The sequence below is a fragment of the Streptomyces boetiae genome (genome assembly GCF_031845405.1).
Taxonomy (GTDB): domain Bacteria; phylum Actinomycetota; class Actinomycetes; order Streptomycetales; family Streptomycetaceae; genus Streptomyces; species Streptomyces boetiae.
The window spans coordinates 1-55,771 of record NZ_JAVREN010000029.1 but is presented as its reverse complement, the minus strand read 5'-3'; the positions used below and the strand labels follow the sequence as shown (position 1 = coordinate 55,771).

Below are 55,771 nucleotides of genomic sequence, written 5' to 3'. Positions count from 1 at the left end.
GAGCTGTGGCGCTGCCACCCGGCCGGGCGGGGCGCCGCGGAGTTCAAGACCCTGGTGGCGCACTCGCACTTCGGCGGCAGCCGCTTCGACTCGACGGAGGCCGACCCGTTCCCGTACCTGTACGTGGCGGATCAGCCCGCCACCGCGCTGGCCGAAGTCTTCCTGCGCTCGCGGGAGTTCGGCGGCCCCGGCGGCGAACGGCTCATCCCCTGGGCGCAGGCGGCGCGTTATCGCCTCTCGCGGCTGTGGACGGCCGAGCCACTGACGCTGATTCAGCTCGTCGCCGAGGAGGACCTGGCGGCGGTCGGGCAGGACGCGTGGCTGCTGGAGAGCGAGGGCCCCGGCTACGCCCAGACCCGGCAGTGGGCCCTGGCGCTGCGCCGGGGAGCACCCCGGGCGGCGGGCATGGTGTGGCAGTCGCGCCGGCACCGGCCGCGCAACGCCTACGTGCTCTTCGGGGACCGGTGCGCGCCCGGGGCGCTGAAGGCGGAGCCGGAGATGACCTACACGCTCTCCACCGAGGACGGGCTGTGGGCGGCGAACCGGATGCTGGCGGCGCTGCGGGCCGCGATCTACCCGCCGGACGCGCTGCCGGACGCGCTGCCGGACGCGCTGCCGGGGGCGTAGACCCGGATGGTGCCGTGGACGCGGCGGCCCAGGGCGAGGCCGTCGCCGTCCCTCAGGGGGAGGGAGCCGCCGGGCGGGAGGCGGGTGCCGTTCACCCAGGTGCCGTTCGTGCTTCCCGCCGCCGGGGCTCCCGCCGGAACGCTCGCCGGGACGCAGGGGGCCGCGCCGGGGGCGGGGCCCTCGCCGTCCGTCACCCAGGCCGTGCCGTCGGCGGCGAGCGCCAGGACCGCGTGGCGGCGGGAGACGCCGGGGGAGCCGGCCAGGCCGGGGGCGGCGAGCGGGGCCCAGGCCGGGTCGCGGCCCAGGCGCAGCGGCGCGTCGCCCGCCCGCAGGCTCAGCGGCTGCGGGCAGTGCAGGGTCACCTCCAGCCAGGCCCGGGAGGCGAGGCAGTGCGGGCAGGGGTCGGGGCCGGGGGGCAGCTCCTGGCCGCAGTTCCAGCAGGGAGGCGCCGCGTCGTCCCCCGGACGACCCGGAGGGGGCCGGTCCCCGGGCGGCCCGGCCGGGTCCTCGGGAACGCCCTCAGGGGTCCCGGGCGTCAGCGGCACGCCGCTTGCCGGGCTCCCGGTCCGGGGCGCCTTGACGCTGTCGATCACCGACCTCAGGGCCCGTTCCGGGTCAACGTCCTCCTGGCCGCGAGGGGTTGGGGCCGTGTCCGTCACGGCCGGGCCTCCCGCGCGGGCTCCTCCCGCGCCGGCGCCGGGCGCGGCCCGGGCACCAGGGTCAGCTCCAGCCGGACCCCGCTGTCGGCGTCCTCGCGGATCGAGCGGACCGTGACCAGGCTGCCCGGCGGCAGCTCCTCCTGCGCGAACAGCTCCCGCGCCAGGGGGTTGATCAGGGCCGTCTCCAGGTCGTTGCCGATCCCGCGCCCGCCGTCCTCCAGGCGGGCGGTGCAGCGCGTGGCCAGCCACTCCGCGACCGGCTCGGCGAGGACCAGGTGCAGTTGGTGGTCGTTGCGCAGCAGGGCCGTGAGGTTGGCGACCTGGAGGTCGAAGATCCGCCGCGCGACGGCGGGGCTGATGAAGTCGAAGACGACGACGTTGCCGCCGAGCCGGTTCATCAGCTCGGGGCGGCCGACCACCTCCGTGAAGTGCCGCCGCACGCCCTCGCCGACCCGGGCGGCGAGCTCGGGGTAGGGCGTGCCGGGCGCGACGACCCACTCCTTGCGGCGGGTCTGCGGATTCTCCCGCTGCACGCCGAGGTTGGAGGTGAAGATCAGCACGCACTCGCTGAAGTACGTGGTGATGCCCTGCCCGTCGGTCAGCCGCCCGTCCTCCAGCACCTGGAGGAACTTGTCCAGCACGCCCTTGTCGGCCTTCTCGATCTCGTCGAACAGGACGACGCGGAAGGGGTCTTCGCGCACCTTGCTGGTCAACTCCCCGCCCGCCTCGTACCCGACGTACCCGGGCGGGGCGCCCACCAGCCGGTCGGCCGAGTGCGGGGCGGAGAACTCGCTCATGTCGAAGCGCAGGCAGGCGTCCTCGCTGCCGAACAGCGTGGCGGCAACGGCCTTGGCCAGCTCGGTCTTTCCCGTGCCCGTAGGCCCGGCGAAGAACAGCACGCCGCGCGGGCGCTGCCCGGGGTGCGCGGCCTGCGCGCCGGACAGGCCGAGGGCGGCCCGCTTGAGGATGTCCATGGTCTGGCGGACGGCGGCCTCCTGGCCGAGGACCCGCCTGCGGATCGTCTTCTCGCCGTCCCTGATCTCCTTGCGCACGTGGTCGCCGCGCCAGGGGTTGCGGCCGACGCCGAGGCGGTAGATGCGCACCGCGTCGGGCATCCGCGCGAACGGCAGCCCCCGGTCGCGGGCCAGCACCGCGCTCTCGCGCATGTCCCGCAGCCGCAGGCCGGCCGCGGCGCGGGCGAACTCGTACTCCTCGCGGGTGCCGCCGCCGGGCCGCGGCGCGCCTTTGAGTAACAGCGAGCCCTCGGCGAACGGTTCGGGCGGGGGCGCGTCGAACTCCGCGGCCTGGAGGCGGGCCATCCGCTCCCTGTCCCCCGAGTCGGGAAGCGGGATGCCGATCGCGCGCACCCGGGCGCTGCCGGAGACCAGCCAGGTCGGCAGGTCGCGCTCGCTGTCCGTCACCCAGATCACGGGGTTGAACAGAGCCCGCCCGTCGCGGGGATGGGGCGCGGGCTCCACCTCGTTGGCGAGCTTCAGGCAGCCGAGGAAGAAGTCGCGCTCGGCCGGCTCCAGGCGGGAGACGGCGTTGGGGATGCGTGAGGCGTAGTCCACCAGCACGGCCAGCCGCAGCGGGTGCCGCTCCTCGGCCGGGCGGTACGCCGCCTGCCCGGCGGAGACGCGCGGGTCCTCCCGGGGCGCGGCCCGCTCCGGCAGGCCGGTGGCGATGGCGCGCAGCAGCGGCTCCAGGTCGAGCAGTTGGGGCGGGCGCTCGCCGCGCACCAGCCGTCCGCCGCGGGAGCGGCCCAGCCGGCCGCGGCCGATCACGCTCTCCACGAGCGCCGCCTCCGCCTCCTGGTCGGGGTAGACGGTGAGGCCGTCCACGATGTCGTAGCGGACCAGGGCGGAGTACCCCAGGCTGAAGAGGACGGGCCACAGCAGCCCGGGCAGGTCCAGGGCGTGGTCGTCGCGTTGGTGGGTGAGGAGGTAGTCGTCGTGGACGTTGCCGTGCAGGACGTACTGCGCGTGGACGCTGAGGGTCCCGGCCAGCTCCCGCGCGAAGGGCGGAGCGTTCAGGCTGCCGGGCAACTCCGGCCTTGGCCTCGTCACTTGGGCTCCCGTGGGTCGCGGTACCGCACGGCGGGCTCGTCCGAGAGCCGGGTGTGGAGCGCGCGGGCGGCCGTCACGTCGGGGCCGGGGAAGGTCCGCGTGTCGTCGTAGGTGAGGTCCAGCGCGAGCCCGGCCCGGTCGAACGTCCGGGCGATGCCGACGAGCAGCGCGCGGCCCTCGCGGCAGCGCCGCAGGTCCAGCTCCCTGGCCTCCCGGCTCTCCTCGCCCGCGGCGCGCGGCCGGTGCTCGGTCCTGACCCGCACGGCGCCGTGCGGGTCCACGGTCAGCCGCAGCCAGTGGTCCTCGTCCCAGCCGGGGGGCTGCCAGACCAGGTGCCGGACGCCGGGGGCCGGGTCCTCCACGGTCAGGCCGGGCAGGGCCTCCCCCGGTGTCTCGGACCGGGGCCCGGCGGCGGCGATGGCCTCGGTGAACTGCCGCAGGACGTACACCCGGCGCAGAGCGGCCTCCTGGGCGGCGACGCGGACGCTGATCTCGGCGCGCAGGCGCGGCTCGACGGGCCCGCTTCCGGCCAGGAGGCCGCGCAGGGCGGCGATCTCGGGGGCCGGGTCCGCCAGTCCCGCGGACGCGCTGGGCGGCAACGGGCGTTCCAGCACGGCCAGTTGCCGGGCTGCCCACTCGGCGGTCTCGCGGCGGTCGGCGGCCTCCCAGTTGGCGAGGTGGGCCGCGTCCAGCGCCTCCTCCAGGTGCCGCCGGGCGGCGGCCGGTTCGCGGTCGGCCAGCTCGGCGGCGTGGCCGACGGCGCGGTGCACGCGCCCGTACTCCTCCGGGGTGACGGCGGGGTCGAGGCCGGCCAGCAGCCCGGCGCCGAAGGCGGCGGCCCGCGCGGCGTCGAGGGCGTGGGCGTCGGGGACGGTGGACTCGTAGGCCGGGATGGCGGCGTCGGCCGCCTCGGGGGTGCCGGCGGCGGCGTAGGCGGCCAGCGCGCGCTCCCGCTCGGCGCGCAGGCGGGCGAGCGTCTCGGCGGCGCCGGGGAAACGCCCGGACTCGGCGCCGTCCCGGTCGGCGGCGGCCGTCAGGGTGCGGCGGGCCAGCTCCGCCTCGGCCGCGCGGATGGCGCGGTCGGCCTCGGCGAGCCACTGGTGCACGCGCTCGATGCGCATCCCGGCGGGGTCAAGGGGCCCGGGCAGCGGGGGCGTTGGGCTCCCGGGGCCGGTGCCGGGGCCCGCGCTCCCGCCCGGTCCGCCAGCGGAGAGGCGGACGGTCCGGGCGCGCAGCGCGGCGAGCCGGGCGTTGGTCCCGGCGACGGCGAACGCGGCGTCCTGCCACAGTTCGCGCAGCCGCGCCTCCCGGCACTGAGCGGCCTCGCGGACACGGTGCGCCTGGCCGGCGCGGACGGCGGCGTCGGCGAGCAGTTGCGTGCCGGCCATGGCGGCGCGGGCGGCCAGCAGGGCGCCGCTGAGCGCGCCGAGGCCGATCAGCGCGGCCCCGGCCAGCTCCACGACGGCGTCGAACGCGGCGTCCGTCGCCCCGTCGACGATCCCCTCCAGGTCGGGGACGGCCACCTGCGGCGCGTCGGGGAAGTCGAAGGCAGGCGTCACCACCGTCACCTGAGGATCCGCGTATCCGAAGCTCACGATCCGCCCCCTTCGCCCGTCCCCGAACCAGGTCCCGGCGGCGCGGCCCGCCCGCCCGCCCCGGCGCCGCCGTCGTCCGCCGCGGCGGGTGACACCCCGCCGCGCGCTCCCGGGCCGGCCCCGGCCGCCCCGGCGTCACCGGGCGAAGCCCCGCCTCCCGCCGTTCCGGGCACGTCGGTGTCTCCCTCCTCGCGCTCCCCGGGGGCGCCCGCGCCGTCCGGGCCGGGGCCCCGCCGCCCGCCGCCGGGGGGCCCGGCGGCGTCCCCGGACGGTGCACCGCCCGCACCGAGCGCGTTCGGCGCGTTCGGCGCCCGGCGGTCCAGCCACCGCGTGACCAGGTCGGAGCGCCAGGCCCAGTGACGGCGCCAGGTCCACCAGCCGACGGCGATCACCGTCGCGGCCGGCCAGGACCAGGGGGCCACCGTCATCGCCAGGAAGAGGACGAAGACCGCCGCGGACAGGGCCGCGGCGGCCAGCGTCCGGTGCCGGCGCGCCGGGCGGGCGATCCGCTCCGCGCCCGTGATCACCGCCTCGGCCAGCGAGAAACCGGGGTGGTACGCGCTGCCGCCGACCCGGACGGCGATCCACAGCTCCATCGCCAGCACCGCCGCCGCCGCGGGGATGGCCAGCCCCCACGCGGTGACGACCGCGCCCTGCGGGGCCAGGCCCGCGACGTCCGCGGCGCCGATGACCAGGAGCCACGGGAACGTCACCCCGGCGGCCCCGGCCGCCGCCCACCCCAGCGCGGAGGGCAGCCGCTGCGCGTCCACGGCCCGCTGGAGCCACCACCCCAGGGCCGTGACCCTGGCCTCCGCCTCCCGCTGCCGCCGCGCCGCGTCCGCCCGGTACGCCGCGTCCTCGGCCAGCGGGGCGAGCCGGTCGGCCAGCAGCAGCCGCAGCGCGTGCCGCCGGTCCCGGACCAGCCACTCGAACCAGTCGACGGGGGCGGGCAGTTGGCGCTCCACGGAGGAGAGGCGGGCGTCCAGCCGGGCCCGGCACCGGTCGGGGTCGGCGGCCAGGTGCAGCAGCGCGGCGACCGCCCGGTCGTCCAGAACGACCGCCTCCGGGCGGTCCCTCAGGGTGGCCCGCAGCGGGGGGAACAGGCCGCGCAGCGTGTCCACTTCGTGCCGCCAGGCGTCGAGCGCCGCGCGCCAGCGGCGGTCGGCCAGGGCCAGGCCGTCCCCGCCCGGCCGGGCGTTCAGCAGCGGAAGCACCGCGTGCTCGGACAGCTCGCGCACGAGGGCCGCCGCGCGCGCGTCCCCGCCCTCGGCGAGCCGGGCCAGCGCGGGCAGACCGGTGGACGGGTGCAGGTCGGCGTCGCGGAAGACGGGCGGCAACTGCGGGGCGAGCCAGGTGAGCAGCCGGACCAGCATGACCACGTCCGGGGCCCGCTCCAGCGCGGCCAGCAGGCGAGGCAACTCCTCGCGCCGGGCCGCGTCCACCTCCGGCGCGGTGGCGAACTGCCGCAGCCAGCGGGTGAATTCGGCGCGCCGCCCCCTGCGGGCGAGCGTGGCGGCGAACTGCGGCCAGTGATCCGCGCATGCGAGCCCCAGGTCGACGGGGTCCGTGTGGGCGCGGCCGAGGAAGACGAAGCCCCGCGCCCCGCCGCCGGGCCCCCCGCCCGGCCCGCCGGGCGCGGCGGCGGGGCGGACGTCCGCGTGCACCGGGGGCGTTCCCCCCGCGAGCCACTCGGCGACCTCGGACGCGCCCCAGCGGCGGTCGGGCCGGTGCGTGAGCAGACCCCGGCACAGGTGCAGCACGCGCGGGTCGGCGACGGCGGACAGGTCGGGGTCCTCCCCGGAGGTGACGGCGCGCAGCACGTAGCGCCGGTCGTCGTGCCGGATGGGGTGCCGCCCGCCGGCCAGCTCGGCGACGAGCATGCCCAAGGACCACCAGTCGTCGGCGGGCTCCATCGACTGGTCCATGGCGGCGGCCTGCGGGGACATGTACCGCGCGGTGCCCTGCCAGGGCTCGTGCCGGCCGGGGCGGTCGAGCCGGTGCCGGGCGATGGAGAAGTCGATCAGGGTCAGGTCGGGGTCTGCCGGGTCGAGCGAGCCGAGGACGACGTTGGCCGGACTGATGTCCCGGTGCACCAGGCCCCGTTCGTGCACGGCGGCCAGGGCCGCGTGGAGCTGGGCGACCACGGACCGCACCAGCGCCCCGGGGGCCGGGCCGGGGAAGCCCCGGCGGTACTGGGCCAGGTCGGTGTCGCCGAACGACGGGGCTATCTCGTAGGGATGGCCCCCGATCTCCCCGGCCTCGGTCAGGCGCAGCGCGTGCGGCAGGGGCGTGCCCAGCAGCGCCTCGCGCACGCGCGGCCCGGTGGCGTGCCCGCGCTCGTACCACTTGACGACGTGCCGCTCGCCGGCGTCGTCCTGCACCCAGTAGACCGCCGCGCGGACGGGGTCGTCGGAGGGGCGCGCGTCGCGGAGGCGGAAGCGGTGGCGCAACGCCCCGGGCAGGCGCGTCGTGTCCCCGCGGGTCCCGGCCGGTCCCGGCCCCTGTGGCTCCTCCTCGGTCGGGGAGGCCACGGAGGCGGCGGCCGGGCCGCCCCCCGGCGGCCCGCCCCCGGGGGCCTCGTATTCGGTCGGATCGGTCATCGCGGTCACCTCCGCACGGCGGCCGGTAAAAAGGCGCGGTCGCGGCCCGGTCACCATCCTGCACCGGAAAGGGGGCCGAACTCCCTTATTCCCGGGTCCATTTCCGGGTGACATCCGGCGGATTTCCGGGTGGCCCCGGGTGCCCGTTCCGGGGCCGGGGCAAGGTGGCGACGGAACGCCCGCCGCCCATTCCCGCGGCGGTCCGGCGGAAGGAATTCCCATGACCCACCAGGAGCCACAAAGAGAACCGGCGCACGCGCCGGAGCGCGCCCCCGACGCGCCCGCGCCATCGGAGCCTTCGATGGCGCGCATCGCCAGCATGCACTTCCCCGTGGCCACGCTGGGGCCCGGGCGGCGCCTCGGCGTGTGGTTCCAGGGCTGCGCGCTGGCCTGCCGGGGCTGCATGTCCCGGCACACCTGGGACCCGGAGGGCGGGAGCGAGGAGGCCGTCGACCGCCTGGTGGGCCGGTGGCGCGAGGCCCTGGAGGCGGGCGCGGAGGGCCTGACCGTCAGCGGGGGCGAGCCGCTGGCGCAGCCCGAGGCACTGTCCGCGCTGCTGGCGGGGGCGGCGGCGGCTCGCGAGGCCGCGCGCGGCGGCCCCGACGGCGCGGACCTGCTGGTGTACACGGGCCACACCGAGGAGGAGATCGCCGCCGACCCGCGCCGGGCCGCGGCCGTCCGCGACGCCGACGCGCTGATCACCGGCCGCTACGAGGCGGCCCGGCCCACGACGCTGGTGTGGCGCGGCTCGGCCAACCAGCGCCTCCTGCCCCGCACCCCGCTGGGCCGCCGCCGCTACGGCCCGCACCTGGAACGCACCGCCGCGGCACCGGCGTTGGAGGCGGTCGCGGCTCCCGACGGCCGGGGCGTGCTGCTGCACGGCGTGCCGCGCCCCGGCGAACTGGCCGAGCTGGAGCGCCGGTTGCGCGCCGCCGGCACGCGGCTGAACGACCGTAGCTGGCGCCCGGGGCCGGACCCGGGCGAGCGCGACGCCTCCCGGCGGGCCCGCCGCGGGCGCTGCGGGTGAACGGCCGTGGCGCGGGCGGGCGTTACGGCGCGGGCGGGCGAGCCGTGCCCAGGTTCGCGATGGAGGCGGCCGTCGCCCGGTTGCGGATGACGAGGTGGACGGTCCAGTCCGGGTCGCGCACCAGCTCCTCGTGCACGGCCCAGCCGATCCACCGGGCGCTGACCTCGGGAGGCACCCGGCCCCGGCCGGTGCCGATCAGCGGGAAGCACAGGGAGGACAGCGGCGGGTCGTAGGCGTCGCGCTCGGCGCGCGCCAGCGCGAAGGTCTCGCGCACGGCGCGCGCGATGTCCCCCGTCGCCACCTCGTAGCCGTCGCGGCCTGCCAGCGGAACGGCCACGGCCGCGTGGTAGATGCGGCGGATGCCCTGGGCGGCCAGCGCGCCGGAGGAGGTCGCGGCGACCGTGCCCGGCCGCACCGGCAGCCCCGGGCGGCCGTGCCGCCGCACCCAGGCGTCCAGCTCCCTGGCCAGCACGTCGTCCACCAGCTCGCCGGCCGCGTCGCGCACGGCGGCGGCCCGCCGCAGGGCCCCCGAGACCGTGGGCCAGAAGGTCTTGGACAGCTCCAGGTAGACGTTCTCCGAGGAGACGACGATGTCGATGTCGCGCAGCAGGTCCACGGGCGAGACGTGCAGCACGAAGGGCGTGGGCGCGTCGGCGACGGTGGTCTCCACCTGGAACGGCGGGCTGTCGTCGTCCTTCGGCAGCGGCGCCGAGCCGTCGCGGGCGGAGGCTCGGCCGTTGCCGGCTGTCCCGCCGGCCCGGTACGCCCCGGTGACGGGCACTCCCGGACCGGACGAGCCGGAGCCGGGCGCACCCGCGCCGGAACTCTCGAAGACGAGCGCTCCCGAACCCGACGGGCCGGAGCCGGGCGCTCCCGCGCCGGAACTTCCGGAGAGGGGCACTCCCGGCCCGGACGGGTCGGTGCCCGTGGAGCCCGGCGTCCCCGGGCCGCGGTGTCCGGGGCTCGGGGCTCGGGGAACGGGCGCTCCGAAGCCGGACGTTCCCGGGCCGGAGGCCCCGGGGCCGGTCGGCCCGGCACCCGGCGCTCCCGGGCCGGGCGGCACGGGCCCGGTCATGACCGGCCCTGACCGGGTCGGCCCGGGCGTTCCCGGGCCCGCCGTCCCGGAGCCCGGCGGCGGCGCCGCGGAACCGGGCGGCGTGGAGGCCGGGACGGCCGCGACCGGCGGCGTGCCCGCTCCCGTGACGCCGTCGCGGACGGCCGCCGCGTCAGCGGCCCTGCACAGGGCCAGGACCGCCTCCGCGACCTGGGCGATGACCTGGACCTCCTGGTGCTTGCGGAAGGTCTCCGTGCTCACCCCGTACGCGCGGGCCGCATCCTTGCGGCGGTCCTGGGCCGGGTTGCCGCGCGTGCCCGCCGCCAGGCCGAAGGTGACCAGGGCCGCGCGGCCCAACGGCCCCTCCTCACCCAGCCGTCGCACGGCCTTCCGCAGCAACTCCTCGACGCCCAGCGGGGCGTCCTCCGGGCCGGCGCAGAACCCGCAGCGGACGGCGGCGTCCCGCAGGGCGGGCAGTTCGACGGAGCGCAGCCCGATCAGACCGGGGCGGCGCAAGGACTTCAATTCCGTGACGAGTTCGGCGTGCGTGGGGGCGGCGTGCGGAACGTCCGTGGCCATGCCTACCAACATAGAACCTCGCGGCCCGGCCGGTGCCCACTTGTGCGGAATTCGCGCCGGCGCGCGACCGCGCCGGGCACGCGCGCCGGTAACCAGCCGGGCGTGTTCGGGGGAAAGACCGGTCGATTGCCGGTACGCGGGGCAACGGCCGCCCGCCCGGGGGCGCTTGCGTGCTATCGCTTTTTCTGTGGCCGCCGGGAAGCGCCCGGCCGACGGAATGAGCGGCCACGGAGTTCCGCGCCCACCCCGCCCCCCGGAGAAATGCGAGGGCGGCCGGCGCGCGAAGAGCAGGGGGAATTCCGAGCATGATCAGAACGGAAAGCGTGGGCCGCGTCGTCCGGCGGGCGGCCCCTCCGCACCTCGCACGCTGGACGGCCCGCCACCGCGGCCGGCGCGACGGGCTCGCCGGCATCCCGCACGTCCCGCCGCAGGGCCAGGTCGAGTCCCCGGAAACCCCGTTCGTGCGCGAGCAGCACGCCACTGCCCGCCGCGCCGCGGAGCAGCTGCGGTCCCGGCTGCTGGACCGGGAGTGGCGGCTGGTCGCCGACCTCAGGTACCAGGCGGTGCAGGTCGTGGCGCAGTACGACGTCCGCGGCAGGGAGGCGCCCGCCGGGCTGGCCAAGTTCGGCGCGCGGGTGGGCGAGTGGCGCGCCAAGGCCGACGTGTGCCGCTACCGGGCGCGGGCCGTGACCGAGCACGCCAACCAGCAACTCGCCCGCTACTGGGACGAGGTGCGCCGCCACCACCGCGACCTGCCCGACCCCGCGCCCGCCTACCTGGCGGGCTGGGGCCCGGCCCGCGTGGAGCTCGACCCCTCCTGGGCCGACCCCGACCTGTGGCTGTCGGCCCCCACCGGCGGGCCTGAGGCCGAGGCGCCGCCCGGCGCCTCGGCCATCCACCGCGCCCTGTACCTGCTGGACAACCAGGGCCGCCGCCCGGCGGCCACGAGCGGGGCCGCGCCCGGCCCGGGCGGGAGGCGCTGAGATGGCACGCACGCGGACGGCGGGCGGACTGCTCGCCCTGGCCCTGCTCGGCGCCGCCACCACGGCCTGCGGGCTCTCCGAGGCCCTGGGCCTGCGCGGGCCCGAGCGGTACACGGCCGCCTGCGCCGTCCTGGTGGACGGCTCCGGCTCGGCCGCAGCCGCCCCCGAGGGCTTCGACGGCCGGGAGAAGCTGCGGACCGCGCTGCCCGACTTCCTCGCCGAACGCGAGTGCCGCACGCTGGCGTTCGCCCCGATCACCGCGGCCTCGCAGGGCTCCGAGTGCCAGGAACCCGAACTCGAGATGGACCCGGACGCCGACTCCACCGACGACCGGGACCAACTCCGGGAGGTCCGCCGGGTGATCGCCATGGAGCAGGCCGAAAGGCTGCTGGACTGCGCCCAGGAGAGGGACCCCGGCTCGGACGTGCTCGGAGCCCTGGCCCGCGTCGCGGACGCAGCCCCGGCGGACGCCGAGGCGTACCACGTGCTGGTGGTCAGCGACTTCGCGCAGCACGACGCCTCGTTCGTGCTGGGAAGCACCGACCTGTCGACGCCCGAGGCCCGCGCCGAGGCCATGGACGGGCTGGCCGCCGACGGGCGCCTGCCCCAACTCCCAGCGGGCACGGTCGTGTACCCGGCCGGGTACGGCATGCGGTACAGCGACGACCCGGCGGCGTACGACGACTTCGACGCCTTCTGGCGGGAGTTGCTCCAGGAGCGGGGGGAGGCCGATGTCGACCTCGCATACCGCCAGTGACCCGGGCGGCGGGCGGAACCCCCGCTTCGGGCGGCGCGCCACGCCCTCCGGCCGGGCCGCGCCCCGGCCCGCCCCGGACGTCGGCGGCCTGGCCGGGGCCGGCGGCCCCGGCCCCGGGCGTTCCGCGTTCCTCGACCGGTGCCGCCGGGAGGGCAAGCGGGCCGCCCGGCGCGGGCAGTACGAGGCGTGGGTCCTGCACGGGGAGGGCCGCCCGCCCCGGCTGGCGGCGCTGGCCTCGGAGCGCGACCAGGTGCGCCAGCACGTGCGGGTGCGGGCCGCCGCCGAGCAGAGCGCAGCCGAGCGCGCGGCCCAACTCGCCCAGGCCGAGGCCGAGTCGGCGGCGGCCGAGCAGCGGGCCGGGGCCGCCGCCCGCGAGGAGGCCGAGGCGCGGGTGGCCGCGACCACCGGCCAGCTCGACCGCCTCGCGGCCCACGAGGCGCGGCGAAGGCAGCTGCGGGACGCGCTGTCCCGCTGGGTGGCCCAGCGGCGCGCCCGGAGGCCCGCGCCGGACGGGGGCTGGCCCTCGGAGGGGCTGGCGCAGGTGGCCGACCCCGACGCCGACCCGGGCGCGGACCCGGCCGTACGCGCGGCGGAGCGGACGGCGTGGGAGGGCGACGCGGGGGCGACCGTCTCGCGCGGCGCGATGCTCGCCCTGCTGGCCTGCCTGGCCCTGGTCGAACTCCCCATCTACTGGTCGGTGTTCCGACGGATGCACGGCACGGGGGACCCGGCGTCCAACCTGCTCACCGCCACCTTCACCTTCGCCGTCGGCACGGTGATGATCGTGGTGCCGCACCTGCTCGGCCGCCTGCTGCGCGGCCGTTCCGCCACCGGCGCCCCGCGCGCCCTCACCCTGCCGGCCTGGGCGCTGGTCGGTGCGTGGGCCGCGGCCTGCTGGGTGCTGGGCCGGCTGCGGACCAGCCTGCTGGCGGAGGAGCGCGACCTGGAGGTGCCCGAGCGCTACCGCGACGTGGTGGACCCGGAGTTGCTGCGGGGCGAGAGCGTCCTGGCCGAACTGGGTATCTCCGAGGGGACGATGAGCCTGCTGTTCGTGGTCCTCCTGCTGCTGTCGGGCGGCATCGCCTTCCTGCTGGGCCTGGGCGTCGCCCACCCGTACGTGGCGGCCCTGCGCGGCGCCGCGGACGAACGCACGCGGCTGGGCGCCGCGGAGGCCGGGGCCCGCCGGGCGGCGGGCCGCGCGGCGGGGCTGGCGGGCGCACACCCGGCCGAGACCCGCGCCCGGCGGGAGGGCGTGGACGCGGCGCTGCGCGAGGTGGAGGACCTGTACGAGGCGGCGGCGCACGCCTACGTCGACGGCCTGGCCGCCGGCGCCCGCGACCCGGCCGTCACGGAGGCGGCGATGCGCCTGTCCGCCCAGTGGCCCCTGCTCCCGCCCGCCCCGCACTGACCGTCGACCACCGCCCCGGGAGGGCCCGTTGACCGAGGAGAACACGAGGTGCGGCACTGGGCCGCGTTCACCCATCAGGGCGCCGCGGGCCCGCGGCGCGACCCGGACGGGGGGGAGGGCGGAAGGTGGGCGAAGCGGGGCGGAGGGGGGCGGGTAGGGTCGGGTGGGTGAGCGGTTCGGAGAGCATGCGCCGGTGGTTCGACGAGACCCGTGCCGCGTTCGAGCGCGGGTGGTACGACCATGACGGCCGCCGGGTCGAACTCGGGGACCCGCTCCGGGAGATGCGCGAGGGAACCCGGCTGTACGCGCCGGAGGAGCTGGCGGGGCTGCCCGCGCCCGCCGGCGGGTCCGGCGGGCCGGTGGAGGTGACCGGCGAGAGCACGCTGGTGGCCGCCCGGCGGCTGGCCGGGGCCGGGGCCGGGCACGTGGCCGCCCTCAACTTCGCCTCAGCCCGCAACCCCGGCGGCGGCGTGGTCCGCGGCACCGTCGCGCAGGAGGAGGACCTGGCGCGGGCCGGGGCGCTGTACGACGCGCTGGCGCGCTGCCCGGAGTTCTACGCCTTCCACCGCGCCCAGGGCGACCCCTTCTACAGCGACCGGGTGATCTGGTCCCCGGGGGTGCCGGTGTACCGGGACGAGGAAGGCGGCTGGCTGCCCGCGCCGGTGCCCGTGTCCTTCCTCACCTCCGCCGCGCCCAACCGGCGCGTGATCGAGCGCGAACGGCCGGGCGAGACCGGCCTGTTGCCCGGCGTCTTCGCCCGGCGGGCGCGCGGCGTGCTGGCGGTCGCGGCCCGGCACGGCGTGACGCACCTGGTGCTCGGCGCGTGGGGCTGCGGCGTCTTCGGCAACGAACCGGCCGACGTGGCCGGGCAGTTCGCCGGGCTGCTGGGCGCGGGCGGCGAGTTCGCGGGGGCGTTCCGGCAGGTGACGTTCGCGGTGCTCGACCCGGCGGGGCGCACCCGCCGGGCCTTCGAGCGGGCCCTGACGGCCTGAGCGCCGGGGCGTCGTGAGCGCGGGCGGGCCCGGCGTCCGGGCCCTGCGGGCCGGGGTGTTCGCGGGCGTGTGCGTGCTGCTCGCCGCCCTCGGCCATGCCGAGATGTCCGCAACGCCCGTCCCGGGCACCGTCGTTGCCCTCGCGCTCGTGCCGGTGGCGCTGGCCGCCTGGTGCGCGGCGGGCCGCGAGCGCGGGCGGGTGGCGGTGGGCGCCGGGGCCGTGGGCGTTCAGGCGGCGCTGCACGTGGCGTTCACCCTGGGGCAGTTCCGCGCGGGGGGCGGGGGCGGCGCGTCCGGCGCGGCCGGAGTCCGGGCGCTGGCGCGGGCGTTGCTCTGCGGGCGGGACCCGGCGGGCGACGCCGAGGCGCTGCGCGTGGTGCGGGCGGCCGGGCTGGACGTGGCCCATCACGCGCACGGGGCCGCCGCGGACGCCGCGTTGACCGGCCACGGCCTGGGGCACGGCGGGCACGGGGCCGGGATGCTGGCCGCGCACCTGCTGGTCGCGCTGGCCGGGGCGGTGTGGCTCAGCCACGGCGAGCGGGCCGCGTTCCGCCTGGCCTGGGCCGCGGACGCCCGGGTGTTCACGCCGCTGCGGCGGCTGTTGCGGCCCGCCCCGGCCGTCGCCGCGCCGCCACGGATCGACGCGGCGCCGCAGCCGCCGGGCGTTCCGGCGCTGCGGCCCTTCCTCCTCGTCCATGCCGTGGTCCCCTCCCGGGGGCCGCCGCGGGGTCCGGTTCTCGCGCAAGGACACCGGATTTCCCAGCAGATGAGGACTCACGGCATGAGTGTGTCAACGGGCGGCGTCCCGCGCGCCGCCGTCTTCCCACTGGGGCAGGGGCGTTGGCGTTCCGCCGCCCCGCACCTCCCCCTCGGCCTTCCGCAACCGGTCGGTCAGGTCCCGCAGTTCGCCGACCCGGCGCTGCCACTCCCGGCAGGCCTCGCAGCCCGCGAGATGAGCGTCGAGCTGCCGCCCGGAGATGCCCGGGGGCAGGTCCTCGCCGTCGGCGCGGGCGGAGATCGCGTCACGGAAACGGGGGCAGGGCATGCGCCTATCATCCCCGACGCGTGAGACACGTTGGGCCGACCGGCCTGAGGCGGACGGCCGCGAGGCGGACCGCCGTCGGCGGGGCCGCGAGGAGCGGGGCCGCGCCGACCGGGAGGTGACCGGCTGGGCGCTGCTGGCCCGGGACGGGGACGAGGCGGCGCTCAACCGCTTCGTCCGCGCCACGCGGCCGGACGTGCGCCGGTACGTCGTTCACCTCGCGGGCGACGACCGGGCCGCCGAGGACCTGGTGCAGGAGACGTACCTGCGGGCGCTGCGCTCGCTGCCGCGCTTCGAGGGGCGCGCGACGGCGCGCACCTGGCTGCTGACCATCGCGCGCCGGACGGTCGTCGACCACCTGCGCGCGCTGGCCGCGAGGCCGCGCCCCGCGGGCCTGGCGGACTGGCAGGCCGCGGCGGAACGGGCCCAGCCGCGCGGGCTGCCGGGCTTCGAGGAGGGCGTGGCCCTGGCCGAGCTGCTGGAACGGCTGCCCGCGCGGCGCCGCGAGGCGTTCGTCCTCACCCAGCTCCTCGGCCTCTCCTACGCGGAGGCCGCGACGGTGGCCGACTGCCCCGTCGGCACGGTCCGCTCCCGCGTGGCCCGCGCCCGCGAGGCCCTGCTCACCCTCCTGGCGACGGACCGCGAGCCGGGGGCCGGGGGCTGAGGGTGGGGCCCCGGCCCCTAGGGGCCGGGGCCCCGCAGGGGGCGCGCACGCCGCCCGCAGGGCAACGCCTTGACAGGTGCCCCCGGCAAGGGGCCTCGGGCCGGGCGGGGCTACCAGTCGCGGGGGTGGAAGGCCACGGCCGTCACCTCGATGGATGGGCTGTCGCGGAACTCCAGGGTGAAGCGGACCCGTTGGCCGGGGCGCAGGGGCGGGGCGGGCTCCAGGAGGACGTTGACCGTCCAGGGGGCCATGCGCAGGGTCTCGCCGGCCGGGAGGGGGGCGGGGCCGCTGAGGGCCGCCTCGGTTTCGGCCGGGAGGTCCCCGGGCGCGGGGCGGGCCTCGGTCAGCTCGTCGTCGGCGCCGCCGTCGTTGCGCAGGTCGAAGTAGGCCGAGGTGCCGGTCTCGTTGCCCGGCAGCGGGACCATGACGCGGGCCTGCACGACGGCCGGGCGGGCGGGCGTGCCCGCAGCGCCGATCGCGGCCCACCCGGCGAGCACCGCGAGCACCGTCGCGCAGGCCGCCGCCCGCACCCGGGGCGCCGGCGCCCCGGGCAGCACGGCCAGGGCCGCGCCCGACAGCACGGCGAAGCCCGCGGCGGGCAGCAGGAGCCCGGCGCCCGTCAGCGCGACGGCCGTCACCGCCGCGAGCAGCACCAACGCCAGCCGCCGCTCCCGGCGTTCGCCCGGGCCGGGCCGCGCCGCGGCGAGCAGCAGCAGCGCGGCCGAGGCGACGGCCGTCCACGGCCGCGCGCCCGCCCCGGCCCAGAACCCGGCGCTCACCGCCGCCACCGCGCCGGTCCAGGGCGCCGGGCCCGCGGGGGCGCGCGCCAGGAGCGCGGCGGCGGCGGTCACGCCGAGCCAGCCGGTCGCGGCGCGCTGCCCCGCCTCCGGGCCGGGCCCCAGGAACAGCGTGAACGCCGCCCACCCGAAGGGCCCCGCCACGGCCGCGGCCACCGCCGCGTCGGCCCAGGCCGGGGGGCCGCCGCCGTCCGGCTCGCGGGCAGCGCGGGCAGCGCGGGCGGCCAGCCGCCGGTAGCAGGGCCAAGCGCCCCAGACCGCGAGTTGCGCGGCGAGCACGAAGCACAGCCAGGGCTTCTCGGTGAACGCCAGCCGCGGCGCCGAGGCCAGCAGCAGCACCGGGGCGGCCAGGGCGGCGGCGGCCAGACGCGCGGGGCCCCCGCCGGGCGGGCCGCCCGGCGCGGCGGCGTGAGGCGCGGGCGCGGCGGCGGGCCCCGCGTCAGTCGCCGTGGCCATGCCCGCCTGAGTTCCCCGTGCCGGGCTCGCCGGAGTCACCCGGCGCGGGCCCGTCAGGCGCCACCGGCCCGACGGCCGCGCCGACCGCGTACGCCGCGGCGAAGACGAGCGCGAGGACCGCCAGCGCGGCCACGGCCCGCATCCAGGGGCCGGCCGGTCTCCTGTCGTTCGCCGGCTGATGCGCGGGCTCGGTCACGGACGTTCCTCTCCGGGAGTGTCGGGCGGGTAGTGGAAGGCGATCAACGGGCCGCCGCCGTCGGGGCGTTCGACCACCGTGGCGGAGACCCCGAAGACCTCGGCGAGCAGTGCCGGGCGCAGCACCTCGCGGGGCGTGCCGGAGGCCACCAGCCGCCCGTCGCGCAGCACGTGCAGACGGTCGCAGACGGCCGCCGCCGCGTTCAGGTCGTGCAACGCGGCCAGTGTGGTGCGACGTTGGCGCCGCAGCAGGGTCAACAGCTCGACCTGGTGCCGGATGTCGAGGTGGTTCGTCGGCTCGTCCAGCACGAGAACGTCCGCGGCCTGGGCGAAGGCCCGCGCCAGCAGCACGCGTTGGCGCTCCCCGCCGGAGAGCGCGGCGAACGGCCGGTCCGCCGCCCAGCCCATCCCGGTCTCGGCCAGCGCCCCGGCCACCGCGGCCCGGTCGGCGGCCGACTCGGCGGCGAACGCCCGCTGGTGCGGCACGCGGCCGAGCGCGACGACCTCCCGCACGGTGAGCTGGAAGGCCTCGGAGGTCTCGCCGCGCTCCTGCGGCAGCGCGGCCACCCGGCGGGCGGCGCGCGCGGGCGGTAGCGCGCCCAGGTCCTCGCCGTCCAGCAGCACGCGCCCGGCGGCGGGCCGCAGGTGTCGGTAAACGGCGCGCAGCAGGCTGGACTTGCCGCTGCCGTTGGGCCCGATCAGCCCGGTCAGCCGGCCGGGCGGGGCGATCAGCCGGGCCCCGGAGACGACCGCCCGCCCGGCCAGCCGCACGTCCAGATCCTCGACGGCGAGGCCCGCGAGCCCCCCGAACCCGGCGGGCGGGGAAGCGTGCACCGGCACCTCGCCGGCCGCGGCGCTCACCGTGTCTCCATGGTCCGCTTCTCCGCCCACGCGGCAAGGTGCGGCCGTCGTCGTCGGCTGCGGCCCGGCAGCCGCATGTGCGTCGCTCACCGCGCCTCCTCCGGGTCCGCTGCGGCGGTGCCCGCGCCTCCGCCCGCGCGGCACGGCGGGGCCGTCATCGCCGCCCGGGGCCCGGACGCCGCGCCGTGTCGCCCGCTGGTGCCCCCGCGGGGGGCAGCGCACTTCACCGGCGCCCCAGCAGCCACAGCAGCGCGGGGGCGCCCAGGACCGAGGTGACGACCCCGGCCGGGAGCTCCTGGCCGTCCACGGCGGTGCGGCACAGCACGTCGACCACCACCATCAGGACCGCCCCGCCCAGCGCAGCCAGCGGCAGCGTTCTGCGGTGGTCGCCGCCGACCAGCAGGCGGCAGGCGTGCGGGACCATCAGCCCGACGAACGCGATCGCCCCGGCCACCGCCACCAGCGCGGCCGTCAACAGGCTGGTGACGACGAAGAGTTCGCGGCGCAGCCAGGCCACCCGCACGCCCGCCCCCGCCGCCGACTCGTCGCCGAGCGCGAGGGCGTTCAGCGGCCGGGCGCGGGCCAGCAGCCACAGCAGCGCGGCGGCGACGGTCAGCGCGGGCATCGCCAGGTCGTCCCAGGTGGCGCCGCCGAGGCTGCCCATCAGCCAGAACAGCACGCCCTGCACCTGCTGCGCGTCCCCGGCCCGCAGCACCAGGTAGCTGGTGACGCCGGAGAGGAACTGCCCGATCGCCACCCCGGCCAGCACCAGCCGCAGCGGCGCGAAGCCCCCGCCGCGCGCGAGCGCCGTCATGCCCCAGACCAGGCCGAACGCGAGCAGCGCCCCGGCGAACGCGGCGGAGGTCAGGCCGAGTCCGAGCAGTCCCCCGGCGCCCGCGCCGAGCACCAGGTAGGCCACGGCGCCGAACGAGGCGCCGGAGGAGATGCCCAACAGGTAGGGATCGGCAAGGGGGTTACGGACCAGGGCCTGGACGGCCGTTCCCGCCAGGGCCAGGCCGGCGCCGACGAGGGCGGCCAACAGGGCGCGCGGCACGCGCAGTTGCCACACGACGAGGTCGGTGGTGCCGGGCCTGGCGGGCTCCCCGGCGAGCCGGCGGCCGACGACGGACCACACCTCGCCCGCCGGGATCGAGGTGGCCCCGAGGGAGACGGCCACGGTCAGGGCGACGGGCAGCGCCAGGGCGAGCACCAGGGCCGGCAGCAACGCGCGCCGGCGGCGCCAGGCCCGGCGTTCCCCGCCATGGCCGTCCGGCGCGACGGCCGCGACCTCGGCGGTGGCTCCGGGCCCGGGAACGGCCGGGGGAACGGCCGCCGCAGGCACGGGCGCGCCGCTCACCGCCCCTCCCCTCCGGTCTCCGCTGACCCGTCGGCCTCGTTCGCCCCGTCGATGCGCCCCGGGTAGAGCGCCTCCGCGATCTCGCGGGCCGTCTCGGCCGTGCGGACCCCGGCGAGGGTCGTCTCCTCGGAGCCGATGCGCAGGAAGCGGCCCTCGCGGACGGCGGCCAGGTCCCGCGTTCCGGCGAAGGTGCGCAGGAACTCCTCGGCCTCGTCGAACGCCTGCTCCCGCTCGGCCTCGCTGCCGCGGGCGCGGACCGCGAGCTGGATCCAGTCGGGGTCGGCGGCGACGACCTCCTCCCAGCCGGTGGGGCGGAACGCCTCGTCGCAGGAGGCGAAGACGTTCCGCGCCCCGGCCTCGGTGATCACGGCGTGGCCGGTCTGCCGGTTGCACACGGCCATCGGCTGGCGGGTGCCCGCGTCGTAGTCGAAGAGGAAGTAGTCGGGGCGCTCGGCCTGCGGCACGCCCGCGGTGAACGCCCGGACGGGCGCGAGGCGTTGCTCCATCTCCGCGATCAGCTCGGCGGCCCGTTCTGCGGTGCCGGTGAGGGTGCCCAGGCGCAGGATGTCCTCCTCGACGAGGGTGAGGTTGTCCTGCCGCTCGGAGGCGGCCGGGTCGCAGGCGGTGGCCAGCAGGGGCACGGGCGTGACGCCGGCGGCGGCGAACTCCTCGTCGGTGGGACGCCCGGTCGCCCCGCCGTCCGAGGAGTGGACGAAGGACTCGACGTAGGCGTCGGCGCCGGAGGCGAGCAGCGTCTCGCGGTCGATCAGGGTCTCCCCGAGGACGGGAACGTCCCGGGCGCGCGCGTCGAGATCCGCGGGCAGGGCGCCGGGCGCGGGCGGGAAGCCGGTGCCGATCACGCGGTCCCCGGCGCCGAGGCGGAGCAGGATCTCCAGGGCGGCGGCGTCGCTGGTGACGATCCGGCTCGCGGGGGCGGGGAGTCGGATCTCGGCGCCCTCGCAGGCCGCCACCCTCACGGGGCCGCCCCCGCCCTCCTCCCCGTCGGCCCCGCCGCTTCCGGAGCTGCCGGAGCCTCCCCCGCAGGCGGCGGTCAGCGCGGCCGTCAGCGCCAGCGCCAGACCCGTCCCCGCCGCGCGGGGTCCGCGCCTTTTGCGCGCGCCGCGTGCACCACCCATCCGAGCCACCTCCGGTGTGTCCGGCCCGGCGTCAGCCTCGCGGCTCTCGCGTGCTCCCGGGCCGGTCTCCGGGTCAGTAGTCGGACGCGCCCCCCTCCGGGTTCCGCCGGCGGCGCGGCCGTCTCAGAAGATGACCGCGCGCAGCAGCCGCCGCCCCGCCCGGACGACGGGCTGGGCGTGGGTCGGGGTGACGTTGGCGACGACGGCCGCCCCGGCCTTGGCGTCCGGGCTGAACCCGACGAACGCCGTGAAGCCGCCCGTGCCGCCGGTGTGCCACAGCAGCGTCCGGCCCCGGGCCACCCGGTGGTACCAGCCGAGGCTGACGTCGTTCGGGCTGCGGGGCCAGGGGTGGTACGGCTGGTGGGTGGCGGACAGGGGGGCGGCCAGGGTGGTGAGGTGGGGGTGGACGTTGGCGTGCAGGAAACGCAGCAGGTCGGGGCCGGTGGAGTAGAGCGCGCCCGCGCCGGCCAGGGCGTCGAACGTCCAGGCGGGGACGGCCCGTCCGCGGCGGTGCCCGGTGGCGGGGCGGGCGGCTCCGCCGGGCGCCGGGGTGCCGGGGATGCCCGTGGCGTCCATGCCCAGGGGGCGCAGCACCCGCTCGGCGAGCAGGGAGGCGTAGTCCGTGCCCGCGGCGTTGGCCAGCAGCTGCCCGAGCAGTCCCATCCCGTAGGTGGAGTACCGGACGGTGCGGGAGCGGCGGGGGCGCAGCCGGGTGGTGTCGCGGTAGAGGTCGGAGATGCGGTAGGACCCGTAGGGGTCGGTGAACCACTGGGGCAGGCCGCGCCGGTAGAGGCCGCGCGGACGGCGGGGCAGGCCGCCGCTGTGCGTGGCCAGGTCCAGCAGGGTCACCGGCGGGTCGGGGGCGCGGCGGGGCGCGGCGGCGGCCGGCAGGTGGGCCTCGACGGGGTCGTCGTAGGAGACCTCGCCGCGCTCGGCGAGCACGGCCAGGAGCAGGGCGGTGAACGGCTTGGTGACCGAGCCGAGGGCGAAGGGCGTGTCGGTGGTGACCGGCTCGTCCCGCGCCCAGCTCAGCCGTCCGGCCGCGTGCACGGCCTGGTTGGGCCCCTGGACCAGGGCGGCGATGACCCCGGGGGTGTGGCGGCCGGCCAGCAGGCCGCCGGCCGCCTCCTTCAGCAGCTCGGTCGGGCCGGCGTCGCCGCCGGTCCCGCCGGTGGCCTCGCCGTTGATCCCGCCGCTGGTCACCCCGCGCTCCGGGAGGCGCCCGGAACCGCGGTCTGGAGGGCGCGCAGCACCGTGAGGGAGCCGGCGACCGCGGCCACGATGGTCGGGTGGTGGTGGTTGAGGAAGGCGTGCTCGGGGTCGGACGGGGGGCGGGTGACGCCGTTGGGCACCATCCCGTCGGCGCGCTGGGCCTCGGCCAGCCGCTCCCAGACGTGGTCGTAGAAGCGGGGGCGTTCCAGGCAGACGTCCACGATCAGGAACTCGGCCAGCAGGTCCCAGGAGCGGGTCTCGGAGAAGACCTCGACCCAGACGGGCAGCCACTGCTCCAGGTACTCCTGGAGGTCGGCGGGCAGGCCCTCGGGGCGGGCGCCCCAGTCGGTGAGGTGGAAGACGGTGTGAGTGACGCCGTAGGCGTTGTTCGTGTCGAGCATCCAGGGCTCGGGGCGTCCGCCGAGCCAGGTCTGGGCGGTCAGCTCCTCGGCGTCCGGCGGGTCGGGCAGGCCGAGCCGGCGGGAGGCGCCGAGCACGGCGAGGCGGCGGTTGGGAACGTGCTCGGTGTACCGGGAGGCGCGCAGCCGGTCCAGGCGGGCGCACAGGGTGTCCAGGCCCTCGTGCCGGTATCCGGCGACGGCGAAGTGGCCGTAGATCTCCCGGGGGTGGGTGGCGGCGGGGGTGTGGCGCTGGAGCTGGTGGAGCAGGTCGCCGCCGCGGAACTCGCGCCAGGCGAAGTCCATCAGCTCCTGGGCGGTCTGCGTGGTGCGCGGGCCGGCGACGGCGGTGCGCAGCACGGTGCCCGCGGCCAGGGCCAGCTCGCTGAGGGACTTCAGCCCGTCGCCGGGGATCTCGTGGTCCGCCACGTCCCGGGGGAGGGCGAAGGAGGTCCGCATCCGGCCCAGCCACTCCAGGGCGGCGTCGCTGACCTGGTGGGCCAGCCGGATGGTGGTCGCGGCGGCGGGGCCGACGGTGGTCATGGCGTTCCTCCGTCCCGCTCGCCGCCCTCCCCCGCCAGGAGGCGGTGGGCGATGGCGAGCTCAAGCAGGGCGCGGGGCTGGGCGGGCGCCAGGGCCGCGATGTAGTCCGTCGCGGGCGCGAGCAGGGGCTCGGGCGGGGCGGCGCGCCCGGCGTCCAGGGCGATCCAGCGGGCGAGGCGGGCGGCGCTGAGGTGGTCGCGGCGCAGCAGGGCGCGCGCCATGCCGCGGGCGAGGTCGGCGCGCCGGGCGAGGACCTGCCGGCGCTGCGGCCCCTCCACGGGCGGCAGGGCCAGGGGCGCCAGCCGGACGAGGCCCGCGCTCCATCTCACCCAGGCGCCCTTGGCGTTGCCCGTGCCCTCGTGCGGAACGTCCGGCGGCTCGGGGAGAGCTGCCTGCGCGCCGCCGGGGGTCCGGGCGGCGCCGCCGGAGGTCCGGGCGGCCGGGCCCTGGGCGGCCAGGCCGTCCCACCGGGTGGCGTCCACGCCGAGCCGGGCCAGCACCCGGACCAGCGCGGCGTCCCTGGCGGCCCACAGCGCGGCGTCGCGCGCCTGGGGTGCCGGGGCGGGGAAGGCCGCGACGGCGGCCCGCACCAGGTCGGCGTCGAGGGCGTCGAAGGGGTGTCCGGCCAGGAGGAACGGCGCGAGCGCGTCGGGGCCCGCGCCCCGGATCGCGCCCAGCGTCCGCGCCTGCTGGTCCCGGTCGGACACGCAGTCCCGCAGGCGGAACGCCGCCGCGGGTCCTGGCCGCAGAGCGGCCGTCAGCTCGGTGGCCAGCGCTTGGGCGGCCGACTCGACCGCACCAAGCGCCGCCTGATGTGCTACCGACATCAAGGAGTCCTAGAAGGCCGCCGCGCAGGCAAGGTTCTGGGCCATGCCCTCGAAGGCGTCCTCCAGCGGCTCCTCCTTCCGGGGGTTGGCCGACAGCAGGGCCGCCGCGGCCAGCAGCAGGAGGGCGACGCCCTGGGCGGAGCCCGGGCCCTCGCTCCGGGACGCCTCTCCCTCGACCACGAGGGCGTGCACGGCCTCGGCCTCGCGAGCGGTCGTCGTCAGGTCCTCAACCCACATGACACTTACCTCACTTCCACACTTCTTCTGACGCGGAGCCATTCCGCGGTGGGTGGCTTTCCTCGGCCGCGGCACACCATGCGAAAAGTCGGAAATTGTACTGTATTGGCGCCGAACTGCCGTGAAGGCGGCGCATCAGGTGCCCAACGGATGCCTTCCGACCACTTCGTTCGCCCGCGGCGACCGAAACCGATACCGCCCCACCGCCCACCCTGACGTTCGCCATTCGAACGATGGTCGGCATGCACCGTTCCCGCCCGACTCGACGGCCGGGAACGCCCCGCTGACCCGCCCTCCCCCGACGAAGGGGAGCCGCCATGCCGCACGCCCCCTCCCGCCCCGGCCTCGCACCGCCCCGCCCCGGCCGCCCGCCAGGGCGCGCCGGGCGTCTGTCCCGCCTCCTCGGCGGCGGCCTGGCCGCGGCCGTTCTCTGCGGCACGGCCCTGGCCGCGGCCCCCGGCGCGAACGCCACGGCGCACTCCCCGGACGAGGCGCCCCGGGGCCGGCCCGCCGGCATCCCCTTCCCTGAGGCCAGCGGCCCCCTCCCCCGGACCGCCGCCTCCCGCGCCTTCGGCGGCGCATGGTGACCCGGCAGCCACGCGACCCGCGGCAGGGCTTGCGCGACGTCGGCGTCCCCGTGATCCAGGCGATGTACCAGCCGGACGCGCCCTGACCTCCCCCGCCGCCGTATCACGGCCGGGGCCGTCCCCCCGCCGTGATACGCTGCTCCAGCGACAACGGCCCGCACTGCGGCGCGTCGCACATCAGCCAGGTCCTGTGGAGCAGTTTGGAGTGCTCGCCACCCTGTCAAGGTGGAGGCCGCGGGTTCAAATCCCGTCAGGACCGCTCCGGCTGGGTAGCTCAGTTGGTACGAGCGTCCGCCTGAAAAGCGGAAGGTCGCCGGTTCGACCCCGGCCCCAGCCACCTCTTCAAAGCTGAATGATCAAGCTCAAGGCCCTGCCGGGCGGTGTCCGGCGGGGTCTTGTGCTGTGCGGGGGCGGCGGGTCCAGAAGAGGGTGCAGCAGGCGGCGGACCAGGCGGTGAGGACCAGGTAGGGCTGGGGGTGGAGGTCGCCGCCGAAGTAGACGGCGGTGTGCTGGGCGTTGACCGAGGCGCCCGGGGGCAGCCAGCGGCCGATGGTGCCCAGGAAGGAGGGGAGGAGGGGCCAGGAGACGGCGCCGCCGGAGGAGGGGTTGCCGAGCATCACCATCAGGACCCAGGTGGGGAGGATGGCCCAGCGGCCCACCAGGGCGTTGAACATCGTGAAGACCATGCCCGAGGTGAACATCGTCAGCGCCAGGATTCCCCAGGACAGCGGGAGCGGCAGGCGCACGGCGTCGAGGACCCAGTCCACCGCCGCGACGATGGCCAGGGCGCCGAGGGCCGCGTAGGCGGCGGTGCAGGCGACGCGTTCGCCGCGGCGCAGGCCGGGGGCGTTGGCGGCGAGCTGGACCGCGCCCAGGAAGCCGACGATCACGGCCGCGATGGTGATGTAGAAGAGGGACAGGCCGCGCGGGTCGCCCGGCTCCAGCGGCTTGAGGTCGCGCACGCGCAGGTCGGCGCCCAGGGCACGGGCCGCCGCGCGCGCGTCGGAGCGCAGCAGCTCGGCCACCGAGGCGCCGGCCGCCGAGGCCAGGTCCAGGTCCACCCGGTCCCCGCGCTCCCGGACGATCGCGAAGACCCGCTGCGCCTCGACGGCGTCCACAGCCTGTGGACGGCGCGCGTAGCGGTGGACGACCAGCTCCGCGCCCAGCCGCTGGTGCAGGGTGCGCAGGAACGGCCCCGTCCCCTCGCCGACCGCGGCCACCGGCACCCGGTGCGGCGTCGGGGACTTGACCGCGTACGTGTAGGAGCCGGCGAAGAGGCCGGCCGCCGCCGCGACGATCAGCGCCACGACGACGGCCGGGAGGTAGGGGCGGAGGCGGGGGGCGCGAAGGGGGTGAAGGGGTGGAAGGCGCACGAAGCACACCATAGGAGGGCAGAACGTCCGCGCCGCGCGTGCGGGATATCGGCTCGCCGCCCCGGGTGCCGAGGTGAGACCCTTGGACGCGTATGTCCACACATCCCACCCCCCTCTCGCCCGCCGGGCTGGCCGAGCGCCTGCCCGCCCTGATGCTGGCCGACCAGCGGCGCCTGGGCCGGCGTCTGGAGGGCGCCCGCCGGGTCAGGAAGCCGGAGGCCCGGCAGTCGGTGCTGGCCGAGATCGCCGGGGCGATCGAGGCCGCCGAGGGCCGCGTCGAGCGCCGCCGCGCCGCCGTGCCGCCGGTCCGCTACCCCGAGCAGCTCCCGGTCAGCGCCAAGAAGGACGAGATCGCCGCGGCCATCCGCGACCACCAGGTCGTGATCGTCGCCGGGGAGACCGGCTCCGGCAAGACGACCCAGCTCCCCAAGATCTGCCTGGAGCTGGGCCGCGGCGTCCAGGGCCTGATCGGGCACACCCAGCCGCGCCGGATCGCCGCGCGCACCGTCGCGCAGCGGGTCGCGGACGAGCTGGGCACGCCGCTGGGCGGCGCGGTGGGGTACCAGGTGCGTTTCACCGAGCAGGCCGGCGAGGACACGCTGGTGAAGCTGATGACGGACGGCATCCTGCTGGCCGAGATCCAGCACGACCGCGAGCTGCGCCGGTACGACACGCTGATCATCGACGAGGCCCACGAGCGCAGCCTGAACATCGACTTCCTGCTCGGCTACCTCGCCCAGCTCCTGCCCCGCCGCCCCGAGCTGAAGGTGGTCATCACCTCGGCCACCATCGACCCCGAGCGCTTCGCCCGGCACTTCGCGGACCGCGAGGGCCGCCCGGCCCCGGTCGTCGAGGTCTCGGGGCGGACCTACCCGGTGGAGGTGCGCTACCGGCCCCTCACGGGCGGCGACGGCGAGCCGGAGGACGAGGAAGCGGCGGAGGAAGAGGAGGCCAGGGACCAGGTCACCGCCATCGCCGAGGCCGTGGACGAGCTCCAGGCCGAGGGCCCCGGCGACATCCTCGTCTTCCTCTCCGGCGAGCGCGAGATCCGCGACACCGCCGAGGCCCTGGAGAAGCGCCGCCTGCGGCACACCGAGATCCTGCCGCTGTTCGCGCGCCTCTCGCACGCCGAGCAGCAGCGGGTCTTCCAGCCGCACCCCGGCCGCCGCGTCGTGCTGGCCACCAACGTCGCCGAGACCTCCCTGACCGTCCCCGGCATCAAGTACGTCATCGACCCGGGCACCGCCCGCATCTCCCGCTACAGCCACCGCACCAAGGTCCAGCGCCTGCCCATCGAGCCCGTCTCCCAGGCCAGCGCCAACCAGCGCAAGGGCCGCTGCGGGCGCACCAGCGACGGCATCTGCATCCGGCTGTACTCGCAGGAGGACTTCCTCTCCCGCCCCGAGTTCACCGACGCCGAGATCCTGCGCACCTCGCTGGCCTCGGTGATCCTCCAGATGAACGCGGCCGGCCTGGGCGCGGTGGAGCGCTTCCCGTTCATCGACCCGCCCGACCACCGCTCGGTGAAGGCCGGCGTGCAGCTCCTGGAGGAGCTGGGCGCGCTGGACGCCAAGGGCCTCACCCCCGTGGGCCGCAAGCTCGCGCAGCTCCCGGTGGACCCGCGGCTGGCCCGGATGGTCCTGGAGGCCGACCGCAACGGCTGCGCCCGCGAGGTGATGGTCATCGCCGCCGCGCTGTCCATCCAGGACCCCCGGGAGCGCCCGGCGGACAAGCAGCAGCAGGCGGACGCCAAGCACGCGCGCTTCCGCGAAGGGCCGGGCGAGGACTCGGACTTCCTCGCGCTGCTCGCGCTGTGGAGGTACGTCCGCGAACGCCAGCGGGCGCTGTCCTCCTCGGCCTTCCGCCGCCTGTGCCGCGCCGAGTTCCTCAACTACCTGCGGATACGCGAGTGGCAGGACATCTTCGCGCAGCTGCGCTCGGTGGCGCGGACGCTGGGCCTCCAATACGCCGAGGAGGAGCGGGAGCCCGACCCCGCGCGCATCCACCAATCGCTGCTGGCGGGCCTGTTGTCGCACATCGGGCTGAAGGACACCGAGAAGCACGAGTATCTCGGCGCGCGCGGCGCGAAGTTCGCCGTCTTCCCCGGTTCGGGCCTCTTCCGCAAGCAGCCGCGCTGGGTGATGTCGGCCGAGCTGGTGGAGACCTCCCGGCTGTGGGCGCGGATCAACGCCCGCATCGAGCCGGAGTGGATCGAGCCGCTGGCCGGGCACCTGGTGAAGCGGACCTACAGCGAGCCGCACTGGGAGCAGAGGCAGGCCGCCGTGATGGCCTACGAGCGCGTCACCCTCTACGGCGTGCCGATCGTCGCCCAGCGCAAGGTGAACTACGGCCGCGTCGACCCGGCCACCTGCCGGGACCTGTTCATCCGCAACGCCCTGGTCGAGGGCGACTGGCGCACCCGGCACCAGTTCTTCCACGACAACCGCAAGCTGCTGGCCGAGGTCGAGGAGCTGGAGCACCGCGCCCGGCGCCGCGACATCCTGGTGGACGACGAGACGCTGTACGCCTTCTACGACCAGCGGCTGCCCGAGGAGATCGTCTCCGGCGCCCACTTCGACTCCTGGTGGAAGCGCAAGCGGCGGGAGGAGCCCGACCTCCTCAGCTTCGAGAAGTCGATGCTGATCAACGAGCGGGCCGGCGCCGTCACCAAGGCCGACTACCCCGACACCTGGCGGCAGGGGCGGCTCAGCTTCCGCGTGACGTACCAGTTCGAGCCCGGCGCGGACGCGGACGGCGTGACGGTGCACGTGCCGCTCCAGGTGCTCAACCAGGTGACGGCCGACGGCTTCGACTGGCAGATCCCGGGACTGCGCGAGCAGTTGGTGACCGAGCTGATCCGGTCGTTGCCCAAGCCGCTGCGCCGGCACTGCGTCCCGGCGCCGAACTTCGCCCAGCGGTTCCTGCGCGAGACGCCGGAGCCGGAGGAACGCCCGCTGACGGCCGCGCTCGCGGCCTTCCTGACCGGGGTGGCGGGCGTGCGGATCGCGCCGGAGGACTTCGACGCCTCGCGGGTGCCCGGGCACCTGCGGATCACCTTCCGGGTGGTGGACGAGCGGCGCGGGAAGCCGGCGGCGGACGGCACGGACGCCGGGAACGCCGAGAACGCCGAGGACAAGGACCTGGACGCGCTGCGGCTGCGGCTGCGCCCGAGGGCCCGCGCGGCCCTGGAGGACGCCTTCTCGGCCGCCTCGCCCGCGGAGATCCCGCAGCGTTCCGGGCTGACCTCGTGGACGATCGGCGCGCTGCCGCGGACCTTCGAGACGCGGCGCGGCGGGCAGCCGGTACGGGCGTTCCCGGCGCTGGCGGACGAGGGCGCGTCCGTGGCGGTGCGGCTGTGCGACACCGAGGAGGAGCAGCGGCGCGCCATGCGGGAGGGCACGCGGCGCCTGGTCCTGCTCCAACTCCCCTCCGACCCGGCCCGGTTCGCGCAGCGGCGGCTGGACAACGCCGCCAAGCTGGCGCTCTCCAGCAGCCCGCACGGCAGCGTGGCGGCGCTTTTCGCGGACTGCGTGACGGCCGCGGCCGACCAGTTGATCGCGGAGCACGGCGGCCCGGCCTGGGACGAGGAGGCGTTCCGCAAGCTGTTCGACGCGGTGCGCGCGGACATCACGGACCTCACGCTGCGGCTGGTGCGGCAGGTCCGCGAGGTGCTGGCCGCCTGGCAGGCGTGCGAGCGGCGGCTGGCGGGGCTGACCAGCCCGGCCCTGGCCCCGGCCCGGGAGGACCTGCGCGGGCAGCTGAACGCCCTCGTGGCCCCCGGCTTCGTCACCGCGCACGGCGCGCGGCGGCTGCCGGACCTGCTGCGATATCTCGCGGCGGCCGACCGCCGGATGCAGCAACTCCCGCACCAGGCCGAGCGGGACCGGGCGCGGATGGCGAAGATCCACGAGATGCGGGACGAGTACGCCTGGCTGCTGGAGCAGTTCCCGCCGCCGAAGCGGGTTCCGGCCGCGGCGGCCGAAATCCCGTGGATGATCGAGGAGTTGCGGGTGAGCTACTTCGCGCACGCGCTGGGCACGGCCTACCCGGTCTCGGACAAGCGGATCGTCAAGGCCATCGACGCCCTGGCCCCGCCCGGCTCCTCGTAGGGGCACCGGCGGCGATTCGCCGGGCGGCCCGGGGCTGGGGTAGAGTCGCGCTCGCACAGATGGTCCTGTGGAGCAGTTTGGAGTGCTCGCCACCCTGTCAAGGTGGAGGCCGCGGGTTCAAATCCCGTCAGGACCGCAGCGCCAAAGCCCGGACCCCACACGGGGGGTCCGGGCTTTCTGCGTTGGGTAGGTCTGGGTCAGGACGGGAGCGGCGCGGCAGGGTCGGCCGCACTCTACCCCACGCACGGCGGGCCGGTCAAGAGCCGGGGCGTGTGACGGGAGTCACTGAACTTGGTTGCGGGCTGAGCTCGTTCGACCCCGTAGAGAGAACCGCCAATTTAATATGTGCAATTGCACGGCGGGGCGGGCCGCCGACCGGCCCGCTTCCGGGCCCCGGGGGGACTCAACGCGCGGAGACAAGGATCGCGCCGGACCCGGCGGAGTCCGGCGCGATCTCGTCGGACGGCGCGGAGTGGGGGCTCCGGCGCCGCCGCGGAGTGAGTGGTGCGCGGTGGTGCGCGGTGGTGCGTAGTGGTGCGTAGTGGTGCGTAGTGGTGCGGTCGTGCTTCAGGCCTCGCCACGCTGCTGCGGGATGCCCGCGAGCAGCGCGCGGACCTCCGCCTCGCGGTAGCGGCGGTGCCCGCCGAGCGTACGGATAGACGTGAGCTTGCCCGCCTTTGCCCAGCGTGTGACCGTTTTGGGGTCGACGCGGAACATCGTGGCAACCTCAGCCGGGGTCAGCAGCGGCTCGGCATCAGGGGTGCGAGCGGTCATGAGCGGCCTCCTCGGGAGAACCGAACCATCACGGTTCTTTCCTCTAAATTCTGCACCTTCACCCGCGTTGCCCGAAATGGCAGACGGGGGTCGAGTCGGTTATAGGACGAACGGCTTGTCCTCGGCACTACAACTACACCATCCGTCCAGCCGGGTCGGCCAAACCGATGGAATTGCCCTCTCAGGTGTTCAACCTCGGCGGAAGCCGACTGGAACGTGCCATAGCGGACAGTCACTCGACCGTAACGGTCCGTCATGGCGTGATGACTCACCATCAGCCCCGCCGGGGAAGGACCCCCGCGAACTCCTTGTCCTATTTTGACACGAGGAGACTACTTGTTGGCAAGAGTTCCATACAGTGCCATCCATCACCCTTGGGCCTCTTGGGACCCCTTAGGGGCTTTAGTCCCTCGCTTCCCGGGACGGAGGTCCCGCGGGCTCAGTTGGCGAACTGCCGCTCCCGTACGGTCATCCACCGGTCGGTGAGCTCCTCGTAGAGCCGGCTCGCGCGCTCGGCGTCCCCCGCCGCGAGCGCGGCCAGCCCCTCGGCGACGTCCGCCACGGAGTGGTCAGACGCCAACTGGTCCTCAGAGATCGTATAGATGAGCCCACCGTAGTCCAGTTCGACCAGCGAACGCGGGTGGAACTCCTCCAGCCAGCGGCCCACGTCCGTCAGCGCCGCGGTCAGCGGCCCCTGCGGCATCGCCTCCCTGGCCGTGCGCAGCGCCCGCGCCACCCGCCGCCTGGCCTGGACCATCGGCGTGCGGTACCGCAGGGAGGGCACCCCGTTCGCCGTCTCCCCGGCCTTGCGGAACTGCCGCTCCTCGTCCGCGAACAGCGCGAACCACCGCACCGGAACGTGCCACAGCGCCGAGCGGATCCACGGCCGCGCGTCGGGGTTGCGGGTGCGCCACTCCGCGTACTCCGCCGCGGCCCGCCGCCGCACCCCCGGCGGCAGCGCCAGGTCCACCACGGCCTCCGGCATCAGCCAGTGGCCCACCTCCCCCAGGGCCATCCACGAGCGCAGCCGGGTCCGCCAGGGGCAGACGCACAGCACCCCGTCCACCGTGGCCACGAAGGCGTCCGCGCTCTCCCGCGCGGGGGCCACCCGGGGCGGGATGCCCACCAGGCCGGCCAGCGCGTCCCGCGCCTCGTCCTGGGCGGTCGGCAGGCGCTCCCTGCGGGCGTACTCCGCCCAGTGCTCCCGCTCGGGCTGCGGAAAGGCCGCCAGCGGCTCGTAGACCCTCAGATACGCCGCGTAGGGAACCTTCGGCACTCCACCCTCCCGCTCGTCGCCGTCCGGCCTCCCGCCGGCTCCCCCCTGATCGTGTCAGCCCGGGGCACTAGGGGCACCCCCCGGCCCGTGATCGCCGTACGCTTCTTGCACCGGCCGGGGCCGCTCCCCCGAGGGGGCCCGGCCGCCGGCGCCGCGCCAACTGCCCTCGCCCACCAGGCGAGCGCACCGGGCGGGTGCGCCACCGCGTCACCCCGCCCGACCCACGTTCGACCGACAGGAGTCACCACCGTGACCGGCGTGATCGAATCACTGTTCCACTCGGCCCAGGGCGGCCACGAACAGGTCGTCCTCTGTCAGGACCCGCGCAGCGGCCTCAAGGCCGTGATCGCGATCCACTCCACCGCGCTGGGCCCCGCCCTCGGCGGCACCCGCTTCCACGCCTACCCCGGCGAGGCGGCCCCCGAGGAGGCCGCGCTGCGCGACGCCCTCAACCTGGCCCGCGGCATGAGCTACAAGAACGCCCTGGCCGGCCTCGCCCACGGCGGCGGCAAGGCCGTGATCATCGGGGACCCCGAGCGCCTGAAGACCGAGGAACTGCTCCTCGCCTACGGCCGTTTCGTGGCGGGCCTGGGCGGCCGTTACGTCACCGCCTGCGACGTGGGCACCTACGTGGCGGACATGGACGTGGTGGCCCGCGCCTGCCCCTGGACCACCGGCCGCTCCCCGGAGAACGGCGGGGCGGGCGACTCCTCGGTGCTCACCGCCTTCGGCGTCTTCCAGGGCATGCGCGCCGCCGCCGCCCACCGCTGGGGCACCCCGGACCTGGCCGGGCGGACCGTCGGGGTCGCCGGGGTCGGCAAGGTCGGGAGGCTGCTGGTGGGCCGGCTGACGGAGGCCGGCGCCCGCGTGCTGGTCACCGACGTGCGCGAGGAGGCCGTTCGCCGCGTGCTGGCCGACCACCCCGGGGTGACGGCCCTCGGCAGCACCCGCGAGCTGATCTCCGCGCCCGGCCTCGACATCTACGCGCCGTGCGCCCTGGGCGGGGCGCTGAACGACGCCACCGTGCCGCTGCTGACCGCGAGCGTCGTCTGCGGCGGGGCCAACAACCAGCTCGACCACCCCGGCGTGGAGAAGGACCTGGCCGACCGCGGCATCCTCTACGCGCCCGACTACGTGGTGAACTCCGGCGGCGTCATCCAGGTCGCGGACGAGCTGCACGGCTTCGACTTCGCGCGTGCGAAGGCAAAGGCGGCCGGGATCTACGACACCGCGCTGGAGATCTTCCGGCACGCCGAGTCCTCCGGGGTGCCGCCGGCGGTGGCCGCCGACCGGATCGCGGAGCAGCGGATGGCCCGCGCCGCGGAGGGGGCCGGGACGGCGGCGGCCGGGGCCCCCGCGGGAGCCTCGGCGGACGGCTGAACGAACGGTTGCGTAAGACTTGTCACCCCCCTCGGGCGAGTCGCGGACCGAAAGAAGGTAAAATCGCCGCTGACCAGCACGAAGATGGTCAGCCGGCGCCGTACGGGCGGCCCGGTCCTGCGGACGGCGTACCGCAGGACCGCGGAAGCAGGTACGGTTGAAGGCCGATGGATCGGGCCCTTACGAGGGCTCGCTCTCGATCATGAACGGATGTCAACACTCCGGGGCCGTTGTGCCCCGTCGTTGAGGGGGTCGAGCCAATGGGGCGCGGCCGGGCCAAGGCCAAGCAGACGAAGGTCGCCCGCCAGCTGAAGTACAACAGCGGCAGGACGGACCTCTCCCGCCTGGCCGAAGAGCTGGGTGCAGCAGCGGCGCCGGACACCTCGCCGAACGGCGAGCTGGCCGAGGACGACGACGAGCTGGACGACGACCTGTACTCACGGTACGCGGAGATGTACAGCGACGAGGACGAGGAGGACGAGGACTCCTCGTCCCCGGACCCCTCGCCGCGGCGCCGGGGCCGCTGACCCCGCGCCCCGCCGCGCGCCGAGGACCCGGGCGACCCACCCGGTCCGGCACCGCCGGACCGGGTTTTCGCGCTTCCGCCGGGTCCGGACGCCTCCCCGGCGCCCGGACCCGGCCGTTCCCGCGGGCTCAGGCCGGGTGCTCCCCGTGCAGCGAGGCCGCGCCGCCGGGCAGGCCCTCCCCCGCCGGGACGATCTCGCCCGCCCGCCAGGCGGGAACGCCCCGCTCGGCCAGCAGCGCCAGCGCGGCCGGGACCGCCTCGGGGGGGACGACCGCCAGCATGCCGACGCCCATGTTCAGCGTGCGCTCCAGCTCGCCGCGCTCGACCCGGCCCACCTCCCCGACCAGCCCGAAGACCGGGCCGGGCGTCCAGGTCCGCCGGTCCACCCGGGCGTGCAGTCCCTCGGGAACGACCCGGGCGAGGTTGGCAGCGAGTCCCCCGCCGGTGACGTGGGCGAACGCGTGCACCTCGGCCGCGCGGATCAGCGCCAGGCAGTCCAGGGCGTAGATCCGGGTCGGGATCAGCAGCTCCTCGCCCAGGGTCGAGCCGAACTCCGGCACCCGCCGCTCCAGCGCCCACCCCGCGCGTTCCAGCAGCACGTGCCGCACCAGCGAATAGCCGTTGGAGTGCAGCCCGGACGAGGCCAGGGCCAGCACCGCGTCGCCCGGGCGGACCCGCTCCGCGCCCAGCAGTTCGTCCGCCTCGACCACGCCGGTGCCGGCGCCCGCCACGTCGTACTCGTCGGGGCCCAGCAGCCCCGGGTGCTCGGCCGTCTCGCCGCCGACCAGGGCGCAGCCGGCCAGCACGCAGCCCTCCGCGATGCCCTTGACGATGGCCGAGACCCGCTCGGGGCGGACCTTGCCGACGCAGATGTAGTCGGTCAGGAACAGCGGCTCCGCGCCGCAGACCACCAGGTCGTCCACGACCATCGCGACCAGGTCGCGCCCGATGGTGTCGTGCACGTCCAGACGCTGGGCGACGGCGAGCTTGGTGCCCACGCCGTCGGTGGCCGAGGCCAGCAGCGGGCGGCGGTACCGGGTGAGGGCGGAGGCGTCGAAGAGGCCGGCGAAGCCGCCGAGGCCGCCGACGCTCTCGGGGCGCTGGGCCTTGGCCACCCACTCCTTCATCAGCTCGACGGCGGTCTCGCCCGCCTCGATGTCGACGCCCGCCGCCGCATAGCTGGCACCGGGCGCACCGGGCGCGTTCTCGGTCATCAGGTGTCTCTCGGGTCTCTTCGGGGGCCGGAACGGGGTCCGGTGGGGTCTTTCGGGGCTCCCGGGCCGCCTGGGGGCGCTGGGGCCCTTGAGCGCGCTCAGGGGCGGCGCAGGGCGTCCGCGCCGCCGGGGGCGCCGGTCAGCAGCGGCAGGGACCGCCGGGCGGCGTCCGGCGCCGGCTGCTCCAGCACGTCCTTGCCGAGCACGGCCGGGTCGGGGAGCTCCATGGGGTAGACGCCGTCGAAGCAGGCGCGGCACAGCTTCTGCTTGTCGATGGTGGTGGCCTCGACCATGGCGTCCAGCGAGATGTAGGCGAGGGAGTCCGCGCCCAGCGAGGCGCCGATCTCGGCCACGCCCAGGCCGTTGGCGATCAGCTCGGCGCGGGTGGCGAAGTCTATGCCGAAGAAGCAGGGCCACTTGATGGGCGGGGAGCTGATCCGCACGTGGACCTCGGCGGCGCCGGCCTCGCGGAGCATCCGGACCAGGGCGCGCTGGGTGTTGCCCCGGACGATGGAGTCGTCCACGACGATCAGGCGCTTGCCGGCGATGACCTCGCGCAGCGGGTTGAGCTTCAGGCGGATGCCGAGCTGCCGGATGGTCTGGCTGGGCTGGATGAACGTCCGGCCCACGTAGGCGTTCTTGACCAGGCCTGAGCCGTAGGGGATGCCGCTGGCCTCGGCGTAGCCGATCGCGGCGGGGGTGCCGGACTCGGGGGTCGGTATCACCAGGTCGGCGTCGGCCGGGGCCTCGGCGGCCAGGCGGCGGCCCATCTCCACGCGGGAGAGGTAGACGTTCCGGCCGTTGATGTCGGTGTCGGGGCGGGCGAGGTAGACGTACTCGAAGACGCAGGTGCGCGGATTCGCTTCGGCGAACCGTTGCGAACGCAGGCCGTTCGCGTCCACGGCCACCATCTCGCCCGGCTCGATCTCGCGGACCACGGAGGCGCCGACGATGTCCAGGGCCGCGGTCTCCGAGGCGATCACCCAGCCGCGCTCCGTGCGGCCCAGCACCAGCGGGCGGATGCCCTGCGGGTCGCGGGCGGCGTAGAGCGTGTGCTCGTCCATGAAGACGAAGCTGAACGCGCCCCGCACACGCGGCAGGACGCGCAGCGCGGCCTGCTCCACGGTCAGGGGCTCGCCCGTCTCCTCGTCGGCCTGGCCGGCCAGCAGCGCGGTCACCAGGTCGGTGTCGTTGGTGGCCGTGGCGCGGTGGCGCGGGGCGTTCTCCCGGGAGCCGGGGAGGGCGGCGACCAGCTCGGCCAGCTCCGCGGTGTTGACCAGGTTGCCGTTGTGGCCCAGGGCGATGGAGCCGTGGCCGGTGGCGCGGAAGGTGGGCTGGGCGTTCTCCCAGGTGGGGGCGCCCGTCGTCGAGTACCGGGTGTGGCCGACCGCGATGTGGCCGGTCAGGGAGCCCAGCGAGCCCTCGTCGAAGACCTGGGAGACCAGGCCCATGTCCTTGAAGACCAGGATCTTGGCGCCGTCGCTGACGGCGATTCCGGCGGACTCCTGCCCCCGGTGCTGGAGTGCGTAGAGTCCGAAGAAGGTGAGCTTGGCGACCTCCTCGCCCGGGGCCCAGACTCCGAAGACGCCGCATGCGTCCCGCGGGCTCTTTTCACCGGGGTCGAGATCGTGGTTGAGGGTTCCGTCACCACGTGGCACGGTCACGAGTCTAGGCCAGGAGGGGGCTGGGCGGAGAACCCCCCGGGATGTGAGACGTGCCCCACGTCGCCCCGCCACGCAGGGCGGTCAGGCGAGCACGGGCAGTTCGGCGGCGAGGGCGGAGGCGCGTTCCCCGCTCGCGCGCAGGCGGCCGGCGGCCAGGGCGGCGTCCCAGGTGGTGCGGCCGGTGGCCAGCCGCAGCCAGGTCACGGGGTCGGTCTCCACGACGTTCGGCGGGGTGCCGCGGGTGTGCCGGGGGCCGGGCAGGCACTGGACGGCGACGAACGGCGGCACGCGCAGCTCGGTGGAGGAGCCGGGCGCCTTGGCGGCCAGCGCGTCGGCCAGCGCGCGGACGGTGACCGCCAGCGCGTGCCGGTCCAGGCGGACGACGCGGCCGGTGGCGCGCGTCAGGTCGTCGCTGTGTGTGACCAGCTCCACGATCCGGGTCACGGAGAAGTCGAGGGCGCGCATCGCGCCGAACCGGTGCGGCAGCAGAACGTCCTCGCGCACGCCCGTCTCGACCACGGCCTCCAGCTCCTCGGCGGCGGCGTCCACCGCGGCGACCTGGTCGTCCGCGGCCCTGGCCGCCTCGCGGGTCTGCGCGTCCAGGTCCTCCGCGATCCCGGCGGTGGAGACGGCCCAGGCGTTGAGGTCGGTCTGGGGGCGGAGGGCGGCCGGGGCGGGCTCGGCCAGCAGCCGCGGCAGGGCGTCGATCTGGCGGGCGAGGTGCGCGAGCAGGGTGCGGACGTCCCAGCCGGGCAGCCCGGAGGGGCGGGCGAGCTGCTCCGGGGTCAGCTGATGCGCGGCCACCCGTACGAACTCGGCCTGCGCGAGCAGCGCGTCGCGGACCTGGTCGGGCTGGTAGGCGCGGGTCCTGCGCCGGACGGCGGACATAGCAGGGAGCTTACGACGAATGTCCCAGGGTGGTGCGGGGGCGGCGGCTGAATGGGCCGGGCCGCCCCGGGTACTCCGGCGGCATGGCTGGAATCGAACTGCGGAGCACCGCTTTCAACGACGAGGCGCCCATCCCCGGGCGCTACGCGAGGGAAGGCGAGAACGTCTCGCCCCCGCTGACCTGGTCCTCTCCCCCGCCGGGGACCGAGGAGCTGGTCCTGATGTGCGAGGACCCGGACGCGCCCTCGGGGACGTTCCTGCACTGGCTGGTGACCGGAATCGACCCCTCGTCCCGGGGCGTGGACGCGGGTGCGCTGCCCGCGGGCGGCACCCCGCACACCAACGGCTTCGGCGACCGCGGCTGGGACGGGCCCCGGCCCCCGGCGGGCGACCCGGCGCACCGGTACTTCTTCCGGCTCTACGCGCTGCCCGAGCCCGTCGGCCTGCCGGAGCGGGCCTCGGCCGCCGAGGTGCACCGGGCCGTGGACCGGCACGGGCTGGCCAGCGGGACGCTGGTCGGGCTGCACCAGCGGTAGGTTCCCGGGCGCCCGGCAGGGCGTTGCCGGGAAGGGCGTTGAAGAAGGGAGGACCCGATGGGGTCCACGAACGTGAACGAGATCCTGCGGGCCGTGAGGAACGTCGACTTCCCCGCGGGCAAGGACGACCTGGTCCGCGAGGCGAAGCGGGCCGGGGCCCCGGAGCCGGCGGTCAAGGCGCTGCGGGGCATCCCGCCCGACGAGTACGCCAACCGCGAGGAGGTGGCGCGTTCGGTGCGGGTGCCGGCCAACGCCGACCTGGGCCTGAGCCCGGCCCAGCTCGCCGAGCAGGACCGCAGGGGCGGCCGGCGCGGCCAGGCCAAGCAACTGCGCGACGCGCCGAAGCCGCCGGTCCAGGAGGAGCTGGACCGCTGAGCCGCGGCCCGCGGCGCGGCCGGGAACCCGCTGCCGAGGACGACGAGGACGCGGGAACCGCTGACGAGGACGGAGGAAGTCTCATGGTGCGGAAGAAGATGGAAGGCGACGAGGACCAGCGCCGGGCGGCGGCGCGGCAGGCCCAGCGGGCCGGGGAGCTGCCCGCGGGGCGCCAGGTGACCACCGGCGGCTCGAAGCAGCGCACCCACGTGCCGGGCAATTCCGCGCTCGGCCACGAGGAGCGGATCGAGCCGCTCCACCGCGGCAAGCAGCGCGAGGAGGCGGCGGAGATCGCCGCGGAGCGGGCCATCCCGCCCCCGCCCCCGCCCGCCCACGACTTCCGCGGCCGAGGCCGGCCCGGCTACGACGAGGAGCACGCCCGGGTCTTCCAGGCGCTGGCCGACGCGGAGCGCCGCCACGACGGCGAGGGCGTGTACGCCACCGAGGTCGCCCGCTCCGCGGGCCTGCCCGCCGCCCGCACCCGCGAACTCCTGCACGACCTGGTGAGCGTCCACCGCCTGGCCACCGAACTCCAGCGCACGGACACCCCGGACCAGGGGCCGCGCTACGAGACCAAGCCGGGGCGCTAGCCGCTTGCTTCGGCGGGCCACCGCACGGACCGCCTGCGGCGGGCGGCTGCGCGCGAGCGGCGGGCCGGGCCACGGGAGGCGCCGTCGAGGCGCCGACACGAGGGCGCCGCGCGGGCCGTGAGGCCGCGCACCGCAGTGCGCGGCGCTCCGCCGCCCGGCGGCCGGGCCGGGCCACGGGGCCGGTGTCGCCCGGCCGCGCGGCTTCGCGCCACCGAGGCGGCGACGCGAAGCCGCCGCGCGGGCGGTGAGGCACACCCCGCGGTGCGCAGGGGCGTGCCGGCCGCCGCGCGAGCGGTCGCACCCGGGCCGGGGGGCGCGGACGGCCGCGGGGCTCGCCGCCCGGCGGCCCGGGCGACCGGGCCGCCGTCGCGGCGGGCGAGGGCTCAGCCGAAGAGCTCCGGCAGGGTCCGCTCGTGGGCCTCGCGCAGCTCGGTCAGGGGGAGGGTGAACGCCCCCTGGACCTCGATCGTGTCGCCGTCCACCACGCCGACGCGGGCCGCGGGGAGACCGCGGGCCGCGCACATCTCGGTGAAGCGGACCTCCTCGCTGCGGGGCAGGGCGACCACCGCGCGGCCGGCCGACTCCGAGAAGAGGAAGGTGAAGGGGCTCAGCCCCTCCGGCACCACCAGCCGCGCCCCGCGCCCGCCGCGCAGGCAGGACTCGGCGACGGCCTGGATCAGCCCGCCGTCCGAGAGGTCGTGCGCGGCGTCGATCATGCCGTCCCGGGAGGCGCTGATGAGGATCTCCGCGAGCAGCCGCTCGCGTTCGAGGTCCACGCGGGGCGGCAGCCCGCCCAGGTGCCCGTGGACCACCTGCGCCCAGGCCGAGCCGCCGAATTCCTCGGCCGTCTCGCCCAGGAGGTAGATCAGCTGGCCCTCCTCCACGAAGGCGATGGGCGTACGGCGGGTGACGTCGTCGATCACGCCGAGCACGCCGACCACGGGCGTGGGGTGGATGGCGGTGTCCCCGGTCTGGTTGTAGAGGGAGACGTTGCCGCCGGTGACGGGCGTTCCCAGGGTGCGGCAGGCGTCCGCGAGGCCGCGGGTGGCCTCCGCGAACTGCCACATCACCGCCGGGTCCTCGGGCGAGCCGAAGTTGAGGCAGTCGGTGACGGCCAGCGGGCGGGCGCCGGTGGCGGCGACGTTGCGGTAGGACTCGGCCAGCGCGAGCTGCGCGCCCGCGTACGGGTCGAGCTTGGCGTAACGGCCGTTGCCGTCCGTGGCGAGGGCGACGCCGAGGTTCGTCTCCTCGTCGATGCGGATCAGGCCGCCGTCCTCGGGCTGGGCCAGCACCGTGTTGCCCAGGACGTAGCGGTCGTACTGGTCGGTGATCCAGGACTTGGCGGCCTGGTTCGGGGAGGAGACCAGCGCCAGGACCTGCGCGCGCAGCTCATCGCCGCCGGAGGGGCGGGGCAGCCGGGCCGGGTCGTCGGCCTGGAGGGCGTCCTGCCAGTCCGGGCGGGCGAACGGCCGCTCGTAGACCGGCCCTTCGTGGGCCACGGTGCGCGGCGGAACGTCCACGATCCGCTCGCCGTGCCAGTGGATCTCCAGCCGGTCCCCGTCGGTGACCTCCCCGATGACCGTGGCGATCACGTCCCACTTGGCGCAGATCTCCAGGAAACGCTCCACCTTGCCCGGCTCGACCACCGCGCACATCCGCTCCTGCGACTCGCTCATCAGGATCTCCTCGGGGGAGAGCGAGGAATCGCGCAGCGGGACGGCGTCCAGCTCGATGCGCATGCCGCCGGAGCCTGCCGAGGCCAGCTCGGAGGTCGCGCAGGACAGGCCGGCGCCGCCGAGGTCCTGGATGCCGGCGACCAGGCCGGCCGCGAACAGCTCCAGGGTGCACTCGATGAGCAGCTTCTCCTGGAAGGGGTCCCCGACCTGGACGGCCGGGCGCTTGGCGGGCGGGGAAAAGGTGTGGCGCGAAGCGCCTCCAGTGGGGGTGGAGGTGGGCGACGGGTGGGAGAAGGTCTCGGAGGCCAGGACGGAGACGCCGCCGATGCCGTCGCCGCCGGTGCGGGCGCCGTAGAGGATGACCTTGTTGCCCGGCCCGGAGGCCTTGGCCAGGTGGATGTCCTCGTGCCGCATCACGCCCACGCACAGGGCGTTGACCAGGGGGTTGCCCTGGTAGCAGGGGTCGAAGACGACCTCGCCGCCGATGTTCGGCAGGCCCAGGCAGTTCCCGTAGCCGCCGATGCCGGCGACCACGCCGGGGAGCACGCGGCGGGTGTCGGGGTGGTCGGCGGCGCCGAAGCGCAGCGGGTCCATCACGGCCACCGGGCGGGCGCCCATGGCGAGGATGTCGCGGACGATGCCGCCGATGCCGGTCGCGGCGCCCTGATACGGCTCGATGTACGAGGGGTGGTTGTGCGACTCGACCTTGAACGTGACGGCGTAGCCCTGGCCGACGTCGACCACCCCGGCGTTCTCTCCGATGCCCACGAGCAGGGCGTCGGAGGGCGGGGCCTTCTCGCCGAACTGCCGCAGGTGCACCTTGCTCGACTTGTACGAGCAGTGCTCGGACCACATCACCGAGTACATCGCCAGTTCGGCGCCGGTGGGGCGGCGGCCGAGGATCTCGCGGATGCGGGCGTACTCGTCGGCCTTCAGGCCGAGTTCGGCCCAGGGCTGCTCGGTCTCGGGGGTCTGCTCGGCGTGCTTGACGGTGTCGAGGGTCATGCCGCCACCAGCCCGGTGAGGACCGAGGCGAAGAAGCCGAGGCCGTCGTCGGTGGGGCCGGTGAGGGTGTCCACGGCGTGCTCGGGATGCGGCATCAGGCCGAGGACGTTGCCCGCCGCGTTGGTGATCCCGGCGATGTCGCGGCGGGAGCCGTTGGGGTTCCCCTCCAGGTAACGGAACGCCACGCGTCCCTCGGCCTCCAGCTCATCCAGGGTGCGCTCGTCGGCGACGTACCCGCCCTCGCCGTTCTTCAGCGGAATGGTGATCTCCTGGCCGGGGACATAGCGGGACGTCCAGGCGGTGGCGGCGTTCTCCACGCGCAGGCGCTGATCCCGGCAGACGAAGTGAAGGTGATCATTGCGCGTGAGGGCGCCGGGCAGGAGATGTGATTCACACAGCACCTGAAATCCATTGCAGATGCCAAGAACGGGCATCCCGCCCCGCGCCTGCTCGATGATCGTCTCCATCACGGGAGAGAAACGGGCGATGGCGCCGCAGCGGAGATAGTCGCCATAGGAGAATCCGCCGGGCAGGATCACGGCGTCCACCTGATGCAGCGCTTTGTCCCCGTGCCAGAGCGTGACGGGCTCGCCTCCCGCGAGCTTTACCGCGCGGGCGGCGTCGCGGTCGTCCAGCGATCCGGGAAATGTGACGACTCCCACACGCGTGGTCACGAGACACCCCCGGCCACCGCCGCGTCCCCGGCCGCGCCGGGGGCGTCGTCCCCAGCGCCTTCGGCGGCCTCGACCGCCTCCACGCGGACGGTGAAGTCCTCGATCACGGTGTTGGCGAGGAAGGTCCTCGCCATCTCCCGGACCCGGTCGAGGGCGGCGCCGTCGACCGGCCCCTGAAGCTCCAGCTCGAAGCGTTTGCCCTGGCGGACATCGGTGACGCCCTCGAAGCCGAGGCGGGGCAGGGCGCGCTGCACCGCCTGCCCCTGGGGGTCGAGGATCTCCGGCTTGAGCATGACGTCGACTACGACGCGGGCCACTGGTTACTCCCGGTGGTGGTGCGGTGATGGAGCAGCCGGACGCTGCACGGCTCAGCCTACCGGGCGGCCGATTCTACGCGGATAGACAAGCGAAGTTCGGTCACGTTCGGGTATCGAGGGCGGAAACCCCTGCAAGAAACGGCCCGAGAAAAGTAGGGTCCCCGGTGCGGGAGGACGCCCGGAGCGTAATTCCGCCGCTTCGCATTACCAGGCCGGGCGACGTACAAATAGAAGAGCGGTAAACGGCACCAGCCTGCGACACTCGGCGCCGGAGCCGTCGCACGGCAGCGCGCCTCAATGGAAGGACCGATATCCGTGGCACAGCGTGTAGTGGTCACTCTCTCCGACGACATCGACGGCGGAGAGGCCTCGGAAACGATTGCGTTCGGGCTCGACGGCAAGACCTACGAGATCGATCTCAGCTCGGGCAACGCGGAGAAGCTGCGGACGGCGCTCGCCCCCTACGTAGAAGCGGGGCGGAAGCGGGCGAAGTCCGGCAAGACCTTCCACCACACCGCCGTGGCCCCCGACCCCAAGGCCGTCCGTGCCTGGGCGGAGTCCAACGGCTTCGGAGTGCCGGCCCGCGGCCGGATCCCCAAGAAGGTCTACGACGCGTTCAACGAGGCGCACGCCGTCTGAGGCGGCCCTCGGGGCGCCCCCGAGGGCCGCGGGCACCGGTCGCCAGGCGCCGAGTTGCGGTGAACCCCAGGTGATCGGCTAGAGTCTGAAGCGCGCCGAGGGGCTCAAACCCCAAGGTTCCAGCGGGTGTAGTTCAGTAGCAGAACGCCCTCTTTCCAAGAGGGAGGCACAGTGTGCGATCCCTGTCACCCGCTCCGGTCGCTGGCCCAGACACCCGTGACGGGTGGGGTATAGTGAGCGCAGTGCGGACGTGGCTCAGTTGGTAGAGCATCACCTTGCCAAGGTGAGGGTCGCGAGTTCGAATCTCGTCGTCCGCTCCGGTCCGAAGGCCCGGTCTCCTCGTGAGACCGGGCCTTCGGCATGTCCGAGGGGCGCCCGGGCTCTCCCTCGGCCTCGGCCGGTCTGACATTTGTCATGTGCGCCGATGACAGGGCGCACTGCGCGCGCCCCTTTTCCGGCGGGAGCCTGGAGCCATGGATGACGCGGAGGACGTGATCGGGGCCCAGGAGCTGCGGCGGCGCTACGGGCCGCGCGGCGCGGGCGGGTTCGAGGCGGTGCGGGGGCTGTCGTTCGAGGTGCGGCGGGGCGAGGTCTTCGCCCTGCTCGGCACGAACGGGGCGGGCAAGACCTCCACCGTGGAGCTGCTCGAAGGGCTCGCCGAGCCCAGCGGGGGGAGCGTGCGGGTGCTGGGGCGCGACCCCTTCCGGGAGCGGGCGGCGGTGCGGCCGTTCACCGGGGTGATGCTCCAGGAGGGCGGGTTTCCGGCCGACCTCACGGCGGCGGAGACGGCGCGGATGTGGGCGGGCTGCCTCAGCCGCGCGCCGGGCTCGCGAGCGGGGCGGGCGGCGGCCGTTTCCTCGGCGCTCGACCGAGTGGGCCTGGCGGCCCGGGCCGGCGTGCGGGTCAAGCAGCTCTCCGGGGGTGAACGGCGCCGGCTGGACCTGGCGCTGGCCCTGCTGGGGCGGCCCCGGGTGCTCTTCCTGGACGAGCCGACGACGGGGCTCGACCCGCGGGCCCGGCGCGATACGTGGGAGGTGGTACGGGAGTTGCGGGAGCGCGGGGTGACCGTGCTGCTGACCACGCACTACCTGGAGGAGGCCGAGGCGCTGGCCGACCGGCTGGCGATCATGCGCGAGGGCCGGATCGTCGCCGCCGGAACGCCCGCGGAGGTCGCGGCGCGGGAGCCGGCGCGCATCCGCTTCGACGTGCCGGCGGGGCCGTTGGCGGCCGGGCTCCTGCCGGAGGGCACGACGGCGGCGGTCCGCGGCGGCCGGGTGGAGCTGCGCACGCGCGACCTGCAGCGGACGCTGCTCGAACTGCTCTTGCGTGCCCGCGACTTGGGCGTTGCGCTGCCCGGCCTCGACGCACGTTCGGCCTCCCTGGAGGAGGTCTTCCTGACGATCACGCGGGACGGCGCGCACGGCGCCGCGGAGCACGAGGGGACGGCGCAGGCCGCCGGCGCCCCGGCCCGGGACGAGACGGAGGTGACGGCACCGTGAGGACGCCGGAGGAGCGGAACGCGTCGCTGAGCACGGACCCCGGCGGCACACCGGGGGCGCCCAGGGCCGAAAGCCGGGACCGCGCGCGGCCGACCGCGACCGGGGAGCCGGGCGAGGCCCGGACCCGGGCGGGGACGCCGGGCCAAGGCCCGAGGCCGGAACCCGGAAGCCGGGCGACGGAGCCGGGCCCGCCGGCCGGAGGGCCCGGTGGGCCCGTGGCCGGAACGCCCGGCCGCGCGCGGTCGAGCGTGGCCGGGGCGCCGGGCGAGGCCGGGGCGCCGGGCGAGGCTGGGCCCGAGTCCGGCGCGCCGTCCGTGGCGGCCGGGGAGCCGGGGGCGCCCGGCACCCGTTTCGGCTCGGGGCATGACGCGGACGCAGACGCGGCGGGCGCGGGCGGCAGCACTGCCCGGCGGGGTCGGGCCCGGCGGATGGGGGCCCTGGGGGAGGCGGAGTTGACGCTGTTGCTGCGGAATCGGACGGCGTTCTTGCTGGCGTTGCTGATGCCGGTGGCGATGGTGGGGCTGTCGTGGTCGTCCTCGCGGGAGTGGGAGCTGGACGGGACCGGGCTCAGCCGGGGGGAGGCCGTGCTGACCGGCGGGATCGGGCTGGTGCTGGTGCTGGTCGTCTACCAGGGGCTGATCCCCGTCTACGTGGCGCGCCGCGAGGAGCGGGTGCTGAAGCGGCTGCGCACCGGAGAGCTGACCGACGCGGAGATCCTGGCGGGCAGCGCCCTGCCCTCGGCCGCGCTGGCCCTGGCCCAGTGCGTCGTGCTGGTAGCGGCCGGGGCGGCGCTCCTGGACGTGCGGGCGCCGGCCGCGGCGCCGCTGCTGGTGGCCGGGACCGTGCTGGGCGTGGTGCTGCTCGCCGCGCTCGCGGCGGCCACCGCCGCCCTGACCAGGACGGTGGAGAGCGCGCAGGTGACCGGGATGCCGCTGCTGATGGCCTCGGTGCTCGGCTCGGGCCTGTTCGTGCCGCTGGCCGTGCTGCCCGACCGGGTGGCGGACGCGTGCCGGATGCTGCCGCTGACGCCGGTGGTCGAGCTGGTCACGGGCGGCTGGCTGGGCGGGCTGAACGCGGCGGAGGCGGGGCGCGCGCTGGCGCTCGGCATGGCGTGGACGGCGGTGGCGGTGTTTGCTGTACGGCGCCGGTTCCGGTGGGAGCCGCGGGCCTGAGGGCGGCGGGAGGAGAGCGGGAACGTGGTGGTGCGGGCGGCGGTCCGGTGGGTGCGGCGCGTCCGCGGGTCCGGCCAGCGGGAGCGGATTCACCTCTACATCCGGTACACGCTGTACTCGATGGGGGTCTTCGAGGCCGGGGCGACGGCGCTCGGCCTGGTGGCCACGGCCGCGGACAGCGCGGCCTGGGCGGTGGCCGCCGCCTCCGCCGTGGCGCTGGCCCACGCGAGCACGGGCGTGCTGCTGACCCGCCGCTGCCTGGCGCACTACCTGGACGCGGGAGCGGGGGCCGAGCGCGCGTACGGCCCGGACCGGCTGGTTCTCGCCTACTGCGCCGCGACCTGCCTGGCGCTGGCCGCGACGGGCGGCGCGGTGGCGGCCGGGGCGCTGGCGGAGCCGGCGATGGGGCTGACGGTCCAGCTCGCGGGGTTCGGGGCCGGGCCGCTGGCGCTGGCGCGGCCCGGGCGGCGGGCGTTCCGGCTGGCGGCCGTGCCGGTGCTGGCGGGACTGACCGCGCTGGTGGCCTCTGGCACGCCGGGCGGGCCGTTGGCGGGCCTGAGCGCGACGATGGTGGTGCTGGCGGCGGTGATGGCCGGGACGTACCGCACCTCGGCGTGGATGCTGCGCGGGATCGACCGGCTGGACGCGGCGCGGGAGACGGAGGGACGGCTTGCGGTGGCGGAGGAGCGGCTGCGGTTCGCGCGGGACCTGCACGACGTGCTGGGCCGGAACCTGTCGGTGATCGCGCTCAAGAGCGAGCTGGCCGCGCGGCTGGCGGTCCGGGGCTCCCCGGCGGCGGTGGACCAGATGACGGAGGTGCAGCGCATCGCGCGGGAGTCGCAGCGGGAGATCAGGGAGGTCGTGCGGGGGTACCGCGCGGCGGGTCTGCACGCCGAACTGGTCGGCGCGCAGGGCGTGTTGGAGGCGGCGGGCATCGCCTGCCGGGTCGCGGAGGAGGGCGGGGCCGGCGCGCCCGGGGCGTTGCCCGCGGCGGCGGAGTCGGCGCTGGGCTGGGTGGTGCGCGAGGGCACGACCAACGTCCTGCGGCACGCGGACGCGGCCTGCTGCACGGTGCGGCTGCGGCTGGCGGAGGGGACGGCGGTGCTGGAGATGGAGAACGACGGGATGCGGGCGCCCTCCGGGTCGGAGCCGGGGGCCGGCTCGGGGCTCGCCGGGCTGCGGGAGCGGCTGTCGGCCGTCGGGGGAACGCTGGGCGCGGGACCCGCGGCGGGCGGGGGGTCGTTCCTGCTGACCGCGCGGGTGCCGCTGCGGGTGCCGCTGCCGGGGGCCTCGGGGGAACGCCCGTGACCGCCGTGATCCGCGTGCTGCTGGCCGACGACGAGCACCTCATCCGGGGCGCGGTGGCCGCGCTGCTGACGCTGGAGGAGGACCTGGCGGTGGTGGCCGAGGCCGCCTCGGGCCCGGAGGCGCTGGCGATGGCGCGGGCGCACCGGCCGGACGTGGCCGTGCTGGACCTCCAGATGCCGGGGGCGGACGGGGTCGCGGTGGCGGCCTCGCTGCGGGCCGAGCTGCCGGGGTGCGCGGTGATGATCGTGACCGGGCACGCGCGGCCGGGGCACCTGAAGCGGGCGCTGGCGGCGGGCGTTCGCGGGTTCCTGCCCAAGACGGTCTCGGCGCGGCGGCTGGCGGAGATCATCCGCTCGGTGCACGGCGGGCACCGGTACGTCGACCCGGAGCTGGCGGCGGACGCGATCAGCGCGGGGGACTCGCCGCTGAGCGAGCGGGAGGCGGAGCTGCTGGAGCTGGCGGCGGACGGGGCGCCGGTCGCGGAGATCGCGCGCCGCGCGGCCCTGGCCCCGGGGACGGTCCGCAACTACCTCTCCTCGGCGGCGGCCAAGCTCGGCGCGACCAACCGCCACGCGGCGGCCCGCATCGCCCGCGAACGCGGCTGGCTCTGAAGGGCCCGCGTGGGCGGGTGACAGGGGCGGGCGCGGGCGTTGTGGCCGGGATGCGTGGGTCGGGCGCTTCCCTTGACAGGGGTGCGGGCCGGATCGCTAGCTTCGCGACCGTCTGTCAACAAGCAGCTCGATGAAGAGCCAGGTGATCATGGCATGCGACTTCTCCAGAGGCGGCTGTCCCTGAGGCGGCTGTCCGCCGTCCTCGTCGCGCTGGTGGCCGGGGTGGTGGCGTTGATCGTCGTCCCCGGAACGGCCGGGGCGGACGAGGCGTTCTACCAGCCCCCCTCGCCGCTCCCCGCCGGGGAGGACGGCGACGTCATCCGCTCCCAGCCCTCGGACGTGGCCGGCGGCGAGGCGACGCGCATCATGTACCTCAGCCGGGACACCCACGGGAACCGCATCCCCGTGACCGGCACCGTGATCGTTCCCGACCGGCCCTGGAACGGCCCCGGCGAGCGGCCCATCGTCGCCTACGCGCCGTTCACCTCGGGCATGGGCGACCGCTGCGCGCCCTCCAAGACCATCGCGGGCGAGGGCAACTCCGGCCTGCCGGTGGACATCCACGGGCTGTTCATCGGGCCCCTGCTGGACCGGGGCATAGCCGTGGCGCAGACCGACTACGAGGGCTTCGGCACGCCCGGGGACCACACCTACGTGATCCGGCAGGCCGAGGCGCACGCGGTGCTCGACGTGCTGCGCGCCGCGCAGCGCCTGGAGGGCGCCGGGCTGCCCTCCGACGGGCCGGTCGGCATCACGGGCTACTCCCAGGGCGGCGGCGCCTCCGCGGCGGCGGCCGAGCTGGCGGCCTCCTACGCGCCCGAGCTGGATGTGCGGGGCGCCTACGCGGGCGCGCCGCCGGCCGACCTGAGCGTGCTCGCCGAGTCCCTGGACGGCTCCTACACGGCCGGGTTCCTCGGCTTCTCCCTGATCAGCCTCAACGCCGCCTACCCCGAGCTGGACATCCTGGGGCTGGCCAGCGACCGGGGCCGGGAGCTGTTCGAGCGGGGGCGCGACGCCTGCCTGACGGACTCGATCTTCGGGTACGCCTTCCAGCGCTCCAGCACGTGGACGGCGGACGGGCGGCCGGTCGCGGAGTACCTGGACGAGGAGCCCTTCGCCTCGGTGGTCGCCGAGCAGCGGATCGGGAACATCGCCCCCGAGGTGCCCGTGCTGGTCGAGCACGCGCGCAACGACGACATCGTGCCGTACGGGCAGGGCCGCCAGATGGCCCGCGACTGGTGCGCGGCGGGGGCGGAGAGCGTGCAGTTCCGCGACATCTTCTCGCTGGTGCCGCTGTTCTCGCACGCCTCGGCGGCGCTCAACGCGGCGACGAACTCGGCGAATTGGCTCCAGGGCCGCTTCTCCGGGACGGAGCCGGGGAGCAACTGCGGCAGCTTCTAGGGGCGTTCGCAGGTACCCGCGCGTGCCCCGGGGTGAACGCACACCGGGCCCCCGCCGTGTCGATGCGGCGGGGGCCCGGTGGCGTCGCGGCGGGGCCGTCAGTCCCAGGCCAGCCCGGTGAGCAGCCGGTACGCCTCGGCGTACCGGGCGCGGGTCTGGTGGATGACCCCCGGCGGCAGGGCCGGGGGCGGGCTGTCGGAGGCGCGGTCCCAGCCGGCCGCGTCCGAGGTGAGCCAGTCCCGGATGTACTGCTTGTCGTAGGGCTTCTGGGGGCGGCCGGGCTGCCACTCGTCCTTGCGCCAGAACCGCGAGGAGTCGGGGGTGAGCACCTCGTCGGCCAGCACCAGCGGGTCGTCGGGCCCGGCGCCGGCCGCGCGGCCGAACTCGAACTTGGTGTCGGCCAGGATCAGCCCCCGGTCCCGGGCGATGTCGCGTGCCCGGTGGTAGAGCGCCAGGGTGGTCTGGCGCAGCCGGGCCGCGGTCTCGGCGCCGGTGCGGCGGGCCACCTCCTCGTAGCTGACATTCTCGTCGTGGGTGCCGACCGCGCCCTTGGTGGCGGGGGTGAAGATGGGCGCCGGAAGCTCGGAGCCGTCCTCCAGGCCCGGCGGGAGCGCGAGGCCGCAGACGGTGCGGTCGCGGCGGTACTCCTCCAGGCCGGAGCCGGTGAGGTAGCCGCGGGCGACGGCCTCGACGGGGATCATGTCCAGCGACCGGCACACCATCACGCGGCCCGCCCAGTCGGCGGGGGCGCCGGGGGGCGGGTCGGTGGAGACCAGGTGGTTGGGCACCAGGTCGGCGAGCTGGTCGAACCACCACAGCGTGAGGCGCGTGAGAATGCGCCCCTTGTCGGGGATCTCCCCGGCGAGCACCCAGTCGTAGGCGGAGACGCGGTCGCTGGCGACCATCACCAGGTCGCCCGACTCCGCCCGGTACAGGTCCCGCACCTTGCCCGTGTGCAGGTGTACGAGCCCCGGCACCCGGACGGGCTCCGGCTTCTCAACGAATCCAGGCACAGCTGCCTCCCGGCGGCTTGAGGGTTGGATGGGCCGCGCGCATTGCCGTCCTCCATTGTCACGCAGGCTGATGTCCGTTTCGTCACCGGGGCGGGGGCGGCGGCGCCCGGGACGGCGGGCCGGTCAATCGCGTTTGCAGATCCGGTCCAGCAGGTTCGCGGTGGCCTTCTGGATCCGGGGGTCGGCGTGCCCGGGGCGGCCCAGGGCGGGCGTCCAGGCGAAGGTCCCGGCGGCGAACACCAGCGCGCCGCTGGGCGCCCGGTACAGCGAGGTCTCCTGGTGGCGGCGGGCGCCGGTGGCGTCCCGGTAGGGCGAGTGCGCCAGCAGGACGCGGCCGGTGGACTCGGGCAGCGGGGTGCGCGGGAAGTAACGGTCCGCCTCGCCCGCCACCAGGCCCGGCAGTTCGTCGCCCTCGCCCGCGCCGGTCGCCTCCCACAGCCAGTGCGAGGCGTTGCGCACCACCAGGGGGTGGGGGCGCGGCACGGCGCCGACGTACTGCACGCCCAGCAGGGTCTGTTCGGGGCGGCCCTGCTCGCGCCAGAGCACGGCCCGGCCGGGGCCCTGGCGCTTGCGGCAGGTCAGCAGGCGGTCGGGGTCGCCGGAGGGCAGCGGACCCAGGGTCACCTGCCAGTACATGGTGTTGGCCGAGAGGAAGACCAGCGAGGTTCCCTGGTCGCGCGCCGCCTCCACGGCCCGGCGCATCGGCGCCGACCAGTACTCGTCGTGCCCGGAGAAGACCAGGCCCCGGTACCTGGAGGGGTCGACGCGGCCCGCGTGCAGGTCGCGGGCGGTGGCGTAGGCCAGGTCGTAGCCGTAGCGCTCGGCCCAGCGGACGAAGTCGTAGGCGTGGCCCGCGTGCAGCGGCAGGCCGGTGCCCGCGTAGGGGCGGTCGAAGGAGACGGTGACCGCGGCGTTCGCCTCCCCGAGCAGACGGCCGGCGGAGTCCCAGGCGTGGTAGAGGCTGGCGCCGGTGCTGCCGTTCTCGGGGAAGAGGTTGTACGCCTGCCACGTGACGTCCGGGACGACGAGCAGCAGGTCCGCGGGCCGGTCGTCGCGCACGGTGAAGGGCACATGGGAGCGGAACGCGCCGTCCGCCGTGGTCAGGACGGCGACGTGAGCGCCGGGCCGCCAGTCGGCGGGGACGCGCAGGCGCCAGGAGAGCCACCAGTGGTGGCAGGAGACGGTCCGGCCCGCGACCAGCGGCGGCGGCTGGCGGATGCCGGTCAGCCGGGGGCTGGTCAGCAGCAGGCGCGCGCCCTCGCCCTCGTAGTGGCCGATCCGGTAGATGTCCACCGTGTAGGCGCCGGGCGGGTCCACGGTGATCCGGAAGTCGAGCACGCCGCCGGGGGCGGCGGCGCCGCCGGGCACGAAGCCCTTGATCTGGCAGCCGACGTCGTCGGCGCTGCGCAGCGCGGGGCCGTGGGGGGCGGCGCGGGCCGCGCCGCGCAGCCAGGGCAGCGGCCCCTGGCCGAACGGGTCGGAGACGGCGTGCGTGAGCGCTCCCGACTCCCAGCGCCGGACCTGCACTTCCGTGCTGCTGTCCTTCAAGCTCCCCCTCCTGCCCGGGCGCGCCCGGTCCCGCGCCGCCCGCCGTCCGCGGCGCGCGGTGATGCCTGATATTGGCGCTAAGGGCGAAGTGTGTCGAGCCCCCTGAGGAGGGATTGTCCGGTAACCGGTCACCCCTCCCGGGCGCCCGGCTCCCGCGTGGCCTACAGGAGGCGCACCGGCTTGTCGGGGCGGACGCCCGTCTCCGCGAGCCACTTGCGCAGGGGGCCCGCGTCGCCCTCGTCCACGAGGGTGTGGACCAGGGCGCACAGCTCCTGGCCGCGCTGCTCGCCGCTCTCGTCCAGCAGGACGGGCCCGTCCAGCCAGTCCAGGCCGGGGGCGGCTCCCGTGGTGTCAGCGGCGGCGCAGCAGACCGCGGCCACCACGTGGTCTATCAGCAACTCCCGGTCGCTGCGCGGCGGCTGGGGCGGCGGCGGGAGGACGCCGCTGCCGCCCGCGGGGCCCGCGGCCCGGGCCGCGTCGGCGCGGGCCGCGTCCGCGCCGAGCCGGGCGGCGAGCTGCCCGGCGGCGGCCGTCTCGGCCAGGCCGGTCAGCAGGCAGGAGAGGGTGGGGGCCGAGGCCGCGTCGAGGGCCGCGAAGAGGCGGGCGGCCCGGTCGCGCCAGATGCGGTCGACGACCTCCCGCGGATAGGAGGGCCAGTCCACCGGCGCCCAGCCGGGCTCCGGCGCGCCGGTGGACTGCCGGGGCACCTCGGCCGCGGGGGCCTCCGCGCGGCCCGCGCCCACGGCCTCGCCGAAGAAGAGGCGGGCGGCGAGCCGGGAGATGCGCTCGTCCATGGCGCCCGGCTCCTCCAGCAGGTCGCAGGCGGGGCGCTCGCTGAGCCGGGCCGCGAAGCCCTCGGCCAGCCGGTCCCGCCGGGACAGCTCGGTGAGCGCGGCCACCACGCCGGCGTCCAGCCGGGCGGGCCAGCGGCCGACCCGCCAGGCGGGCAGCGCGACCCGGGTCAGCAGCCGGTCCCAGCCGGCGTACGCCAGGCCGACCTGCTCCTGGGCCAGCACCCGCAGCCCGTGGTCCACGCGCTGGGCGCGCGCGGAGGCGGCGGCGGCCACGCCGCGCTCCATCTCGGCGCTGTGCGCGGCGGCGGCCCGCAGCAGCAGCCGGGACAGCCGGGCGGTCGCCGCGGTCAGCGGGCGCCACCGCCCGGCCGTGGGCGGCCGGGCCGCCGCGTCCCAGGCCCGGACGCAGCGGCGGGCGGCGGCCACATCCGGGTGCGCGGCCGGGCCGGTGCCCGCCACGACGGGCGCGAGCAGCGCCCGCAGCTCGCCCACCCGCATCCACCACAGGAAGGGCGAGCCGATGACCAGGACCGTGGACCCCGGGCCGGGGCCGGGGGCCTCCTCCAGCCAGCTATCGCAGTCGGGGGTCAGCGCCACCGCCCCCGGGGCCGGCACGTCCAGGCGCCCGGCCAGGTCGCGTATCAGGGCGTAGAGGGCGGGGGCGGAACGCTCGGGGACCTCGATCGTGGGCGTGACGGCCGGGCGGGCGCGGGAGATGACCAGGGCCGCGGCGCCCGCGGCGGCGGCCGTCACCGCGGCGAGCCCGGCCGCGGCCCAGCGCGCGGCGGCCGGCGCCCCGGCCGCCAGCAGCACCACGGCCGCGGCGGCGGGGAGCAGGGCGAGGGCCAGCGCGCTGTTGCGCACCCGCAGGACGGCCAGGGCGTGGCTCAGGGCCCCGGCGGGGGCGGCGGAGCGGCGGCCCCGGCCCGGGAGGCGGCGCAGCGCGCGCCGCAGCGCCGGGCAGGCCGCGCGGGCGAGCCGGTCGCGGGCGAGCCGGAGGGCGGGCGGCGCACCGCCGCCGCCCCTGGCGTTGTGCGCTCTGCGGTGCAGCATGCCCCTGACCTCCGCTGTGCGACGCGTCCGGCCGACCCCGGACGAGAGCCTTCTTCACCGCTCTCCACCGTTTCTCCACTGTCGCACCGGCCACTGACATCGCAATGCGCGGTGCGCCGATCGCCGTAGGGCGGGGGAAGCGGGAGCGGGTGAGGCGGCGGAAGGCGTTGCGGGGCACCCTAGTTGGGCGGGGCTGGCCCGTCAGCCGCTCAGCGGGCGCCTCACTCGATGGTGGGGCCCGGGGTGGCGGGCGGAACCGGGCGCGCCCCGGCCGTTTCGCCCGCTTGGCGCCCTTCGGCCCGCTGCGCACCGGACGCCTGTTCCTCCGCCGCCGCGCGAGCGGCGATGTCGGTGCGGTGGTGGGAGCCGGCCAGGCCGATCCTGCCCACGGCGCGGTAGGCCAGGGCCCTGGCCTCCGCGAGCCCGGGGCCGGTGGCGGTGACGGACAGGACGCGTCCCCCGGCGCTGAGCACCCGGCCCTCCTCGTCCGCGCGGGTGCCGGCGTGCAGGACGTAGGCGGCGGGGCCGTCCTGGGCGGCGACCTCCTCCAGGCCCTCCACCGGGTCCCCGGTGCGCGGCGCCTCGGGGTACCCCTCGGAGGCGATGACGACGGTGACGGCGGCGTCCGGGCTCCAGCGCAGCGGCGGGAACGAGGCCAGCTCGCCGGTGGCCGCCGCGTGCAGCAGCCCGGCCAGGGGGGTGAGCAGCCGGGCGAGGACGACCTGGGTCTCCGGGTCGCCGAAGCGGGCGTTGAACTCCACGACCCGCACGCCCGCCGAGGTCAGCGCGAGCCCCGCGTACAGCAGCCCGGAGAAGGGGGTGCCACGGCGGCGCATCTCCTCCACGGTCGGCCGCAGAACGGTGTGCAGCACCTCGTCGGTGAGCTTCGGGTCGGCCCAGGGCAGGGGCGAGTACGCGCCCATTCCGCCGGTGTTGGGGCCCCGGTCGGCGTCGTGGGCGCGCTTGAAGTCCTGGGCGGGGGCCAGCGGGAGAACGGTCTCGCCGTCCGTGACCGCGAACAGGGAGACCTCGGGCCCGTCCAGGTATTCCTCGATGACGACCCGGCCGCAGGCGCGGGCGTGCTCCCGGGCGGCCCGCAGGTCCTCGGTGACGACGACGCCCTTGCCGGCCGCGAGGCCGTCGTCCTTGACCACGTACGGCGGGCCGAAGGCGTCCAGCGCCGCGTCGGCCTCCTCGGGGGTGACGCAGACGTAGGAGCGGGCGGTGGGCACGCCGGCGGCGGCCATGACCTCCTTGGCGAACGCCTTGCTGCCCTCGATGCGCGCGGCCTCGGCCGAGGGGCCGAACACGGGAACGCCCGCGGCGCGGACCGCGTCCGCCACGCCGGCCACCAGCGGCGCCTCGGGCCCGACCACGACGAGATCGGCGCGGACCCGGCCGGCCAGCGCGGCGACGGCCGGGCCGTCCGCCGCGGCCACCGGGTGCAGGGTCGCGACCCCGGCGATCCCGGCGTTCCCCGGCGCGCAGTGCAGCTCGGTGACGGCCGGGTCGCGGGAGAGGGCGTGGCAGAGCGCGTGCTCGCGGGCACCGCCGCCGATGACGAGGATTCTCACGAAGCCCCAGCGTAGTCGCGACCGCCGGGCGCACCGCCCGGGGGGCCGCGGCCCCCTGCCCGCAACGCCCGCCTGCCGCCCGCCCCCGGCCCCCCGGCCCCCCGGCCCCCCGGCCCCCCGGGC

General features: G+C 76.4%; 48 protein-coding genes and 5 tRNA genes (1 of these 53 cut by a window edge). 25 read left to right on the top strand and 28 right to left on the bottom strand.

The features are described 5' to 3' along the window. Nucleotides 1-627 carry the 3' portion of an RES family NAD+ phosphorylase gene (locus RM780_RS18940; protein WP_311631969.1) on the top strand. 63 nt of this gene lie to the left of the window's left edge, so 627 of the gene's 690 nt are visible here — the last part of the coding sequence; its start codon lies beyond the left edge, outside the window; its stop codon occupies nucleotides 625-627. On the opposite strand, the gene RM780_RS18935 is transcribed toward RM780_RS18940, so the two are convergent. Genes RM780_RS18935 through RM780_RS18920 form a run of 4 tightly spaced genes read right to left on the bottom strand, consistent with a single transcriptional unit; the run spans nucleotide 573 to nucleotide 7,547 of the window. Then, nucleotides 573-1,286 carry an FHA domain-containing protein gene (locus tag RM780_RS18935; RefSeq protein WP_311631968.1) on the bottom strand — a complete coding sequence of 238 codons (714 nt, stop codon included), beginning with the start codon at nucleotides 1,284-1,286 and terminating at the stop codon, nucleotides 573-575. The two genes, RM780_RS18940 and RM780_RS18935, sit on opposite strands and share 55 nt — an antisense overlap. Beyond that, nucleotides 1,283-3,352, bottom strand: coding sequence for an AAA family ATPase (locus tag RM780_RS18930; protein WP_311631967.1), 2,070 nt, complete (start codon nucleotides 3,350-3,352; stop codon nucleotides 1,283-1,285). Before RM780_RS18930 ends, RM780_RS18935 begins: the two co-directional genes overlap by 4 nt. Then, on the bottom strand, nucleotides 3,349-4,947 hold the full coding sequence (locus RM780_RS18925; RefSeq protein WP_311631966.1) for a hypothetical protein: 1,599 nt from the start codon (nucleotides 4,945-4,947) through the stop codon (nucleotides 3,349-3,351). The genes RM780_RS18930 and RM780_RS18925 overlap by 4 nt, the downstream gene beginning before the upstream one ends. Further along, nucleotides 4,944-7,547, bottom strand: coding sequence for a serine/threonine protein kinase (locus RM780_RS18920; RefSeq protein ID WP_311631965.1), 2,604 nt, complete (start codon nucleotides 7,545-7,547; stop codon nucleotides 4,944-4,946). Before RM780_RS18920 ends, RM780_RS18925 begins: the two co-directional genes overlap by 4 nt. Nucleotides 7,548-7,848: 301 nt before the next feature. On the opposite strand from RM780_RS18920, the gene RM780_RS18915 reads away from it, so the two are divergent. Next, complete coding sequence (locus RM780_RS18915) at nucleotides 7,849-8,574, top strand: 4Fe-4S cluster-binding domain-containing protein (RefSeq protein ID WP_311631964.1); 726 nt, start codon at nucleotides 7,849-7,851, stop codon at nucleotides 8,572-8,574. A gap of 22 nt (nucleotides 8,575-8,596) precedes the next feature. Here the strand turns inward: RM780_RS18915 and RM780_RS18910 are convergent, their stop codons facing one another. After that, nucleotides 8,597-10,207, bottom strand: a complete 1,611-nt coding sequence (locus RM780_RS18910; RefSeq protein ID WP_311631963.1) for a macro domain-containing protein — start codon at nucleotides 10,205-10,207, stop codon at nucleotides 8,597-8,599. Between the two features lie 305 nt (nucleotides 10,208-10,512). On the opposite strand from RM780_RS18910, the gene RM780_RS18905 reads away from it, so the two are divergent. The 4 genes from RM780_RS18905 to RM780_RS18890 all read left to right on the top strand — a co-directional run bounded on the left by RM780_RS18905 (nucleotide 10,513) and on the right by RM780_RS18890 (nucleotide 14,347). After that, complete coding sequence (locus tag RM780_RS18905; RefSeq protein ID WP_311631962.1) at nucleotides 10,513-11,190, top strand: hypothetical protein; 678 nt, start codon at nucleotides 10,513-10,515, stop codon at nucleotides 11,188-11,190. Between the two features lies 1 nt (nucleotide 11,191). Continuing rightward, nucleotides 11,192-11,947 carry a hypothetical protein gene (locus RM780_RS18900; protein ID WP_311631961.1) on the top strand — a complete coding sequence of 252 codons (756 nt, stop codon included), beginning with the start codon at nucleotides 11,192-11,194 and terminating at the stop codon, nucleotides 11,945-11,947. Further along, nucleotides 11,922-13,355, top strand: coding sequence for a hypothetical protein (locus tag RM780_RS18895; protein WP_311631960.1), 1,434 nt, complete (start codon nucleotides 11,922-11,924; stop codon nucleotides 13,353-13,355). Before RM780_RS18900 ends, RM780_RS18895 begins: the two co-directional genes overlap by 26 nt. A gap of 167 nt (nucleotides 13,356-13,522) precedes the next feature. After that, nucleotides 13,523-14,347 carry a TIGR02452 family protein gene (locus RM780_RS18890; RefSeq protein WP_311631959.1) on the top strand — a complete coding sequence of 275 codons (825 nt, stop codon included), beginning with the start codon at nucleotides 13,523-13,525 and terminating at the stop codon, nucleotides 14,345-14,347. Nucleotides 14,348-15,137: 790 nt separating this feature from the next. Here the strand turns inward: RM780_RS18890 and RM780_RS18885 are convergent. Then, nucleotides 15,138-15,392 (bottom strand): zf-HC2 domain-containing protein, encoded by a 255-nt coding sequence (locus RM780_RS18885; RefSeq protein WP_311631958.1) that lies wholly within the window; start codon nucleotides 15,390-15,392, stop codon nucleotides 15,138-15,140. On the opposite strand from RM780_RS18885, the gene RM780_RS18880 reads away from it, so the two are divergent. After that, nucleotides 15,391-16,053, top strand: coding sequence for a sigma-70 family RNA polymerase sigma factor (locus RM780_RS18880; protein ID WP_311631956.1), 663 nt, complete (start codon nucleotides 15,391-15,393; stop codon nucleotides 16,051-16,053). The genes RM780_RS18885 and RM780_RS18880 overlap by 2 nt on opposite strands. 110 nt (nucleotides 16,054-16,163) lie before the next feature. On the opposite strand, the gene RM780_RS18875 is transcribed toward RM780_RS18880, so the two are convergent. The 9 genes from RM780_RS18875 to RM780_RS18835 all read right to left on the bottom strand — a co-directional run bounded on the left by RM780_RS18875 (nucleotide 16,164) and on the right by RM780_RS18835 (nucleotide 24,072). Continuing rightward, on the bottom strand, nucleotides 16,164-17,306 hold the full coding sequence (locus RM780_RS18875; RefSeq protein ID WP_311631955.1) for a copper chaperone PCu(A)C: 1,143 nt from the start codon (nucleotides 17,304-17,306) through the stop codon (nucleotides 16,164-16,166). Then, the gene (locus RM780_RS18870) at nucleotides 17,290-17,502 is read right to left on the bottom strand and encodes a hypothetical protein (protein ID WP_311631954.1); all 213 of its coding nucleotides are present in this window, start codon (nucleotides 17,500-17,502) and stop codon (nucleotides 17,290-17,292) included. The genes RM780_RS18875 and RM780_RS18870 overlap by 17 nt, the downstream gene beginning before the upstream one ends. Next, nucleotides 17,499-18,335 carry an ABC transporter ATP-binding protein gene (locus RM780_RS18865; RefSeq protein ID WP_394813016.1) on the bottom strand — a complete coding sequence of 279 codons (837 nt, stop codon included), beginning with the start codon at nucleotides 18,333-18,335 and terminating at the stop codon, nucleotides 17,499-17,501. Before RM780_RS18865 ends, RM780_RS18870 begins: the two co-directional genes overlap by 4 nt. Before the next feature lie 250 nt (nucleotides 18,336-18,585). Then, nucleotides 18,586-19,587 (bottom strand): FecCD family ABC transporter permease, encoded by a 1,002-nt coding sequence (locus tag RM780_RS18860; protein WP_311631990.1) that lies wholly within the window; start codon nucleotides 19,585-19,587, stop codon nucleotides 18,586-18,588. A 128-nt stretch (nucleotides 19,588-19,715) separates the two neighbouring features. Beyond that, complete coding sequence (locus tag RM780_RS18855) at nucleotides 19,716-20,855, bottom strand: ABC transporter substrate-binding protein (protein ID WP_311631953.1); 1,140 nt, start codon at nucleotides 20,853-20,855, stop codon at nucleotides 19,716-19,718. A 123-nt stretch (nucleotides 20,856-20,978) separates the two neighbouring features. Next, entirely contained in the window at nucleotides 20,979-22,058 is a 1,080-nt protein-coding gene (locus RM780_RS18850; protein ID WP_311631952.1) for a serine hydrolase domain-containing protein, read from the bottom strand. Next, nucleotides 22,055-23,008, bottom strand: coding sequence for a DUF6895 family protein (locus RM780_RS18845; RefSeq protein ID WP_311631951.1), 954 nt, complete (start codon nucleotides 23,006-23,008; stop codon nucleotides 22,055-22,057). The genes RM780_RS18850 and RM780_RS18845 overlap by 4 nt, the downstream gene beginning before the upstream one ends. Then, nucleotides 23,005-23,835: a hypothetical protein gene (locus RM780_RS18840; protein WP_311631949.1), complete on the bottom strand. Its 831-nt coding sequence runs from the start codon at nucleotides 23,833-23,835 to the stop codon at nucleotides 23,005-23,007. Before RM780_RS18840 ends, RM780_RS18845 begins: the two co-directional genes overlap by 4 nt. A gap of 9 nt (nucleotides 23,836-23,844) precedes the next feature. Beyond that, nucleotides 23,845-24,072: a hypothetical protein gene (locus RM780_RS18835; protein WP_311631948.1), complete on the bottom strand. Its 228-nt coding sequence runs from the start codon at nucleotides 24,070-24,072 to the stop codon at nucleotides 23,845-23,847. A 317-nt stretch (nucleotides 24,073-24,389) separates the two neighbouring features. Here RM780_RS18835 and RM780_RS18830 point away from each other — a divergent pair, with 317 nt between their 5' ends. The 3 genes from RM780_RS18830 (at nucleotide 24,390) to RM780_RS18820 (ending at nucleotide 24,996) form a co-directional block, all read left to right on the top strand. Continuing rightward, on the top strand, nucleotides 24,390-24,659 hold the full coding sequence (locus RM780_RS18830; protein ID WP_311631947.1) for a hypothetical protein: 270 nt from the start codon (nucleotides 24,390-24,392) through the stop codon (nucleotides 24,657-24,659). A 184-nt stretch (nucleotides 24,660-24,843) separates the two neighbouring features. Next, a tRNA-Asp gene (locus tag RM780_RS18825) sits at nucleotides 24,844-24,918 on the top strand. A gap of 4 nt (nucleotides 24,919-24,922) precedes the next feature. Then, nucleotides 24,923-24,996: transfer RNA gene (locus RM780_RS18820), tRNA-Phe, on the top strand. Between the two features lie 25 nt (nucleotides 24,997-25,021). Here RM780_RS18820 and RM780_RS18815 read toward each other — a convergent pair. Continuing rightward, complete coding sequence (locus tag RM780_RS18815) at nucleotides 25,022-26,044, bottom strand: ABC-2 transporter permease (protein ID WP_394813014.1); 1,023 nt, start codon at nucleotides 26,042-26,044, stop codon at nucleotides 25,022-25,024. An 80-nt stretch (nucleotides 26,045-26,124) separates the two neighbouring features. Between RM780_RS18815 and hrpA the strand changes: the two genes are divergently transcribed. Further along, the gene (gene hrpA / locus RM780_RS18810; RefSeq protein WP_311631945.1) at nucleotides 26,125-30,141 is read left to right on the top strand and encodes an ATP-dependent RNA helicase HrpA; all 4,017 of its coding nucleotides are present in this window, start codon (nucleotides 26,125-26,127) and stop codon (nucleotides 30,139-30,141) included. 61 nt (nucleotides 30,142-30,202) lie between these two features. Next, nucleotides 30,203-30,277, top strand: a tRNA-Asp gene (locus RM780_RS18805). Nucleotides 30,278-30,708: 431 nt separating this feature from the next. On the opposite strand, the gene bldC is transcribed toward RM780_RS18805, so the two are convergent. Next, complete coding sequence (gene bldC / locus RM780_RS18800; RefSeq protein WP_019431930.1) at nucleotides 30,709-30,915, bottom strand: developmental transcriptional regulator BldC; 207 nt, start codon at nucleotides 30,913-30,915, stop codon at nucleotides 30,709-30,711. Between the two features lie 439 nt (nucleotides 30,916-31,354). Then, a complete protein-coding gene (locus RM780_RS18795; protein ID WP_311631944.1) occupies nucleotides 31,355-32,191 on the bottom strand; it encodes a hypothetical protein in 837 nt (278 codons plus the stop codon). Between the two features lie 249 nt (nucleotides 32,192-32,440). On the opposite strand from RM780_RS18795, the gene RM780_RS18790 reads away from it, so the two are divergent. After that, a complete protein-coding gene (locus RM780_RS18790; RefSeq protein WP_394813013.1) occupies nucleotides 32,441-33,571 on the top strand; it encodes a Leu/Phe/Val dehydrogenase in 1,131 nt (376 codons plus the stop codon). 260 nt (nucleotides 33,572-33,831) lie between these two features. Then, nucleotides 33,832-34,098 (top strand): DUF3073 family protein, encoded by a 267-nt coding sequence (locus tag RM780_RS18785; protein WP_311631942.1) that lies wholly within the window; start codon nucleotides 33,832-33,834, stop codon nucleotides 34,096-34,098. Nucleotides 34,099-34,225: 127 nt separating this feature from the next. Here RM780_RS18785 and purM read toward each other — a convergent pair whose 3' ends face one another. The 3 genes from purM to RM780_RS18770 form a co-directional block, all read right to left on the bottom strand. Beyond that, nucleotides 34,226-35,311, bottom strand: a complete 1,086-nt coding sequence (purM, locus tag RM780_RS18780) for a phosphoribosylformylglycinamidine cyclo-ligase (RefSeq protein ID WP_311631941.1) — start codon at nucleotides 35,309-35,311, stop codon at nucleotides 34,226-34,228. Nucleotides 35,312-35,409: 98 nt separating this feature from the next. Further along, entirely contained in the window at nucleotides 35,410-36,969 is a 1,560-nt protein-coding gene (purF, locus tag RM780_RS18775) for an amidophosphoribosyltransferase (RefSeq protein WP_311631940.1), read from the bottom strand. A gap of 87 nt (nucleotides 36,970-37,056) precedes the next feature. Further along, nucleotides 37,057-37,863 carry a sterol carrier family protein gene (locus RM780_RS18770; protein WP_311631939.1) on the bottom strand — a complete coding sequence of 269 codons (807 nt, stop codon included), beginning with the start codon at nucleotides 37,861-37,863 and terminating at the stop codon, nucleotides 37,057-37,059. Nucleotides 37,864-37,946: 83 nt separating this feature from the next. Between RM780_RS18770 and RM780_RS18765 the strand changes: the two genes are divergently transcribed. The 3 genes from RM780_RS18765 to RM780_RS18755 all read left to right on the top strand — a co-directional run bounded on the left by RM780_RS18765 (nucleotide 37,947) and on the right by RM780_RS18755 (nucleotide 39,364). Then, on the top strand, nucleotides 37,947-38,399 hold the full coding sequence (locus tag RM780_RS18765) for a YbhB/YbcL family Raf kinase inhibitor-like protein (protein ID WP_311631938.1): 453 nt from the start codon (nucleotides 37,947-37,949) through the stop codon (nucleotides 38,397-38,399). 57 nt (nucleotides 38,400-38,456) lie between these two features. Next, the gene (locus RM780_RS18760) at nucleotides 38,457-38,774 is read left to right on the top strand and encodes a DUF2795 domain-containing protein (protein ID WP_311631937.1); all 318 of its coding nucleotides are present in this window, start codon (nucleotides 38,457-38,459) and stop codon (nucleotides 38,772-38,774) included. Nucleotides 38,775-38,857: 83 nt separating this feature from the next. Continuing rightward, on the top strand, nucleotides 38,858-39,364 hold the full coding sequence (locus tag RM780_RS18755) for a hypothetical protein (RefSeq protein ID WP_311631936.1): 507 nt from the start codon (nucleotides 38,858-38,860) through the stop codon (nucleotides 39,362-39,364). A 383-nt stretch (nucleotides 39,365-39,747) separates the two neighbouring features. Here the strand turns inward: RM780_RS18755 and purL are convergent, their stop codons facing one another. Genes purL through purS form a run of 3 tightly spaced genes read right to left on the bottom strand, consistent with a single transcriptional unit; the run spans nucleotide 39,748 to nucleotide 43,036 of the window. After that, a complete protein-coding gene (purL, locus tag RM780_RS18750) occupies nucleotides 39,748-42,045 on the bottom strand; it encodes a phosphoribosylformylglycinamidine synthase subunit PurL (protein ID WP_311631935.1) in 2,298 nt (765 codons plus the stop codon). Beyond that, nucleotides 42,042-42,719 carry a phosphoribosylformylglycinamidine synthase subunit PurQ gene (gene purQ, locus RM780_RS18745; protein WP_311631934.1) on the bottom strand — a complete coding sequence of 226 codons (678 nt, stop codon included), beginning with the start codon at nucleotides 42,717-42,719 and terminating at the stop codon, nucleotides 42,042-42,044. The genes purL and purQ overlap by 4 nt, the downstream gene beginning before the upstream one ends. Continuing rightward, nucleotides 42,716-43,036 (bottom strand): phosphoribosylformylglycinamidine synthase subunit PurS, encoded by a 321-nt coding sequence (gene purS / locus RM780_RS18740; protein ID WP_311631933.1) that lies wholly within the window; start codon nucleotides 43,034-43,036, stop codon nucleotides 42,716-42,718. Before purS ends, purQ begins: the two co-directional genes overlap by 4 nt. Before the next feature lie 315 nt (nucleotides 43,037-43,351). Here purS and RM780_RS18735 point away from each other — a divergent pair, with 315 nt between their 5' ends. From RM780_RS18735 to RM780_RS18700, 8 genes are all read left to right on the top strand, one after another. Beyond that, nucleotides 43,352-43,675 (top strand): histone-like nucleoid-structuring protein Lsr2, encoded by a 324-nt coding sequence (locus RM780_RS18735; RefSeq protein ID WP_311631932.1) that lies wholly within the window; start codon nucleotides 43,352-43,354, stop codon nucleotides 43,673-43,675. 122 nt (nucleotides 43,676-43,797) lie between these two features. Then, nucleotides 43,798-43,869, top strand: a tRNA-Gly gene (locus tag RM780_RS18730). 50 nt (nucleotides 43,870-43,919) lie between these two features. Beyond that, nucleotides 43,920-43,992, top strand: a tRNA-Gly gene (locus tag RM780_RS18725). Nucleotides 43,993-44,148: 156 nt separating this feature from the next. Beyond that, complete coding sequence (locus RM780_RS18720; RefSeq protein WP_311631931.1) at nucleotides 44,149-45,174, top strand: ABC transporter ATP-binding protein; 1,026 nt, start codon at nucleotides 44,149-44,151, stop codon at nucleotides 45,172-45,174. Nucleotides 45,175-45,602: 428 nt separating this feature from the next. Further along, nucleotides 45,603-46,346, top strand: a complete 744-nt coding sequence (locus tag RM780_RS18715; protein ID WP_311631930.1) for an ABC transporter permease — start codon at nucleotides 45,603-45,605, stop codon at nucleotides 46,344-46,346. A 24-nt stretch (nucleotides 46,347-46,370) separates the two neighbouring features. Continuing rightward, entirely contained in the window at nucleotides 46,371-47,654 is a 1,284-nt protein-coding gene (locus RM780_RS18710; protein WP_311631929.1) for a sensor histidine kinase, read from the top strand. After that, nucleotides 47,651-48,265: a response regulator transcription factor gene (locus RM780_RS18705; protein ID WP_311631927.1), complete on the top strand. Its 615-nt coding sequence runs from the start codon at nucleotides 47,651-47,653 to the stop codon at nucleotides 48,263-48,265. The genes RM780_RS18710 and RM780_RS18705 overlap by 4 nt, the downstream gene beginning before the upstream one ends. Before the next feature lie 153 nt (nucleotides 48,266-48,418). Continuing rightward, nucleotides 48,419-49,666, top strand: coding sequence for a lipase family protein (locus RM780_RS18700; protein WP_311631926.1), 1,248 nt, complete (start codon nucleotides 48,419-48,421; stop codon nucleotides 49,664-49,666). Nucleotides 49,667-49,764: 98 nt separating this feature from the next. Here RM780_RS18700 and RM780_RS18695 read toward each other — a convergent pair whose 3' ends face one another. The 4 genes from RM780_RS18695 to purD all read right to left on the bottom strand — a co-directional run bounded on the left by RM780_RS18695 (nucleotide 49,765) and on the right by purD (nucleotide 55,648). Beyond that, entirely contained in the window at nucleotides 49,765-50,679 is a 915-nt protein-coding gene (locus tag RM780_RS18695; protein ID WP_311631925.1) for a phosphoribosylaminoimidazolesuccinocarboxamide synthase, read from the bottom strand. Nucleotides 50,680-50,802: 123 nt separating this feature from the next. After that, entirely contained in the window at nucleotides 50,803-52,227 is a 1,425-nt protein-coding gene (locus RM780_RS18690) for a N,N-dimethylformamidase beta subunit family domain-containing protein (RefSeq protein ID WP_311631924.1), read from the bottom strand. A gap of 161 nt (nucleotides 52,228-52,388) precedes the next feature. Next, nucleotides 52,389-54,074 carry a M48 family metalloprotease gene (locus RM780_RS18685; RefSeq protein WP_311631923.1) on the bottom strand — a complete coding sequence of 562 codons (1,686 nt, stop codon included), beginning with the start codon at nucleotides 54,072-54,074 and terminating at the stop codon, nucleotides 52,389-52,391. Between the two features lie 221 nt (nucleotides 54,075-54,295). Further along, complete coding sequence (gene purD, locus RM780_RS18680) at nucleotides 54,296-55,648, bottom strand: phosphoribosylamine--glycine ligase (RefSeq protein ID WP_311631922.1); 1,353 nt, start codon at nucleotides 55,646-55,648, stop codon at nucleotides 54,296-54,298. Between the last annotated feature and the right edge of the window lie 123 nt (nucleotides 55,649-55,771).

Excerpts from the sequence above, each read along its gene's own strand:
- RM780_RS18920 (WP_311631965.1), bottom strand. The coding sequence starts at position 7,547 with ATGACCGATCCGACCGAATACGAGGCCCCCGGGGGCGGGCCGCCGGGG.
- RM780_RS18915 (WP_311631964.1), top strand. The coding sequence starts at position 7,849 with ATGGCGCGCATCGCCAGCATGCACTTCCCCGTGGCCACGCTGGGGCCC.
- RM780_RS18910 (WP_311631963.1), bottom strand. The coding sequence starts at position 10,207 with ATGGCCACGGACGTTCCGCACGCCGCCCCCACGCACGCCGAACTCGTC.
- RM780_RS18905 (WP_311631962.1), top strand. The coding sequence starts at position 10,513 with ATGATCAGAACGGAAAGCGTGGGCCGCGTCGTCCGGCGGGCGGCCCCT.
- RM780_RS18900 (WP_311631961.1), top strand. The coding sequence starts at position 11,192 with ATGGCACGCACGCGGACGGCGGGCGGACTGCTCGCCCTGGCCCTGCTC.
- RM780_RS18895 (WP_311631960.1), top strand. The coding sequence starts at position 11,922 with ATGTCGACCTCGCATACCGCCAGTGACCCGGGCGGCGGGCGGAACCCC.
- RM780_RS18880 (WP_311631956.1), top strand. The coding sequence starts at position 15,391 with ATGCGCCTATCATCCCCGACGCGTGAGACACGTTGGGCCGACCGGCCT.
- RM780_RS18885 (WP_311631958.1), bottom strand. The coding sequence starts at position 15,392 with ATGCCCTGCCCCCGTTTCCGTGACGCGATCTCCGCCCGCGCCGACGGC.
- RM780_RS18875 (WP_311631955.1), bottom strand. The coding sequence starts at position 17,306 with ATGGCCACGGCGACTGACGCGGGGCCCGCCGCCGCGCCCGCGCCTCAC.
- RM780_RS18855 (WP_311631953.1), bottom strand. The coding sequence starts at position 20,855 with ATGGGTGGTGCACGCGGCGCGCGCAAAAGGCGCGGACCCCGCGCGGCG.
- RM780_RS18845 (WP_311631951.1), bottom strand. The coding sequence starts at position 23,008 with ATGACCACCGTCGGCCCCGCCGCCGCGACCACCATCCGGCTGGCCCAC.
- RM780_RS18840 (WP_311631949.1), bottom strand. The coding sequence starts at position 23,835 with ATGTCGGTAGCACATCAGGCGGCGCTTGGTGCGGTCGAGTCGGCCGCC.
- RM780_RS18835 (WP_311631948.1), bottom strand. The coding sequence starts at position 24,072 with ATGTGGGTTGAGGACCTGACGACGACCGCTCGCGAGGCCGAGGCCGTG.
- RM780_RS18830 (WP_311631947.1), top strand. The coding sequence starts at position 24,390 with ATGCCGCACGCCCCCTCCCGCCCCGGCCTCGCACCGCCCCGCCCCGGC.
- RM780_RS18815 (WP_394813014.1), bottom strand. The coding sequence starts at position 26,044 with ATGGTGTGCTTCGTGCGCCTTCCACCCCTTCACCCCCTTCGCGCCCCC.
- hrpA (WP_311631945.1), top strand. The coding sequence starts at position 26,125 with ATGTCCACACATCCCACCCCCCTCTCGCCCGCCGGGCTGGCCGAGCGC.
- bldC (WP_019431930.1), bottom strand. The coding sequence starts at position 30,915 with ATGACCGCTCGCACCCCTGATGCCGAGCCGCTGCTGACCCCGGCTGAG.
- RM780_RS18785 (WP_311631942.1), top strand. The coding sequence starts at position 33,832 with ATGGGGCGCGGCCGGGCCAAGGCCAAGCAGACGAAGGTCGCCCGCCAG.
- purM (WP_311631941.1), bottom strand. The coding sequence starts at position 35,311 with ATGACCGAGAACGCGCCCGGTGCGCCCGGTGCCAGCTATGCGGCGGCG.
- RM780_RS18770 (WP_311631939.1), bottom strand. The coding sequence starts at position 37,863 with ATGTCCGCCGTCCGGCGCAGGACCCGCGCCTACCAGCCCGACCAGGTC.
- RM780_RS18765 (WP_311631938.1), top strand. The coding sequence starts at position 37,947 with ATGGCTGGAATCGAACTGCGGAGCACCGCTTTCAACGACGAGGCGCCC.
- RM780_RS18760 (WP_311631937.1), top strand. The coding sequence starts at position 38,457 with ATGGGGTCCACGAACGTGAACGAGATCCTGCGGGCCGTGAGGAACGTC.
- RM780_RS18755 (WP_311631936.1), top strand. The coding sequence starts at position 38,858 with ATGGTGCGGAAGAAGATGGAAGGCGACGAGGACCAGCGCCGGGCGGCG.
- purL (WP_311631935.1), bottom strand. The coding sequence starts at position 42,045 with ATGACCCTCGACACCGTCAAGCACGCCGAGCAGACCCCCGAGACCGAG.
- RM780_RS18720 (WP_311631931.1), top strand. The coding sequence starts at position 44,149 with ATGGATGACGCGGAGGACGTGATCGGGGCCCAGGAGCTGCGGCGGCGC.
- RM780_RS18715 (WP_311631930.1), top strand. The coding sequence starts at position 45,603 with ATGGGGGCCCTGGGGGAGGCGGAGTTGACGCTGTTGCTGCGGAATCGG.
- RM780_RS18700 (WP_311631926.1), top strand. The coding sequence starts at position 48,419 with ATGCGACTTCTCCAGAGGCGGCTGTCCCTGAGGCGGCTGTCCGCCGTC.
- RM780_RS18685 (WP_311631923.1), bottom strand. The coding sequence starts at position 54,074 with ATGCTGCACCGCAGAGCGCACAACGCCAGGGGCGGCGGCGGTGCGCCG.